This is a genomic window from Gracilibacillus suaedae (assembly GCF_017599345.1).
GTDB classification, from domain to species: domain Bacteria; phylum Bacillota; class Bacilli; order Bacillales; family Amphibacillaceae; genus Gracilibacillus; species Gracilibacillus suaedae.
Genome location: NZ_JAGFVL010000064.1, coordinates 57672 through 113703, shown reverse-complemented (window position 1 = coordinate 113703; position 56032 = coordinate 57672). Strand labels below are relative to the sequence as shown.

Here is a 56032-nt window from a genome sequence, read left to right as displayed (position 1 = left end):
AACAAAACCCCCGACACTAACAGTGCCAAGGGTTTCCACTTATTAATACGCTTGAATATATTGTTCTCTTTCCCAAGGGTGAACTTGTGTACGGACTAGATGCCTGATTAATCAATTGCAATTAAGCTAATTCAAATAATTGTTATACTAACATTTCTTCTTATTTGAAAATTCAAGCAAAATTAAATTAATTATATTTTTCTGGGTTTTCTCTGGGTGATCTCTGGGTAAATTCAAAAGCACCTATTTTTGTGTAGGTGCTTTTCGTCTTCCTATTATTTTTCCTTCTTCTCTTGCTTGTATGAGCAGATCTAATTCTTTGTTAATCCGATCAATGTCCTCTTTTGTTATTTCGTCAAGTAGGTCTTGTTGGGATGGATTCTTCAACATTTTACTACCTCCCTTGTACCTATTTCTCAATAATAATTTCGACACTTACTATTTAATTCCTTCCAGAAATTACAATTTGTATAAACTTAATATTGGATACATAACAAGAACAATTGTTCTTGTTATGAGGTGAATAAACTGAGATATATAACAGACGAAGATTTCAAAATTGCTAGTCGGTATTTGTTTTTGGATATGGCCATTGAGGTTATTCAGAAGGATTTAGATACATTGCGTAACAATACTATATTTAAGATCAACGAGCCTTATATTAAGTTATTGGAATCAGTTGAAAGAAAAGCTATTGAGGAAAGACGCGAATTGAAGCAGCAAATGCACATGAAAAATTTGAAGGTGTTACAGACAGATAAAAATGACATGTTTACGGAGTATACTTTTTACGCTAACCGCAAAGAGGAAAAACGGAATTATTTTAATCCGGCGATAAGGAAGAAGGTTCTTTTGATTTTGGAAGAATACTTTTAAGATCACTAAAAATCAAGCACATATTTAGATTCTAACATGTGCTTGATTATATTTTTATTCAATTTGGTAATAATCTATAAGTTCCTTTTTTATATATCTGACAGTTTCTTGTTCTTTTTTCAATATAAAGTATTCAGGGTTTTCTCCTATTAGATAGAAAAGATCTGAATCTCCGTTTGTTTGGAAAAATTTATACCTCTCAAAGGAATATGTTGCCGCATAAGCTTGAATATAACCAACAGGATATAGCAATATTATTAATAGCATAAACTCTACAAATATTAGAAATAATAAATCATTAAAGCTATTTCCTGAATTAAAAAAGTATGCAAATAATAATCCATGTACAACGCTATACCTCCTTAAGATCTTATGAGATAATTTTATTCCTGCATTGTAATCTGAACTAAGTTTTTTATAAACTGTTTTTCTAGAAAATATATGTTTAAGTCTGTCTTTTAGTTTTCTCTTATATTTTTTATAATGAAAAAAAGGCCCATAAATCGCTACAATTGAGATTGATAGAAATATTATATTCATAATTATGGGGTTTAATGGATAATGAATTTCTATTAAAACGAAAAGAAAATAAGCTATACTTCCCGCAAGACCAAATGAGAGTATATAAATAAATATTACTAACACACTATGTGACTTTTTGACAAGACTATCTACCTCTGATAAGGCATAACTTTTGATTAGTTTTGCTGGAAATGAATTAAAAAAAACCAAGATTGTAATTATTAAAGTACCAATTAAGAAAATATACTTTGTCTGCATACCCAACACCTCCATAAGATATTATCGGCATCATTTAATTAATATTAAAGAATTGGCAATCAAATAAAATACCCACCACTTATTAGAAGGCTACTGAAAAACATATTTCGGAAACTTTCAATCCCACTTTGATAGCGAAAAATATGCATAAAATAGATTTCATTCCCCACTTTCATGTTATTTTCTGTATGAAATTTGGGATTGGACTTTCAGTCACTAAAATATAGTGGGCTTTTTCAGTAGCCTCCTTATTAGTGGTGGGCTTCAGGAAAATGCAGTATTAGTGTTAGAATTACGGTACTGCTTTTTATAGTATGATCTTTTATACTTATTACTTATAACTCTTATATCTTCCATTTTATTCATTATTTTTACATATTTTTCTTTTCGTTTTACATTTTTTGTGCTATTATAATTTTGGAGATATCACTTTTTACAACAAAAGAGGAGACCAATGATGAACAAAAGATTGATACTTCTATTATTAATTTTTCTTTTAGGGGGGTGTAATGAAAGAGATAAAGAAACACAAGATAATTTAAAGGATTCTGAAGAATGCACGAACAATTGGGCTATATGTATGGTAAATCCTGAAATGAATTTTAACCTATTAAACTCAACTCCAGTAAAAGTTGCCATATTAGATAGTGGTATTAATTATGAATTAGATGAACTTAAAGACTATGTTGTAAAAAGATTTAATACTACTGATAATTCATCCACAACTATCCCTGTAAATGAACATGGAACAATGATTGCTAGTATTGTGGCAGCAACGAACAAAGGAAATACTAAGATTGGTCTTAATGAAAGTGTACAACTTTATGATGTTCAAGTATTGAATAATGATGCAAAGGGCCAAGTAGAGAATACAGTAACAGGAATTAATTGGGCAATTGAACAGGATGTTGACATTATTAATATAAGCTATGGCTTCTCCAACGATATTCCATCTTTTAAAAAAGCGATTAAAACAGCTTCTGATAAAGGAATTATCATCGTTGCTGCAACTGGAAATACAATTGGCTTATCCACAGACTTTCCTGCTAAATACCCGGATGTATTATCAATTTCTGCAATTGACAATGAAATGGACATCTTTTCTTATGCAGGTAAAGGAAAAGTTGATTATGTTGCCCCTGGTGTTAATGTTCCTGTTTTAAATATGCAAGGTGAAATAGAATATCAATCCGGGACTTCCTTCGCTGCCGCTTATGCAACTGGGGTAATTTCTTTATTCAAATCACAAACGATTAATGAGGATGTAATACAATACTTACAAGAAAATTCAATAGAATTAGGTTCAAAAAATACATATGGCCAGGGATTAATACAATTTAGGGAGGAATATTAATGAAAAAGCTATTTATTTGTACACTAATTTTAGCATTATTTATTTCGTTTGGTGGTGTGGGATATGCAGCTGAAAATATCAGTTTAGATGAAACGGAATCAAATTTAGTTTCAAATGAAAATGTAGAAGAAGTAGCCTATACTGAGGGTAATTCAAAATATGTAGACTCTACCTTAAAAAATGAGGATGTTTATATTAATAGCTTTTTAGAATATGATGAGGAAACAGATACAATTTCCGTAGATGCCCTTTTGGAAGATGACTATGGAAATAATCTAGAAAAAACTTTCAATATAACAATTTTAGAAATGTATGATGCAGATAACTTTAGAGCATCATTTATTGACCAAGCAACTGGAGAAGAATACATATATGATACCACTGAATTTGATGCTGCTGTTTGGCCTTTAGTCGGAGTTGTAGTGAAATTTATTGCTAAAAAGGGATTAAAGAAAGCAATTAACAAATGGGGTAAATCAATAATAGGTTCAATGATTAGATCTTCTCCAACACTTGCAAAATCTGCCGCAAAAGATTTAGGATATTCTATAACTAAATACCGTTCTCATGGTCAAAAAGTATTTAAACGAAGTAAAGGAAAAGGTCCAAAATATATAACTGTAGATAAAGATGGACACAATGGAGGCGTTTGGAAAGGCGCTACTACGATTAAAAATTTAGGTAGTAAAAAAACTAGATCAGGTACTTATGATGCGAATTTAAAAAGGATAGGAGATTAAGAAAGTTGGTTAAATTAAATAATATTAATATAGATTTCGATTGTAATAAGGAAACCCCTTATTTTCAAGCTACTTCAGAGCAAAGAATTAGATTTGATATGGAAGATTTAAAAATTAATTTAATCCGAAAAATTATTGAAGATGTATTTACAGAAGAGGATAAAATAAGTGTTATATTTGTATCAGAGTATATTTATAACAAAAAGCGTTATTCTTCAAAATCTAAAGTCGGTAAAATAATTAATATAAGAAACTGGCATGAAACCGTAGTTGAAGATGAAACTACTGGTGAAGGTGAAGTATACGCTACTATTATGAATTTAAAGCGTGAAGATATAACGAATTATTGCTCAGCAATTTATAAAGGTCATACTGAAGCTTACATTTCTTTTTTTAGCGATAAATTCCTGTTATATGTGAGTAGCGATGTTATTGATATCATTTCTAATGATGTTGAAAAAATAGCAAACTTAAAACAAAATTACTCTAACCTATTTAATAAGTTCCATGAAAACGGTAATTTTTAATTTATTTAAACGAAAAGAATAGCCGACAATTCGAGCTATTCTTTTCTTATTTTTATCTTATTAAGGACCACCTTTCACGACGGTCCTTTTTCTTTTTAAAATGTTCCATTAACTGACATTGTAATTCTTTCACATTAAAGAACACTTGAAATGGCAAAATACAAATAAGCAAAATTTAAATGATATTTATAGACATGACCTAAATCTAGTATTTTGCCGTGATGATGGCTATATAATGCCGAAGTCTAGTTTATTCAATGCCTTCAGCAGAATTCTAAAACAAGCAGGTATACCTAACTTACCTATCCATTCTCTAAGGCACACCCACGCTGTTTTATTATTAGAAGCTGGCAATGACATGAAATTCATCCAAGAAAGATTAGGACATGGAAGTTATCAAATTACTGCAGACGTATACTCGCATATCTCAAAACGATTGGACAAGGAATCGATGGAAAAATACGAGTATAAATGTCAAGTTAATTATGTACAGTTTTGACTGTTTAAGAATGTGCAATTTTAATCATTTTCTTTACCTAAATGATCTTTGATTCTGTAAGAATCACCTATGATATTTACCACTGTGGCGTGGTGTAAAACTCGATCTAAGATGGCATTAGCGAGTTTTGAATCTTGAAAGACCTCATCCCACTGCTTGAAATTAACATTGGTGGTCAGGATGGTGCTTTTCTTCTCGTACCTCATATCAATGAGCTGGAAGAAGAGTTTGGCATCTTCTTGATCAATAGGAAGGTACCCTATCTCATCAATAATTAACAGTTTATACTTCCTGTAATGTTTTAAGCGAGCTTCCAATCTATTCTCGACCCGTGCTTTTTTTAGGTGTTGAATGAGTTCATGACATTTGATGAAATACGTACTATTACGATTCTTAGCTGCTGCTATTCCGATTGAGGTTGCCAAATGTGTTTTACCAACTCCGCTTGGCCCTAGAAAAACAATGTTTTCTTTATCTTCGATAAATCGCAATGTAGTAAAGTCTAATATCTGTTGTTTGTTAACCGACGGCTGAAACTCAAAGTCAAAATCCTTCACCTCCTTTAAGTGAGGAAAAGCTGCGACTTTGACCATGGAACGCACCATATTTTGTTCACGTCGATCTATTTCATGGTTTGTCCACTTAACGAGCGTTTCGACAAAAGATTGTTGGTTAGATATTGCTGTATCAATAATGTCATCAAGATGTTCATGCATTTGTTTTAGCTTCAAATATTCAAGATTCTTAACGAGTTGCTGATAACTACTATTCATCTTTATAGACCTCCCCAATAGCCTTTAAATTTCTTTTTGACCATTCATCCGTATCAATACCTTCATACATATTCATAGCTAAAACCTTTTTATAATGTGATGGATCATAATTTAATTTCATTTGACTAATGGGATGTCTAGCGATTAAGGCCGTGTTATAATAAACATGTATATGGTTATCATAAATTTGTAAACCGACAGTTTTTCCTTTGTATTCAGGTGGGACTGAATACTGATTACTCTGATAAGTAATCATGCTTGATGGATTAACCTTTACAAGTTTATGAACGATTTTATATGAATCTCTTATAGACTTCCTAGGTAGGGGCTGTAGGAGATTCTTTTCTTGTTTAAAAGCCAATATAGGAATTTTTCCTGTTCCTTGGTGATAGCTATGATTAGCACGTTCACATAATGTTTGTACGAATTCATGTAACTCTTCATAGTTCATTTGACCTTGATAAGCATGAATTTCGTCTAATAATTTCATGACATTTTCGGCTTTCCCTTTCGTTTGAGGTTTACCGGCCTCACATGGTTTAAGTTTAAATCCGAAATCCTTTGAGAAGTGATCAAACCGTTCGTTGACAACTCCTCTTGAATAAGCTGTTCTCGAATGGTCCATAACCGTTTTCATGTTATCCGTTAGAAGTATTTTAGGTACGCCTCCCAATGCTTCAAATGTTTCTGTTAAAAAAGACATGAGGACACTTTGCGATTTAGAAAGCGTTAGGTAAAAAGACTTGAACCGGGAATGGGATAATAATAAGACAGCTACATTTACATAGATAATCTCTCCATCCCTCGTAATATACTTCATATTTTCTTTCCAATCAAATTGTGCTTGTTCTCCAGGTGGAGTTTCGAATCGCAACACAGGCTTAGCTGATGGTGTGCGTTTTCCGTTGGAAAAATAGGATTGAAACTCAGGTTTACTAGATATATAACTTCTAAAACGAGATTGTGAACAATCTAATCCATGATTATCTTTTAAGTACTGCCATAGCACCCGTTTATAATAAAAGACTTGCGGTGAATCTTCTGAAAGAAGAAGGGATATCACACCACCATAATAATCATCTATTTTAGATTTCCGACTTCTTGACTTACTAGGAACATATCCATTTAAATACTTATCGACTGTTCGTCGATCAACTTTTAGTTGCCGTGCTAGTTCACTCTTATTAATTTTCATCCCAAGACTCTCCATCATTAGTTTATATTTGGATAAGTCTGTCAGACTATCCACTTTAAAGTCCGTTGTTAAATTAATCGATAAATGCATTCTCCTCACCCCAAATTCAGTATGCATTTATCGATCAGAGTTGTACATTCTTAAATGATCATTTATGTACATTTATAAACTAGCATTTATATACGAGGCATATTTTGATGAAATCAATAAATGATTTTACTATTGAAAGTGGGGCATTTGTGGGGCAGCCAGTGGGGCACAGGAAAATCAAGCACTTTTATCACACAAAACAAAACCCCCGACACTAACAGTGCCAAGGGTTTCCACTTATTAATACGCTTGAATATATTGTTCTCTTTCCCAAGGGTGAACTTGTGTACGGAACATATCCCATTCGATTTCTTTCGATTCAACGAAGTGTTCGAATAAGTGTTCACCAAGAGCTTCTACAATTGTTTCATCTTTTTTCAATTCATCTAATGCATCTGCTAAAGTTGCAGGTAAATCTTTAACTCCATTAGCTTCACGCTCTTCTTTATCCATTACATAGATATTGCGATCTACAGCTTTTGGAGCTTCTAATTTGTTTTCAATCCCGTCTAATCCTGAAGCTAACAGAACAGATAACGCTAAGTATGGGTTAGCAGAAGGGTCTACACTACGTACCTCAACACGTGTACTTAAACCACGAGAAGCTGGTACACGGATTAATGGACTACGGTTAGATCCAGACCAAGCTACATAACAAGGTGCTTCATAGCCAGGTACAAGACGCTTATAAGAGTTTACAGTAGGATTTGTTACTGCTGTAAATGAAAGAGCGTGTTTAATAATACCTGCGATAAATTGGTATGCAGTCTCACTTAATTCAAGTGGTCCATTTTCATCTAAGAATGTATTTGTTTTTCCCTTGAACAATGACATGTTACAGTGCATACCAGAACCGTTAACACCGAAAAGTGGTTTTGGCATAAATGTAGCATGTAGACCGTGTTTACGTGCAATAGTTTTAACCACTAGTTTAAATGTTTGAATATCATCTGCGTGCTTAACAGCATCAGAGTATTTAAAATCAATTTCATGCTGGCCAGGAGCAACTTCGTGGTGAGATGCTTCGATTTCAAATCCCATTTCTTCTAGTTCAAGTACGATATCGCGACGGCAGTTTTCACCCAAATCTGTTGGTGCAAGGTCAAAATAGCCACCTTTATCGTTAAGTTCTAGAGATGGATCACCTTTTTCATCTAATTTGAATAAGAAGAATTCCGGTTCCGTACCAATGTTAAAAGCAGTGAAACCAAGGTCTTCTGCTCTTTTCAGGTTACGCTTTAAGTTATAACGCGGGCAGCCTTCAAATGGAGTACCGTCTGTATTATAAATATCACAGATAAAACGCGCTACTTTCCCTTTTTCAGAAGTCCAAGGGAATACAACGAAAGTATCTAAGTCTGGATAAAGCTTCATGTCAGATTCTTCAATACGTACAAAACCTTCAATCGAGGAACCATCAAATACCATTTGGTTGTCTAATGCCTTATCCAATTGGCTTAATGGAATCTCAACGTTTTTTATTGTTCCAAGCAAATCTGTGAACTGCAAACGGATAAATTTTACATTTTCCTCTTTGATTTTTTGCTTAATCTCTTCTTTAGTTAATCCCATTGATTAAACTCTCTCCTTTATTATTTTAATGGAAGAATCTTGATAATTCTCCCTGTCTTAACGAAGTTTTGCCTAATCTGCCAGCATCCAATAATTCTTTATGCAATATTTTGCGTAATTCCTTTTCGGATATTTCTGACGATTTTGCGTCTGGAGCGGACTTTTCTGTTTTCGGCATAGTTTTCATTTCAAGTACTTGTTTAATGCCTGCTAAATTTAGACCTTTTTCGATTAATTCTTTAATCTCTAATAGACGATCTACATCATTAAAAGAAAATAGCCGTTGATTTCCTTCTGTCCGAGAAGGATGTATCAATTGATGCTGTTCATAGTATCGGATTTGCCTTGCAGTTAATCCTGTAAGTGATTTAACAATTCCGATAGAAAACAAGGGCATGGAACGTCTATCTAAATCACTCATCTCATTCACCCCTTCCGTCTGTTTTCTATAATTCTATTATACACTTTGTAAATATAGTGTCAAGAGATGTTAGGTAAGTTAACATAAAAATCTGAAATGAAGTTTTTTTGTTAATCCTCATGATGTCAACCCGTTTGCAGCATTCAAAACTGCTAATTTGACATGATTGTACGTTAATCCGCCTTGAACAAAGGCAGTATATGGTTCTCTTATCGGTCCATCTGCTGTTAGCTCTAGACTTGCTCCTTGTATAAAAGTGCCTGCTGCCATGATCACATCATCTTCATAACCTGGCATTGGTGCAGGGTATGGCAACACATGTGAATTAATAGGAGATTGTCTTTGAATTGCCTGACAAAAAGCAATCATTTGTTCAGCGGTATGGAAGGTAACTGATTGGATTAAATCCGTTCGGTGAGCATCAAAAGTAGGCGTTGTATTATATCCAAGTTTTTGCAAATAGGCAGAAGTAAATACCGCTCCTTTTAATGCTTCACTTACAACATGTGGTGCAAGAAATAAGCCTTGAAACATTTCTTGTAACATACCAATACTAGCACCAACTTCTTTCCCAATTCCTGGAGCAGTTAACCGGTTTGCTGCCATTTCCACATATGATTTCTTACCCGCAATATAACCTCCCATTCTGGTTATACCGCCACCAGGGTTCTTAATTAAAGAACCTGCGATCAGATCAGCACCTAAATCAGTTGGTTCTTTCATTTCCACAAATTCCCCATAACAATTGTCTACAAAAATAATGACCTCTTTTTTCAGCAGACGAATTTGCTTGATAACTTTCTTCATTTCCTCTATCGTTATCGAAGGTCTGTCATCGTAACCTTTGGATCGCTGAATAGCAACAACTTTAGTCTGATCGTTAATCATTTGCTTCACACGCTTAAAATCAATACAACCATCAATCAGATCCGTATAGTGGTATTGTACGCCAAAATCAGAAAGTGATCCCGGGATAAATTTATCATGGCCAATGACTTGATTTAACGTGTCATATGGTTCCCCAGTAATATACAATAATTCATCACCAGGACGAAGAACCCCGAACAAAGCTGTACTTATCGCATGTGTGCCAGAGGTTATTTGAGGACGAACAAGTGCGTCCTCTGCTCCAAATACAGAAGCATATACAGCTTCTAACTTATCTCTTCCATAATCATCGTATCCATAACCGGTTGTCGGATTAAAGTCACTGTCACTGACTTGATGTGTTCGAAAAGCGTTTAGCACTTTTTCTTGATTATAATATTCCATTTCTTGTATGTTTTGAAAGATTGGTTCTATTTGTTTCTCGACTTCCCTTATTATTGATTGATTCATTCTTGATGGAACTCCTTTATTTCTTTCATTATAGCATGATTTGGATCGACAAATCCCTCTACATAATAGCCTGATTTGTACTCAGCATATGTCTGTTTTTCCAAAATAGCATATTGACGTATTTTTGCTAGTTTACTTGCATTATGCTCCGGTACAAAACCTGAGAAATAAGTCCACTGTTCTTTAATTAATTTTTCGATCTCCTGTTTCACACCAGAGATATCCTTACCTTCTAGAGCACTAATGGTCAAATATGGATGGGAAGATGGAACAAACTCATCTGCATCAATTAAATCCTTTTTATTATAAATAGTTAAAATTGGAATGGTGTCTGCTTCTAATTCTGATAATAACCGATGAACCGTGTTTTCATGATCATGCCTGTTCGGTGCAGCAACATCGATCACGTGCAGAATAAGATCTGCTTCACGCACCTCTTCTAGTGTAGAGCGAAACGCCGCTATGAGTGCGGTTGGTAAATCCTGAATAAATCCAACCGTATCCGTTAACAACACTTCGAGGTTGCACGGCAACTTCAGTCTTCGGGATAAAGGATCTAATGTTGCAAATAATTTATCTTCATAAAGTGAATCACTTTTCGTTAAACTGTTGAACAAAGTTGACTTTCCTGCATTGGTATATCCGACAACAGCGACTTGAAACAGTTGTTGTTTACGTCGATTACCACGATATTGCTCCCGTTGATTGACCACTTGCTTTAAACGTCTTCTGATATCATCCATTCTATTTTGAATATGACGACGATCTGTTTCAAGCTTCGTTTCACCTGGGCCTCTGGTACCAATCCCACCACCTAGCCTCGATAAATCTGTGCCTTGTCCATGCAGCCTTGGCAGCATATACGTATATTGAGCAAGCTCCACTTGTAGTTTACCTTCTTTGGTACGTGCTCTGGCTGCAAATATGTCAAGTATCAGTTGACTTCGGTCGATAACACGAACATCTAACTGTTCCTGTAGATTCCTGATTTGTCCTCCTGACAATTCCTCATTCGTTATGACAATATCAATATCTTTTTCTTCAACAAACTGGTTGATCTCGACTAATTTACCTTCCCCTACATAAAACTTCCGATGTGGTGCAGGACGTTTTTGGACGATTGTTTCAACTACTTCGCCTTCTGCAGTTTTCACTAGAGCTTCTAATTCATCTAACGAATAATAAAATTGTTCTTCATCTTTTTTTTCATGCATAATAGCAATTAATAAAGTTTTCTCGATATCGATCACCTACTATTTTATTTATTAGTGTAACAACAACATACGTTTTAATGCATAGAAAAGGCGCTACTAAAAGAATAGCGCCATTCATGCTTCATTATTCCTTATCAAGCGTAACATTTTTAGATGGAGCAAAGGTGGATATCGCATGCTTGAAAATCAACTGTTGCTTTCCTTCCGCCTCAAGCAACACTGTAAAATTATCAAATGCTTTAATGACTCCACGTAATTGGAATCCATTAGTTAAGAATACAGTTGCCGGGATACGTTCTTTTCGAAGTTGATTTAAATACTGATCTTGAATATTGACTGATTGAGACATGGTAGTACCTCCTCTAATTTCTCTATATTTTTTATATTCTATGTTTCTTTATAGAATCCTTCTAAATCTGCTAAAATATTTTGAAAAACCTGATTCTTCGTTTCTACTGTAATCGAGTACCAATCTACAGGCATCTTATTTTTAAACCAAGTATACTGTCGTTTAGCAAACCGACGAGAATTTCTTTTCAAAGTGTCTATTGCTTCTTCCAAGCTTTGTTCCCCTCTTATGTAGGGGAGTATTTCTTTATAACCAATACCTCGCATTGCCTGGGAATTCTCAAGACCCGCTTGATAAAGTCGTTTGACTTCATCGATTAAACCTTCTTCCACCATTTGATCAACACGTTGATTAATTCGCTCGTACAAGAGTGATCGATCCATCTCTAAACCTACGATGCGAAAATCGTAACGAGATTCTACCTGTTGTTTTTGCTGATACTCTGTCATTGTCATACCTGTACGATCATAAACCTCAAGTGCTCGAATAAGGCGACGGCGATTGTTAGGGTGTATTTTTTCCGCTTGTAACGGGTCTACCTGTTGCAACCGTTGATAAACGTAATCAATCCCCTCACGTTCCATTTCAATCTCTATTTGCTCATGATATTCGTTAGACCGTTCACTATCAGCGAATTGGTAGTCATATAATACAGATTGTATATATAAACCAGTCCCACCAGCGATAATCGGCCGTTTATTCTTCTCTAGAATCCTATCAATATTCTCTTGCACTTGTTTTTGAAAATCGGCAACGGAAAAGGAATCGACTGGATCTAAAATATCTATCATATAGTGAGGGACTCCTGCTTTTTCTGCTTCGGTTACTTTTGCTGTACCGATATCAAGTCCTCTGTAAATCTGCATGGAATCTCCACTGATTACTTCACCATTAAATTTTTTAGCAACCTCAATAGATAACGCCGTTTTTCCTACTGCAGTTGGACCGACAATGACTATTAATTTCTCTTTCACGTTATCACTTCCAATGATGACTATGCTTTCTTACAGTATACCGTACATTATCTGTTTCTTCATCTAATTACATAATTCGTTTAAACATTTTTTCCATCTCGTACTTAGTAAATTGGATAATAATCGGTCTGCCATGTGGGCAAGTAAAAGGTTCCTCACATTTTCGCAAGTCATCTAGCAGACGTTGCATATCTTCCAAATTCAAATAATGATTAGCCTTAATCGATCGCTTACACGACATAAGAATAGCTGCTTCCTCTCTTAACTTGTGCAAATTGAGCTGTTTATCTTGAATCAATTGATCTACCATGTCTCGGATGATCTCTGCTTCTTCACCTTTTGGAAACCAGTGTGGATGTGACCTTACTATATAGGCATTTTGGCCAAATGCGTCTAAAAATAATCCTACTTTTTGTAACTCTTCCTTATATTGTTCAATAAAGAGTGCTTCTTGCTGAGTAAATTCGAAGGTTAGTGGGACTAATAAATCTTGCACATGCCCATCTACTTCTCCTATTTTATCTCGGTAGTATTCATATTTGATTCGCTCTTGTGCTGCATGTTGGTCAATAATATATAGACCTGCATCATTTTGAGCTAAAATATACGTACCATGATGCTGACCAATTGGGTACATAACAGGCACTCGATTCGCTTCATTGTACACTACCTGTTGCTGTTCGGGTGAAATTCCTTCTACTACTTCTTCCAAGTCATTGCTACTATTATGTTCATTATTTGCTATTGTCATACTACTGCTGATATGTTCTGCCTCACGAACCATCTCGACATCGTCTATTGGGGCATGATCTGACTTTTGTTGAAAGGGTTCCTGAGTCGGTGTATTCGCAGTTGGTTGATGCCTGTCAAAATCAAATTGAGGCTGTTTTGATTTTTCTTTTGATGTACTTTTCTTCTGACCAGCTGGTATGAGCGTCTGTTGATGAAGTGCATCTTTAATCATTTTTTCTACTGCTTGAAATAACTCTTTTTCTTTACTAAAACGAACTTCCAATTTCGTTGGATGAACATTAACATCAATTAAATATGGATCCATCGAAATATTCAGTACGACAACAGGCTGTCTGCCAATTGGAAGAAAGGTATGAAAACCATTTGTAATAGCTTTGGCTAGACCAATACTTTTAATAAATCGACCATTCACTATGGTCGTAATATAGTTTCTTGAAGATCGGTTAACTTCTGGTTTTGCAATATAGCCTGTTATGTCATAATCTAATGTTTTGGTATGCACTGGAATCATTTGTTTTGCAACTGACATCCCATATACGGAAGCTGCAATTTGACGTAAGTCTCCTTTACCTGTCGTCTGAAATATTCGCTTACCGTTATGGCTTAACTCAAAACGGATGTCAGCATGAGAGAAAGCCATGCGGTTAATAATATCCGTGATATGACCTAGTTCTGTATGGACAGTCTTTAAATACTTGAGCCGAGCCGGAGTATTAAAGAAGATGTCCTGAACTGTAATTTCCGTACCTTGCCTGGCATCACTTCTTCCTTCTTCTTTAATATGGCCGCCTTCTAAAAGCATTCTTGTTCCTGCTTCATTACCTGTAGATGTTTTGATTTCTAATCGGCTAACCGCTGCAATACTTGCAAGGGCTTCTCCCCGAAACCCTAGTGTTCTCACATGAAAAAGGTCGTTTTCATTATTTATCTTACTTGTTGCATGTCGTAAAAAAGCTTTCTTACATTGATCATGAGGAATACCATTCCCATCATCTGTTACTTTAATTTCCTGTAAACCTGCTTCTGTGATCTCGATTTTTATCCAGCTACTTTTTGCATCAACACTGTTTTCAACTAACTCTTTTACAACAGAGGCGGGACGTTCTACGACTTCACCCGCCGCAATTTTATTGGCTAAATAATCCGGAAGTTCGTTGATTTGCATTCTATTCTCGCCCCTTTATTCCTTGCGCTTTCTTTTGCAATTGATAGAGCTCATTGATCGCATCCATCGGCGTCATTTCCAATAATTTAATCTTCTGTAAACTCTCTACGATTTCTTGATACCCAGATGGTTTTTTCTTTTTAACAGGTTCTTCCGGCGCGAAAAAGGCTATCTGCTCCATTGTCACGTCAGCCTCTTCCCTATGCACTGAGGATAATGATTTATCGCTTGACTTTCCTTCTAACTGGGACAAAATAACATTAGCCCGTTTGATTAATTCATCTGGTAATCCTGCCAATTGTGCTACATGAATGCCATAGCTTTCATCTGCTGCTCCTTCGTGAATTTGATGAAGAAAAACTACCTTTCCTTCAATTTCTTCTGCTCTAACATGAATATTTTTTAGTGCAGATAAGTTATCTTCTAAACTTGTCAACTCATGATAGTGAGTAGAGAATAGTGTTTTAGCTTTAATATGATCATGAATATATTCAATAATCGCTTGAGCCAGAGCCATCCCGTCATATGTACTCGTACCTCTTCCGATTTCATCAAGTAATATGAGACTATCATTCGTAGCATGTTGAATCGCATGATTAGCTTCTAGCATTTCAACCATAAAAGTACTTTGGCCTGATACAAGGTCATCAGCTGCACCAATCCGCGTAAAAATCTGATCTGTAATCGATAGATCAGCGGATTGAGCTGGAACAAAACAACCAACTTGAGCCATAATAATGGTTAAAGCTAACTGACGCATATACGTACTTTTACCAGACATATTCGGTCCAGTTATTAATAGCAAATGTTTATCATCAGCCAATTCAATAGTGTTAGGAACAAATTGTTCACCTTTCATCACTTGTTCAACGACAGGGTGCCTGCTTTCTTCTAAGTAAATATGATGATCTTTTGTAAAGTTAGGTCTGACATAATTATTTTCCTCACTTACCGTTGCAAAACTTTGCAATACATCGATTTCACTTAAAGTTTCTGCTAATTTCTGTAAATCCGGAATATATCTTTTCACTTTTTCTCTAATCTCAAGAAAAAGTTGATACTCCAAGTCAACGCTCTTTTCTTCTGCTTCTAAAATTAATGTTTCTTTTTCTTTTAGTTCTTCGGTAATAAACCGTTCAGCATTCGTTAAAGTTTGCTTACGCTGATAACGACCTTCTGGAATCAGCGACAAATTTGGGCGGGTTACCTCAATGTAATAGCCGAATACTTTATTAAATCCAATTTTTAACGATTTAATATTCGTTTCAGCTTTTTCTTTTTGTTCCAGTTCTGCTATCCAATCCTTTCCATTCCTTGACGCATCTCGATATTGATCCAACTCCTGATTATAGCCATCTTTGAGAAGCTTGCCTTCTGTTATCGAAATGGGCGGATCTTCAGCTATACTATTTTCAAGAAGTTCGTAAAGTTCGGGCAACGGATCCATCCTATCGGAAAGGGCTTGTACTGCCTTACTATCAAATTGTTTTAACTGCTCTTTGATATACGGCACTTTAGCCAGTGATCTCTTCAATTGAATTAAATCTCTTGCATTGACATTTCCAAATGATACCCTGCCTGATAACCGTTCCATATCATAAATAGATTGCAACGCTTCTCTGATTTCTTCTCGTTCAAAAAACTGTTCGTAGAAACCGTTAACTAAACCCAGCCGTTTTTCAATTAACGATTGTGTCAGCAAGGGGCGCTCTAGCCATTTCTTCAGTTTCCGTGCTCCCATGGCCGTTACAGTGCGATCGATTACCCATAATAAACTGCCATACTTTTCTTTTCGCAATAATGAAGAAGTAATTTCTAAGTTGCGTTGTGAATACATATCTAATGTCATATATTCAGCAAGCTCAATCACTTGGGCCTTCTTCAAATGATCAATCGCCCTTTTTTGGGTATGGTATAAGTATTGGTATAACACCATACAAGTCTCTCTAAGGCGGTCATCCGCAATATCTTTAACAAGTTCAGCTATGGCTTGATCAGGTGTTGTTTCTTTGGCATACGAAACTGTTAGTTGCATTTTTTCTTTTAATTCATCAATATATGTAGCAGCTAGACCTTTCTCGACGACTACCTCTTTAATAGGACGGTTATATAACTCACCTAACACCGCACTCCATCCACGTTTTATTTCCATAACGAAGGTTTCACCTGTAGACATATCGGTATAGGCTAGATTAAATTTCTGGTCTGTTGTTTCTGTCACTACTGCCAAATAATTGTTTTCTTTATCATCCAGCATATTCCCTTCCATCACAGTACCAGGTGTAATAAGTTGAACTACTTCTCTTTTGACTACACCTTTTGCTACTTTTGGATCTTCCACTTGTTCACAAATCGCCACTTTATACCCTTTATCAATTAATGCTTTGATGTAGCTTTCAGCCGAATGAAATGGAACACCACACATTGGAATTCTTTCATCGCCGCCACCATCTCTGCTCGTAAGTGTTATTTCTAGTTCTAATGCTGCTTTTTTTGCATCCTCAAAAAACATTTCATAAAAATCGCCTAAACGAAAAAATAAAAAGCAATCCTGGTAATCTGCTTTTATTTTTAGATACTGCTGTATCATTGGCGTATAACTCATTCTAGTATCCCCCAACTTCTTTCGTTTCTTGTAACATTATAGCACAGAAGCTGAATTCAGATAAACAATTAAGAAAAACCGGCAACTCCTGCCGGTCCATCAATAAATGCAAAAGTAGATGTCAATTACTTTGGTAGTAATGATGAAATATTTGAACAGCTTGACCACCACTCCGTTTGCCCACTCCCCTTTCCTTGTGGTTTGTCCTTCAGCTAATTTTTTCGAGCGAAAGTCACTCGAAAAAGTGGATCTTTATGCCAAACGATTCCCACAGGAGTGGAAGTGGGCGGCCTTCGCTAACATCTCGCTCTACAACGATAGCATGAAGTAACACGACTGCTTTCATATAAAAAAATACAGTGTGAGCATTCCCCACACTGTATACGTTATTCTTCTTCATGATCGTCTAGGAAATCAGGGTCAATGTCATCGAATTCATCATCTGAAATGGCTAGATCCCAATCTTCATCATCATAGACTTTACCTTTAGGGTCTACTTTAACAGAGATTTTTGTTTCACCGATTACTTCTACTAGGAATTCTCTTTCTGCATCCACTTTAATTTTATTTCCTTTCGTATCGATACTGCATTCTAAGCAATTCGGTTGTTGAATGACTTTTGCAATTACTTCACACTCATCACCAATATGTTGTTTATCTCGAATTGATAACGGTACATGATCACAATATTCTACTCGTTCTGTTACTACTTCTGTTTTTGTATTATCATTGTATGCATACCACACATTTACATCATAGGTTCCTTTAATCTCTACTGTATCCTTTTTCACTAATTTTGCATGATAGTTATGATTGATAATCCAACAACCTAAAATACTTGATGGACGATGCGCTGGTGTGATAGTGTTCGTTTCTTGCTTAAATTTTCTACCCTTTCCAATGACCGCTTTTGTTATAATTTCTCGGTATTCTTGGTCTAGATAAGACATCGAATTATAACCTCCCTCTTATTTCAATTTCATCATATGCGAGATATTCGTCTATAGTGCCTTCATTCGTATAAAAAATGTTAGCCATAGCGCCTACTTCATCCTATGCAGTTGCCTAGGAATGTGTACATATGTAAAATGAAGGATTATAAATTCGTTACAAGCTAGCCTGTTTACATGAAGAACAGTATTATTGACAAATCTGTTCACAGATAATATTCAATCTTCTCAATTCTTTACTTCATTATAAACTCATGAATTTTTAAATTATCTCATCTTATTCCATTATCTATTTTTCGTATACAGTCACAATAACTCCATTGATATTGTTTCCGGAAATTTCATACTCGCTATTTTCCGGTATATTAATTGTTAGGTTTTTGGAAAAAGAATAATATGAAACAGTATATTTCACACCCTTAACCTCTATAGAAATCTCCTTCTTCTCTTTCAGATAATCCAAGTACTCTTCTAGCACAAAATTCTTCTTCTCCATAATCGCGCTATGTGGTAATCCCACATACCGAATATGCCAAGGTTCATATTCGATCCCTGTGACGTCCACTTTGTCTTCTGGATAACGTAAAATAAATCCATGTTTCCAAGCATTTTCTTTTATCCATTCTCCTTCTGATGCATGATACATTGATGTTTCTGTTGAACCTACATCAAGTGCTAAACCTAAGTTATGTTCACTATGTCCTGGTGGTAAAGCATAATCATCCCCCATGTCTTGATAAAGAGCTTTTTGTTCTTCAAATTCTCGAAAACCGCTACTTATTAAAAAATGATTAACCCCGTCTTTTTTGGCAGCTGCAACCATCTTAGAAAATTTATGTGCGACATCTTTTGATAAATACATCTCAGACTCTAACAAGACATATCCTTGTGTTAATTGAATCTGTACATTTGAACAACCTTTATATACATGGCATTATTTTACACAATAGTAATGAGAGATAAAGTAATACTTTTTTTATTTTCTATTATTTCCTTTACTTGTTCAAGAGTATAGTTGCTATGAATTTAGTTGATTCTGACATTTTAGCATTCGAGTAAGTGTAAGGAAAATCGGATATCTGCTTTCACCCATACAGAAAAAGCACGACCAACGCTAATGGCTGATCATGCTTTTATGGACTCTTAACAATGACTTTGTCCTTTTTTAGACCCTGTTTCCCCAGCTAATACATCTCCACCTGTGGAGCGAATCACTTCATTTGTAATCTCTCTAGCAATAGTATTGGTTACAAGTTGAAGAAGATCATTAATGACAACTTGTGATTCCTTAAATTCCTGCACAACTGGAATTTCATCAATTTCTTCTTGCAAGCGGTCGATTTCTGCTTCCACACGTTTTAATGCTTCATGCTTACCATAAGCTTGGAAGTTAACGGCTTGCTTTTGTAAGGCTTTGATTTTTTTAATCGAACTTTGAATTTTATTATTTTCATTTAATTTAGCTTCCAATTGCTTGAAACGATCGATTTCTTCAATGTTAGCCATTTTGTTAGCTAATTTATGTGCTTCTTCGATCACTTCTGCTCTCGTATATTTTGCCATTTATTTCACCTCAACTGCTGATTCAACCATTTCTCCATCTAGAGTCCATGTTTTGGTGTTCGTGATCTTCACTTCAACAATTTCTCCAATGACAGATTTTGGTCCTTTAAAGTTTACTAATTTATTGCGCTCCGTGTACCCAGATAAGACATCAGGATCTTTTTTACTTTCGCCTTCTACCAATACTTTTACTGTTTCACCTTGATATTTTTTCATCGCTTCTGCTGATTGCTTGTTCACTAGTGCATTCAATCGTTGCAGACGCTCTTTTTTCACTTCCATCGGAATATTGTCTTCCCAACGTGCAGATGGTGTACCTTCCCTAGGTGAATAAATAAAGGTATAGGCACTTTCAAATCCTACTTCTTCGACAAGCGTCATCGTTTCCTCAAATTGTTCGTCTGTTTCATTAGGGAAACCAACAATAATATCAGTGGTTAATGTAGCGTTTGGCATGGCTTCTCTAATTTTTCGTACCAATTCTAAGTAGCTTTCTCTTGTATAACGACGCGCCATTACCCGGAGAATGTCTGAGCTACCTGATTGTACTGGTAAGTGAATATGATCTAGCAAGTTACCACCTTTTGCAAGTACTTCAATTAAGCGATCATCGAAGTCGCGAGGGTGTGATGTTGTAAAACGCACACGTGGAATATCAATTTTGCTGATCTCTTCCATCAAATCACCGAGACCATACTCAAACTCTAAGTCTTTTCCGTAAGCATTGACATTTTGTCCTAATAAGGTAATTTCTTTATATCCTTGAGCGGCAAGGTGACGTACTTCCTGGATAATATCTTCCGGCATACGACTACGCTCTTTACCACGAGTATATGGCACGATACAGTACGTACAGAACTTATCACAACCATACATAATGTTAACCCACGCCTTAATTTTACCTTTACGTGCTTTTGGAAGGTTCTCGATAATATCGCCTTCTTTAGACCATACTTCGACAACCATTTCTTTGCCAAACATTGCTTCATTAATGAGTTGTGGTAAACGGTGAATATTATGTGTACCGAAAATTAAATCAACAAATGGATGTTTTTTCAAGATACGGTTCACTACTGATTCTTCTTGGGACATACATCCACAAACACCTAAGATTAAATCTGGATTCTCTGTTTTTAATGGTTTCAAGTGACCAATTTCACCAAATACTTTATTCTCTGCATTCTCACGGATTGCACAAGTATTTAATAAAATGATATCTGCATCATTCGTATCTTCCGTTGGAGTGTACCCCATTTGGGTAAGGATACCAGCCATCACTTCGGTATCATGCTCATTCATTTGACATCCATAAGTTCGGATGAGGAATTTTTTCCCTTTACCAATCGCTCTCATCTCTAATGGAATGTCAAAATCATAATGAATATCTACATCTTTTTTCAAACGTTTCTTTGCTTTACGCATGTTTGGTGGTTCATAAGTTGTTTGGAAATATCTCGAAATTAACTCATCGCTTGACATGTTTTTTAAACGATCTAAATTATCGTTCGCATCGGATTTTACGTCCGCCGAACTCTTTTGGTTAATTTGTTGACTTTCTAATCGTTGTTTTTCGTTCATGCTACCTATCTCCTTTCTTACCCCTAATCAATCTTAACAAACTACTTCATCTATTATAGGGGAAAAACCGTGTAAATACAAAGCGAATTAATTAATATTTTAGCAATTAATCAGGAAAATGGTTGATAAAATTCTGATAACTAATTTTTTCTACAATGGACGCAGGAAATTTTTGTTTCATCGCAGCTTGTAAGGAGCCATACTGATTGATAGAAGACAGATTTTCTACAAATTGGTCTGTTCCATCGAAATCAGATCCAAATACGAGGTGGTTTTCTCCACCAACACTTAAAATAAAGGATATATGTCGCAAAAGGTCTTCTATTGTAGCACGATGGCTGGTTGTCACAAAATATTGGACGAAAGTAATACCTATTAATCCGCTGTGATTAATGATTTTACGAATTTGTTTATCCGTTAGATTACGAGCATGTGTACAAACAGATCGACTGTTTGCATGAGAGACTATCAAATGATCACTAAGTTCTACTGCTTCATCAAATCCTTGCTCCGAAATATGTGCGAGATCCACCCATGTCTTATGTTGATTAGCCAATTCAATAACTTTTCTCCCCAGTGAACTAAGCCCACATCCCCTTGGTTCTCCTATTCCATCTACAGCTAAATTTGCAGAATTCCAGGACATACCAATCATTTTCACTCCAAGCTGAAGAAGTATTCTTAGTTTGTACAGATCAGCCCCAATACAATCCAGTCCTTCTAGAGTTAGCATGGCACCTTTTTCATTCGGTTTCAGACTTTCTATTTCTACTTTCGTTTGAACAAAGTGGATATTAGCAAACGGTTTAATAATTTTCTCAAAAAAAAGATCCACCATATGTAAAGCCACAGCAAATTTAGATTCTGTCGGAGTGTGTTCAGGAACGTAAATAGCAAAGCACTGCACTTTTACTGGACTTTGCATCCATTTCTGATAACTCACGTCTAAAATGGAATCATCGTTGAAATCGACACGATGCGACCACATTTTAGACAATGCATCACAATGACAATCGATAATCATGTGCTCCACTCCCTGCTAAAAATAGACATTTAAAAACCTGTTTGTCTACTAACAAACAGGTTACTAATATTCCGTATTACCTTGGCTCGACAATTAACTTTATAGCTGTACGCTCTTCATTATCAATCATAATATCAGTAAAAGCTGGAATACAAATGAGATCCACTCCACTTGGAGCAACAAAACCACGTGCGATCGCAACTGCTTTCACTGCCTGATTAAGTGCACCGGCACCTATCGCTTGGATTTCCGCTGAACCACGTTCACGTAATACATTTGCAAGTGCGCCTGCTACAGAATTCGGGTTTGATTTTGCTGAAACTTTTAATATGTCCATTCCTGGTACCTCCTTCAATTGCTATTGTTATTCCACTTTTACTATATTCATGATATTGTAAGATATTCCTTTTTATTATGAAGGATAGTCGGCGAAATTTCAAATCTTTCGCTACTGACAAGGCTTAAGAGAAGAACGGATGATCATCATTTATTTGCAGGCGATCAATCTTTACTGTCTTTCCCGTAGAATTATCGATATCGATTAATACACCACTTAATTGGGCTCTTCCTGATTTCGGCACTTCAAAACGTACAGGCAATCCAGTAAGGAATTTCTTGATCACAGCTTCTCTCTCCATTCCCAATATCCCGTCATAAGGCCCAGTCATTCCAACATCTGTTATATAGCCTGTGCCATTTGGTAATATGCGATTATCTGCTGTTTGCACATGTGTATGTGTACCAACAACTACACTTGCTTTACCATCTGCATACCATCCAAAAGCTTGCTTTTCACTCGTAGCTTCTGCATGGAAGTCAACAAAAATAATATTAGTACGCTTCTTTGCCTCATTAATCAATTCATCTATTTTACGAAACGGGTCATCAACTGGTTGCATAAACGTTCTGCCAAGCAAATTGATAACAGCAATCTCTTGTCCATTTGACTTAATGTAGACAATTTTATTTCCGGGTGTATCGGGCGGTAAATTACCTGGTCGAACCATGTAGGTGGCATCATCAATAAAATTGAAAATCTCCCGCTTATCCCAGGTATGATTGCCCATTGTAAGTGCTTGCGCCCCCCACTCAAGTAAACTTTTATAAATTTTCTCGGTAATGCCTTTTCCTGCTGCTGCATTTTCTCCGTTAATAATCGTTACATGTGGTTGATATTTTGCTTTTAATTTTGGTAAATACTCTTGCACCATATTTCTTCCTGGTGAACCTACAATGTCACCAATAAATAAAATCTTCATGTACGTCTACCTTTCTATTTTAAGTACCCATAGTTTTGCACACTATTTTCTAAAAGTCAAAGTTTGATACGGAACCTTTCAGGGACATATTCTATAATTAGTATAGGAAAGAATAAACAATATAAAGTAAGACTATGACCAGCAGAGTGGCTTGACCCTACTAATTAATAGCGAAACTTATCAGGGTGTTAGCGTCTGTTATTTCCTAAACCTTATCCTTCTGTTACTTGAAGCTTGAAGTGAGGCGGTTAGCACCTTATAAAACACAAAAATAGAGAGACTATGAAAGCCTCTCTATTTTGCGTATTCTACTGAACGAGTTTCTCGGATTACGGTTACTTTTATGTGGCCTGGATAATCCAACTCATCTTCAATTCGTTTTCGAATATCTCTTGCGATCTTGGTAGATTCTGCATCATCAATTTCGTCTGGTTTGACGATGATGCGAATTTCTCTACCAGCCTGAATTGCAAATGATTTTTCAACACCTGCATATGATTCTGAAATTTCTTCTAATTTTTCTAGACGTTTAATGTAATTTTCTAATGTCTCACTTCTTGCACCTGGACGAGCAGCTGAAAGTGCATCTGCTGCAGCAACGATTACTGAAATAACAGATGTTGCTTCTTCGTCTCCGTGGTGTGAAGCAATTGCATTAATAACGACATCATTTTCCTTGTATTTCGTTGCTAGTTCTTTACCGATTTCTACGTGGCTACCTTCCACCTCATGATCAATTGCTTTCCCAATGTCATGTAATAAACCGGCACGTCTAGCTAGTGTTTGATCTTCCCCGAGCTCAGCAGCTAATAGACCGGATAAATAAGCTACTTCCGTTGAGTGTTTTAAAACATTTTGTCCATAGCTAGTTCGATATTTCAATCGTCCTAATATCTTCACTAAATCAGGATGAAGACCATGAACTCCTATTTCAAAAGTTGTCTGTTCTCCATATTCACGAATATATTCATCGACTTCACGTCTTGATTTATCCACCATTTCTTCAATTCTGGCGGGGTGAATTCGCCCATCCTGCACTAATTTCTCTAATGCAATGCGAGCAATTTCTCGACGAATTGGATCAAAACCAGATAAAATAACTGCTTCTGGTGTATCGTCAATTATTAGATCAATACCTGTTAGTGTTTCTAAAGTTCGAATATTGCGCCCTTCGCGCCCAATAATTCGACCTTTCATCTCATCATTTGGAAGATTGACAACGGAAACAGTGGTTTCTGCTACATGATCAGCCGCACATCGTTGTAGTGCCAAGGATAAGATATCTTTAGCTTTCTTATCTGCTTCTTCTTTCGCACGATTTTCTGCCTCTTTAATTATCATAGCTGATTCATGTGTAACTTCTTTTTCTACACGCTGTAAAATAATTTGTTTTGCTTGATCCGTGGTATATCCTGATATCCGCTCTAATTCTGCTTGTTGCTCGCTTAACATTGCTCCAACTTTGCTTTCCATTTCTTCAATTTGTTGTTGTTTTTCTGTAAGCGAACCTTCTTTCTTTTCTAACAATAACTCACGCTTGTCTAGAGTTTGATCCTTACGATTGAGGTTTTCTTCCTTTTGCATGAGACGACTTTCAAGCTTTTGAATTTCTGCTCGACGCTCTCTAAGCTCTTCATCCGCTTGTTGACGAATTTTATGATTTTCGTCCTTCGCTTCTAGTAATGCTTCTTTTTTCGCAACTTCAGCGTTTTTATAGCCCTCTTCCACAATTTGTTTTGCTAATTCTTCTGCACTCGAAATTTTCTTCTCTGCAATTTTCTTTCTAATCAGATAACCAACAACAATACCGACAAATGTAAGCAAAATGGAGATGATGATCGCTACAGTATCCATACTTTCACCTCCTCTTGCTATAAACTTGTACAATTTTTTTAAGTCGGCATGTACAATAATACATTTTTTGAAATTTAAATGTATAATAATATATGAATTATACATGTTAATTTTAATCTTCTATTACTTGGATGTCAAGGATTGTAAAGTTTTTGCACACATAATAGAAATCAGGCATATCTACCCGATTCTATAATCTTATCCATTCACTACAGGGATGAATGAACAACTCAGGATTCCCTGCCTTGAACCGATTCTATACGCCATTAAAAGAAAAACTCCGCAGCCTATTAATGACTGCAGAGTTTTTCTCTTATTCCTCTAGTAAACTTTCTTGGAGCTCTTCTTCTTCTGCGTTTCCATCCTCTATATCATAGTGGGTTCGAATAGAGCGATAGATTTCCTCTGCTACAGCAGGATTTTCTTTTAAGAATTGTTTAGCATTTTCACGCCCTTGGCCAAGTCTTTCATCGTTATAAGAGTACCAGGCACCACTTTTCAGCACGATATCCAAGTCAGATCCGATATCTAGTATTTCTCCTTCACGAGATATACCCTCACCATACATAATATCCACTTCGGCTTGTTTGAATGGTGGTGCTACTTTATTTTTTACGATTTTAATACGTGTTTTGTTACCAACCATGTCATTTCCAACTTTTAATGTTTCTGCACGTCTTACTTCCAATCGCACAGAAGAATAGAACTTCAATGCTCTACCACCAGGAGTTGTTTCCGGATTACCGAACATTACACCGACTTTTTCACGGATTTGGTTGATAAATATAGCCGTTGTCTTTGATTTATTGATTGCACCTGATAATTTACGTAACGCTTGAGACATTAAACGTGCTTGTAGACCGACATGAGCATCACCCATTTCTCCTTCGATCTCCGCTTTTGGTACTAAGGCAGCTACAGAGTCAATAACAATAATATCAACGGCACCACTACGTACAAGTGCTTCAGCAATTTCCAAAGCTTGTTCACCCGTATCAGGTTGAGATAACAACAGCTCATCAACATTAACACCTAATTTCCTTGCATATACCGGGTCTAGCGCATGCTCCGCATCAATAAAAGCAGCTTGTCCACCTGCTCGTTGTGCTTCAGCAATGGCATGAAGAGATACTGTTGTTTTACCAGATGATTCTGGTCCATATATTTCAACTACACGTCCGCGTGGATAGCCCCCTACACCTAATGCAACATCTACTGCAATGGAGCCACTCGAAACGGTTGCTACTTTTTGTTCTGCCTGTTCACCAAGCTTCATGATCGAACCTTTACCGAACTGTTTTTCAATCTGTTTTAAAGCCATGTCCAAGGCTTGCTTTCTATCACTCACATTAATTCCTCCTTCATATTGCTACTACTATCTTACAACCTTTTGGCTCGTTTCACAAGTAAAAAACGAATAAATGTTCCCGTTATTTTCACAAAAATAAAAACAATAATGGATACATCGTGCAATGAAAAGCATTTTTCTTTTTATAGAAAAAATGCTTTTCTGTTAATTCTAATAAAGATTTTCATTTTTTAAGATAATAGAAAAGTAATTCAAATGCTTTTTTGACTGCCCGATTTCGAATCGCTTGACGATCACCATTAAATTGGAATTTTTCCGTGTAGTGCTGATCACTTTCATCACAAATAGAAATATAAACAGTGCCCACAGACTGATTTTCCAATTCTTCAGGTCCCGCTACTCCAGTAAAACTAATACCAATTTTTGACTGATAGACTTTTTTTACTTGTGACGCCATAGCTTCCGCACACTCTTTACTAACGGTTCCATAAGCTGTAATAAGCTCATCATTCATTTTTAATGCCGAAATTTTGGAGAAAGGTTGATATACAACAGCTGCACCATTAAATATTCGTGATGCTCCCCCTTGGTCCACTACTTTAGAGGCAAACGCTCCTCCCGTCAAGCTTTCAGCACTAGCAATCGTTAACTGTTTTTGCTTCAATAATTCAAATACTCTCTTTTCGATACCAATATTGTCATAACCATAAAGGTATTGTCCGACTTGTTCTTTTATCTTTAATTCTATCTGATCTATCAGTTGCTCTGCCTCTTGATAGTTTTCAGCCTTAGCAGTAAGTCGTAAAGCTACTTCACCATCAGATGCTAAAGGAGCAATCGTAGGATTAGTTTGACTCGATATTAAATCTCTAAGGTTATGTTCTAATTGTGACTCACCAATCCCAATAAAGCGTAACATTCGAGACCTGATCACTGTTTTTAAAGCTAACGTATCAGTTAGAAAGGGTAATACTCCCTCGGTCATAATTGCTTTCATTTCTCGTGGAACACCTGGCATAAACACCCAAAGTGTTTGATTATAGTCCACGATTATCCCTGGTGCGATTCCGACAGAATTATGCAAGACCTTTGAACCTTTAAACACATGCGCTTGCTTCCGATTATTCGGTGTCATCGAACGGTTATTTTGACTAAAAAAAGCTTCCATTTTATCTAATGTACTCTGATCTTCTATGATGTCTAAACCTGATATGTGTTGAAATGCTTCTCTTGTCAGATCATCTTCTGTCGGACCTAAACCTCCTGTTATGAAAACAAGATTAGATCTTTTTCCAGCTTCTCGAAAAACGTCGGCCAAGCGATTGAAATTATCACCTACTGCTGAATGATAATAAACAGAAATCCCCTTATCCGCTAGTTGTTCTGAGATCCAGGCTGCATTTGTATTAACAATTTGTCCTAGCAATAATTCTGTACCAACTGAAATAAGTTCTGCTTTTACTTCTGTCATTATTTAGACTCTCCCATTACATGCCAATTTTTCACAAAGTACTCTACTCCTGAAACAATCGTAATGACTAAAGCGGCATATAACGAAATAGTATCGATTGGTAATCCGAGTGCAGAAAATGGAACATTATGCAGTAGCAAGAAAATGATCGCAGCTATTTGCAAAACGGTTTTTAATTTGCCAAGTTGACCAGCAGCAAGTACAGTTCCTTCTCCTGCTGCAACAAGTCGCAGCCCAGTAACTGCAAATTCACGACTAATAATAATAATCACTACCCAAGCTGGGGCCATTTCCAAAGCAACTAACAAAATAAACGCGGCAGAGACTAATAATTTATCTGCCATTGGATCAAGAAATTTTCCGAGATTTGTCACTAACTGGTACTTTCGTGCATAATATCCATCTAGCCAATCTGTTGCTGAGGCTATCGCAAAGATAATGACAGCAACTAAGTGGGCAACAGGAATGGACTGATCAGCAACATTCCATATCCCCCAATCAAATGGATAGGATAATAATAAAATAAAAAAAGGTATCAGCATTATGCGCGATAAAGTTATTCGATTAGGTATATTCATTACGTAACACTCCTTCATATTTTAAGAAAACCAAACAAAACCCGCCAGATTTAGCTCATCTCTAATCTGGAACAGGTAACAACTGCGAGCTAGTATTGAGCGGACATTTATTGCGCTATTTGACAAGATCACAACCGTTTTTCGATGTTGGCGGACATTGAATCCCTTATTCGAGTCTTTTCACCCAAAATTAACGTTATTTTCGATGAATAGCGGAATAGATGTCCGCAAACAGCCTAAAAACCCCACTTTTGTCACAAATAACGGAACAAATGTCCGAGCTCTCCCCGCGTTACTTAGTATTTTATAATTTATGTACATTGTTTTATCTTCTGAAAACATAACCCTCTTTATCAATCAAAAGAGGGTTATGAAATAGGGTTTATTGTTTTTCAATCGTAATCCACAATTTTTGTGGTTGAGAAGCTGGAATTTTATCTGATAACTCCAATCTTACATCATTTACTTCAATGCTTATATATTGTGGTTCACCGAAAGTAAAGTACAGTTCTTCAGTATCAGAAACATCAATTTCTAATGGACCTTTTTCATTTGTTAACGTATCGTAATAAAATCTTTCTCCTGATTCATCTTCTATTTCAAGCCAATTTCTATTTTCAGTAGTAATCACTAAATTGACATTCTCTTCAGTTGTTGTCAAGTTATAGTAAGACTCGTTATTTTCATAGTTAACCAAGGATATCTCTGTTTCCTGCTCTGGCTCTTCTGGCTCATCTTCTTCTACTTGTTCTTCGTCTGCGGATTCACCGTCTTCCATTTCCTCTTCTTCACTTGGGGCCGTATCTTGAGATGGTGGTAATTGTACAGATTCTCCTGCCGCATTATCATCATTATCTGCCGGCGTTGGATCTCCTTCCTCTCCGGCAAAATAACCTTGTCTAAATAACCAAACTAATACAACAATACCAATGATCAACAACACCACAATTACACTTGGTAAAAGTGAAAAAATCTTTGGTGTGCTAGTTGTTGGTTTATTTTTTTTACTGCTGTTCACACGAGAGAGTGCTACACTTTCCTCTTTCTCAAAAGGTAAGTCGCTTTTGTACTCTTCCATTAATTCATCCGGGTTTAAGCCAAGTACGGTTGCATATTCCTTAATAAAAGCCCGTACATAAAAAGACCCAGGCATAACATTAAATCGTTCCTGTTCGATCGCATCCAAATATCTTACTTGTATTTTGGTAAGATTTTGAACGTCATCTAGTGACATATTTTTACTTTCACGTTCTTCTTTTAGTCTTTCTCCGATTCCCATCTTAACACCATCCATCAATCATTAATCTATATTAATCGAACTGTATATGATAACGTACTCTATAATAGTTGACGTTTATTTACTCCAATATGTTTCATTTTAAACAACATATCTTAATCATATCTTAAAATAAAACGATTGAAAAGTGAAAATATACATGAAATCTTACAAATTAAAGAAATTTTAAAAAAAGAGACCATGAAGTTAAAAACCCTATAAAACATATAATATGCTTTATAGGGTATCATCCTACGTTATTTCGTACCTTCGTTTTGAACAAGCTTTACCATAATATTTGCGATGGCATGCTGTTCTCTTTCATCTGCTGCATTCCATAAGTCACGTAACATTTTTTCTTGATCGTTTTTAGCTTGCACTTCTGTCGATAAATAGTTACCAATATCATAGGCAAGCTCTGAAATTGCTTGATTACTTATACCATTATTTTGCGCATCATGCAATCGATCTCCTAAAAAATCCTTCCATGACTCAAAGTTGTCAATTACAGACATGTTCATTCCTCCTTTATCAGCATACATTAGTATCTTTCGATAATTTGATTAAAATATGCATGCTAACAACAAGAAGATAAAGTGGGGCTTTGATCAGTTGGGGTTTTGACCCCTACTGATCATTTGCTAAACTTATCAGGGGGTTAGCGCCTTGATAAACAATAATCATCCCCAGGCACCATTAACGCGAATGAGTTCACCTTGGATATATTTAGATTGATTACTGCAAAGAAATTGAACAGCATCAGCAACATCCTCTGGTTTACCTGCTCTTTGTAATGGAATATCTTGAATCAACTCCTGTTTTTCTTCAGCGCTCAAAGCTTGATTCATTTTGGTATCAATAAAACCAGGACTAACCCCATTTACATAAACATTACTTGGGCCTAACTCTTTTGCTAAAGCTCTGATAAAAGCATTTTGAGCGCCCTTTACAGTGGAATAGGCTACTTCACAGCTTGCACCAATTTCCCCCCATATCGAGGAAATCAAGATGATTCGGCCGAATTTTTCCCTTACCATATTAGGAATTAATGCCTGTGTTATTTTCCAAGGAGATTTCACATGTAATTGGAGCATTTCATCCATATCATGTTCATCCATCTCTTGAAATAAGCCAAAATAAGCCTTTCCACTCGTATAAATAAGATGATCAAGATCTTGCGGTACTTGTTTAATAAATTGAGTTAAGCCGTCATTAGTGGCTAAATCTGCTTGAACCACATCGATTATTTGGTCTGCCGGTATTTGCTCTAGTAGTTGGTCTAATGCTATTTTGTTCCGATTATAATGCAAAAGGAGCGTATGCCCTTGATTTGCTAATTGGTTGGCAATCGCCATCCCAATTTCCCCACTTGCACCAGTAATGATCGTTCTCTTCTCCATTGTTACCCTCTATTCATCTGCTTTGACAAAACAAGTAGAAAGTTGTTCTTCCTTAATCCAATTTTGAGTGAAATCCTGCATATCTGCATGCGTCAGGTTTTCCAACCACTCGATACTGTCAAAGAAGTCAATCCCTAATAACTGATAATGCGTGTATTGATTGGCGATAAATTCCAATGAATTCATTGCACGTAATAGTTGGCCAATTTTCTTGCGTTTTATCCGCTCAAAACTTTGATAATCCATGGAAGTGGATTGAATATTTAACAACTCTTGTTTTATCCCTTGTGCTAATTTTTCTGGATCCTTCGTATTTCCACCTATAATACTAAACCCGAAATTTCGTTCTAAATGCGACTCACTACTAAATGATTGATCAATTAGCCCTTCTTCATACAAGCGTTCATATGCTACACCACTTTTCGAGAATAGGTGATCTAACACAATATCCATTAACCATTCTTTTTCCATAAATGCTTTTGGATTATCCGGAATAACACTTTCTTTAATTCCTACCAAGGCTTTCGGAACAGAAACAGGCATGGTGATCGTTAATTCTTTCTCCGCGACTTCCTTTGGCTCATCTGGAAATTTCCTTGTAATAGGTTCAGGCGCTTCAAAGTCTTTCTGGTCCTGGTTTTCCTTTATAAATGCCATTGTTTCTTCTGGATCGACATTTCCAGCAATACACAACACCATATTATTAGGATGATAAAAGGTGTGATAGCATGTATATAAATCATCTTTTGTAATATTATGAATCGATTCCACTGTCCCAGCAATATCGATTTGCACCGGATGGTGGTGATAAAGACTTTTAATCGTCCCGAAAAAGGCTCGCCAATCTGGTTGGTCATCATACATCCGTATTTCTTGTGCGATAATCCCTTTCTCTTTTTCAACAGATTGCTCTGAAAAATAAGGATCCTGGACAAAATCTACAAGTGTTTGTAAACTCTCTTTAACCTTTGACGTTGCCGAGAATAAATAAGCTGTTTTGGTAAAAGAAGTAAATGCATTTGCGGAAGCACCCAGTTTTGAAAAATCCTGAAATACGTCACGATCTTCTTTTTCAAATAATTTATGCTCTAAGAAGTGTGCAATCCCATCAGGAACTGTCTGTACATCCTGTTCATTTAATGGAACAAAGCTTTGATCAATCGAACCGTAATTAGTTGTAAAGATAGCAAACGTTTTTGCCATTTCTTGCTTCGGTAAAATAAAAACGCGTAATCCATTCGAAAGTGTATCTGTATATATATTTTCTTCAATTTGCTGATAATGTTTATGCTTCACTTTGCTCCGCCTCCTTACTCGTCAACAAATATATCGTATCAAGCTTGATTTTATTGGCAACATTGATTACTTGTTCTTTCGTAACAGTTTCTACCTTTTGTAATAATTGATCTGGTGTAATAGATGATTTTGCCAATACACTTTGATAATGTAATTCAATCATCCCCTGTGGGTTATCTAATGTTTCCCTTAATTGATTAACAGTCATTTCTTTCGTTTCGCTTAGTTGATTATCACTAAACTCGCCATTACGCATTTGTTCCATTTGTTCCAAAATGATCGTTTTAGCTTTTTCATATTGTTCTGGCGCAATCCCACTAAAGACAAACATTAATCCTTTATGACTTTCAATTCTGGATGCAGCATAATAAGCTAAGCTATGCTTTTCCCTCACATTCATAAATAATTTGGAGCTTGGAAACCCACCAAACAAACCGTTAAAAACATGTAATGCTGGATAATCTCCATCATTAAAGGTAATATTTGTACGATAACCAAAATGTAATTTAGCTTGCTTGATATCATCTTCTTCTATCAGTGTTTGTTCACTATCTTTAGTTACTTTCATCGCTTTTTCAATTGGTTGTTGCTGTCGCTCTTCTACAAGTGCTGTGATTTTTCCTTCAACATCTAATCCTTCAATATCACCAACGACAAAAATATCGAGGTGATCTTGACTCAATATTTGCTGATAATAAGAATAAAGGTCTTCAGCTGTAATCTTATCCAAATCTTCTTCATAACCATGCACACGTAAACGATATGCTTCTTCTTTACACATTTCCTCAATCATCCGTGTATTTGCTAAGCTCATTTTATCTTCTTTTAATGATTCTATCTTGCTACGTAATGTTTCTTTTTCACGAGCAACAATTTTGGGATCAAATGCCTGATCCACTAATTTTGGTTGATAAATAATTTCTTGAAGAAAAGCAATTCCTTTATCTAATAAATCTTGAGAACCAGCGATATATTGTTCATTTGGCAGTTCTAATCGAATCGTGAAGATATGATTCTCCCCTTTTTTACTGCTGTCTACTGCTAATACGGTACCATATAATTCATCAAGATGTTGACGTAGTTGTATCGCGGTAGGATAATTCTTTGTGCCTTGTTGTAAAATATAAGGAAGTAACGCTCTTTTCGTAATATTTTCTCTTGTTAAATTTGACGTAAACTTTAATGACAAATGAATCGTTTTAAACTTCTTTGTATGTATAAGGTGTAAATCATACCCTTCTCTTGGGATGATTTGCTCTAAAGTTTCAGTCATAACTCTACTCCTTTTCATTTTATTTTTGTTGTCTTCTATATTCTATCAAAAAAATCCAATTATTATGCTAAATGGGGAAGTTGTCTCCAAAGTATTTTAAACCAGATGACTGGATTTCGAACTATACGAAAAGCTTAAAAACCCGTCTTGTTAAGTCTAAACGGATTTTTAAGCTTTTTTATGGCTCATCTTACTTTTCTAAGGAATTCTCTACTTTATCACAGTGCTAAACGTCTGTAAGCCTTCCCTATTTAGCTTCTTGGTGTTACTTTAAGCTTGAAGTGTAATCTAATGATCAGTGGAGGGTATCCCTCGCTGATCATAGTCTCACTTTATAATCTTTTTCTTAAAACGTAAAAACTAAATACATCCGCTCTAAAAAAGTTAGCTGAATATAAGACAGGTTCGTTTTCTTTTGTATAATGCATTTGTCGTAATAGTAACAGTGCCTGATCTGGTTCACAATTTAAAATGGGCGATATTCTTTCATGATAACCGATTGGTTCAATGTAAGCTACAGCATAATCTATTTCTTTTTTGGCATATGTTCTTAAAGCTTGAAATATAGATTCCTGACTATGAATTAATTCTAATGGCATAATTCGTTGATCTATTCTATCTATACAATAAACAACCGGATCACCATCTGCCGTACGTACTCGTTCTAACTGTGCAAATTTTTCAATTTCCAATGGATCAAATCGACGCTTATCTTCATCAGTAGGTTCTGTAATTTCAGCAGATATATATTGTACACCAGGCTTTTTGCCTGATTTTTGTATCATTTCGGTAACACTGCCTAGTTGCTCAATACCAGAAGATAGAATCGGTTTTGTATGTACAAAAACACCCACACCAGGTCTTTGAATCAAGATATTTTCTTCCTCTAGAATGGCAATGGCGTCTTGAATTTCTTTACGAGTTACACCTAAACTTTTTGCCAATTCATACTCAGTAGGTAACTTCTCTTTTTCCTTATAATGCCCGTCCTCTATTAAATTTTTAATATAATGTACCGCAGAAATGGTAGATCCATTATTTAAATTAGATAACATAGCTTCCCCCAACCAATCTATATCCATTGTTTTTATTACAAATAAATATAACACTTTTAGATCGAATAATAAAGACTATTTTGTCTCTTTAGAATTTTTAATACTAGGATGATGAATTTGTTGTCATGTCATCTGACGTCTGACTTTGTAAAACTGTTCGAGGTTTCGAACCTTCATATGGACCTACAATTCCTCTATCCTCCATAGCGTCTATCAATCGAGCTGCCCGAGTGTAACCAATTCGAAAACGTCTTTGTAGCATGGAAACACTGGCGCTTTGCATTTCCAGCACTAAATGCACCGCATCATCATAAAGATCATCATCTACTTCTTGGACCACTTCTGTTTCTTCTTCCGGAATCATTTCTTCCTGATATTGTGCCTTTTGTTGCTCAACACAATGGTCCACAACACGCTCGACCTCTTCATCAGACAAGAAGGCACCTTGGATACGGACTGGTTTGGATAAACCAACTGGGATAAAAAGCATATCCCCACGTCCTAACAATTTCTCAGCTCCTCCAGAATCCAGAATAGTTCTGGAGTCAGTTTGTGATGAAACACTAAATGCTATACGTGACGGAATATTCGCTTTGATAACCCCAGTAATGACATCAACAGACGGACGCTGTGTTGCAATAATCAAATGAATTCCTGCTGCTCGCGCCATTTGAGCAAGCCTTGTAATTGCATCTTCCACTTCATTAGATGCAACCATCATTAAATCGGCCAGCTCATCAACAATAACAACAATATAAGGTAATTGTGGTTGCTGATCCTCCTCTGCCGCATTATGTCTCTTGATATATTCGTTATAACCTTCTATATTTCTTGTACCAGTTTCTGAGAACAGATCATAACGTCTTTCCATTTCAGCTACTACCTTTTTTAACGCTCTTGAAGCCTTTTTAGGATCCGTTACTACTGGAGTCAGTAAATGTGGGATGCCATTGTAGACATTCAATTCAACCTTTTTAGGGTCAATCATCATCATTTTTACTTCATGTGGTTTAGCTCTCATTAGTACACTTGTAATGATTCCGTTAATACAAACACTTTTACCACTTCCTGTTGCACCTGCAACCAATAGGTGTGGCATTTTATTTAATTCTGCAATTACAGAATCACCAGCTATATCTTTACCTAAAGCAAATGCTAACTTATTCTGAATTTGATTCTTTTTAGATTCCAACACTTCACGTAGTGTTACCATAGCTGTCTCTTCATTCGGTACCTCTATTCCTACTGCAGATTTCCCTGGAATAGGTGCTTCAATACGAATATCCTTAGCAGCTAAAGCAAGTGCCAAATCATCATGTAGATTAACAATTTTGCTAACTTTCACACCTGCTTCTGGATACACTTCATATTTTGTAACCGATGGACCAACATGCACTTTAGTAACCCGTGCTTTTACACCAAAGCTTTGGAAGGTTTTTTCTAATTTACGAACAACTCGTTGTATATACGTTTTTTCTTGTTGTTTACCAAAATTTTTAGGAAGCTCTAGTATGTTCATTGTTGGTAATTGATAATCTTCATTCTCAAATACAGTTGTCGGTAGTTGCTCTGGATCAGATGTATTCCAGTCTTCTTTAACCTCTTCGTCTACTTCTAATTCTTCTGCATCTATCGTCTCTACCTCTTCATTATTTGCCTGCTCTGTCACTTCTAAATCTTCATTAGCGTATGCAATGGCTGGTAGTTCACTTTCATTAGTATCCTGATCACTTTCAAGTAACATATCATTATTTTCTTCCAGTTCTTTGTCTTGCCTTTTCTCTTTCCATTCTACAAATCGTTGTTTACTTTGCTGCAGCTTTTCTTGTAATTTATGAGAAGCCTTTGAAAATAAATCCCCGATTGATAGATTACTAAAGACAATAACCCCTATTAACATGAGAAAAGCAGCAACAATCATTGCGCCCGAAAAAGAAAAAAGGAAATAGCTACTCGCAAACATGATTGCAGCAATCATTCCTCCACCTAGATAAAAGGTGTCTCGATCGCCTTGAATGTAATCCGTATAAAATGTAAAGCTTTGACCAATAATCGAAGGATAGTCAACTGTTCGACTAAACGCTTCTTGAAACGTAAGAATATGAGTAAGTAACAAAAGTCCTGCCAAAACTAGATACGCACCAGTCCATTTGCGGGTTGATAGTTTTGGCCATTTTCGTTTCACCATTAGAAAAATACCAACAACTAACAAAAAAAGTGATACTAGGAAATACCAATTTCCGAAGAAAAATCTAAAGATATTTTCCAATAATGATGAAACAGCTCCATCACTTATCAAAGTAGCTCCACTACCAAAAATAGCTAAAAATACGAGTAATAAACCTAGTAATTCTTTCTTTATGTTATTTTTTAAGGGTTGTTTTTTTCTTCTCTTTTTTCTTTTTGCCATATAAACACTCCTCAAGTCCCTTGTAATATGTATGAAATACCCTTGCTGTTTGTTAGCAAGGGTGTCCTAATTAGCTCTATTTCTAATTTCTATTATAGCATAGAATCAAAAAGAGAACGAATATTCTATTGAAGATTTTCATGACTCGAAATAATCGTCCCAGGCGATAAATGTCCCACTAAGTAATCGTTTGGGTCTGTAGATAATAATTGAACAATCCGCATATCCCCGTTCTCTAACCTTTGTATACAGCATGATTTATTATGGTAGCTGATAATTTCATATTGCTGGTAATCTTGTTCTGAGTAATGGACATCCTCATAACTAAGCGGTGTATATAATATCATTGGATCAACTCCTGAGAATCTTTTTTCGCCTCAATTAACTCATTAAGTTTTGACATTGCTCCACTAATACCGCCAACTTCGTTGATTAAACCGTACTTTACAGCATCTTCTCCAACTACATTTGTTCCAATATCCCTTGTTAAGTTTCCTTTCTCGAACATTAATTCTTTTAATTTGTCTTCCTTGATATTGGAATGAGTTGTTACAAATTGAAGGACTCGTTCCTGCATTTTATCGATATATTCAAATGTTTGTGGTACACCAATAACAAGACCTGTAAGACGAATGGGATGAATCGTCATCGTTGCTGATGGAGCAATAAAAGAATAATCTGTTGATACAGCTATAGGAACACCAATGGAGTGACCTCCACCTAACACAACAGAAACAGTTGGTTTTGATAATGATGAAATCATTTCTGATAAAGCAAGACCAGCTTCAACATCACCACCGACTGTATTTAACACCACAACTAGCCCTTCTATTTTCGGGTTTTGTTCTATAGCAACTATCTGTGGGATAAGATGTTCATATTTGGTTGTTTTATTTTGTGGTGGTAATTGAACATGTCCTTCCACTTGACCGATGATGGATAACACATGAATATTGGAGTCTGGTGCATTCGGTATGGTGGATTGTCCTAACTGTTGAATTTTCTCAACAAGTGATGATGATTGCGATTCTTTTTCTTTTGTTTCTTGTTTTTGTTGTTTCATACCTAATTACCCCTTTACATCGTAGTAGTAATTAGTATAAACCACCTAGCTTATTTCATTCTGTACCCTTAACAGTTCTAAAAAAGATTTTTCCATTTGAAACCTATTGATTGCAACCTTGAAAAATAATTATTGAGCGGACATTTAGTGCGTTATTGGGCGGAATAATCACCAACTTTCGGTGTTGGCGGACATCTAATCCCTTATTTTCTTCATTTTGACTTCAATTAGCACTATTTTCAGTGAATAGCGGAATAGATGTCCACAGGCAACCGAAAAAGGGAACTTTTGTCACAAATAACGGAACAAAAGTCCGCACTAAGTCCGGTCGGTGTAAGCTATGGTTACGTTGCTATACAGTTCATTTTTTGCAGTTGAAAAGAACCTGTTTCAAGGTGATGGAAACAGGTTCTAGCCGTCATTGAAATGATTCAATTACTCTAAATAAGTTTTGTTCCTCAAATGGTGATAATGGTACTAATGGTAAACGTACAGAACCCACATCGATTTGTTGATATTTCAAGGCAGATTTGACTGGTGAAGGAGATGGTGCCATAAATAATGCACGCATGATCGGAAGTAACTTACGATGAAGTCGACTTGCTTCATTCACTTTACCTTGTTCGAATAATTCAATCATTTCTTTCATTTCTTTGCCAATAATATGGGAAGAAACAGAAACAATCCCTGATCCGCCAATAGATTGGATTGGTAAGGTTAATGAGTCATCACCACTATATACAGAAAAGCCGTCATCTGCTTGTTCTAAAATAGAAGCAATTCCGTCCAGATCACCAGTAGAATCTTTTACCGCTACAATGTTCTCGATTTGTGACAGGGCAACAACAGTTTCTACATTCAAGCGCACGACTGCTCTTGAAGGAATATTGTACAACATTATTGGTAATTTGGTCTCTTTAGCGATCGCAGCATAATGCTGATATAACCCTTCTTGATTTGGTTTATTATAGTACGGGGTTACAACTAAAGCACCGTCAACTCCTATTTGTTCTGCTTCTTTGGTTAGTTCGATTGACGCTTGTGTATTATTACTTCCGGTTCCAGCAATAATAGGTACTCGACCAGCTACCACTTTCACGACGTGTTTAAATAAAGTAATCTTTTCTTCATGACTTAACGTCGGCGATTCACCTGTTGTACCTGCTACAACAAGCCCATCTGATCCTGTAGCAATCAAATGTTCGATCAATTGTGTCGTTATATTTAAATCCATACGATTATTTTCATCAAAAGGTGTCACCATTGCAGTTAACAGTCTTCCGAAATCCATAATGTCACCATCTCCTTTCCAATCTCCTTCACCTGATTTGCAAATACTAAACATTAACTATTATAATTTTGCTTCATTTATTGCTTTTTATTTTACAATACGCTCTTATATAGAAAAATGGCGAACATAATTATGCCATGAATATACGATTTCATCAATAGAAAATTACAATTTTTTATTTTTCTAATCGAAAAGCTTCATGTAATGCATTAAGCGCTGTTTCTAAATGAACATTTTGAATTAAGACCCATATAGTTCGATGACTATCTGCTGATTGCAAAATGGGAATATTTTTACTAGTTAAAGTCTGTACAATCTTTGATGTAACACCAGGCACACCTGACATACCTGCGCCAACCAATGAAATCTTTGCACAATCTTTCGTAATAATCGGTTCAAGCTCTAATGACTCTAAGACTTGCTTCGCTAATTCTTCGTCTCGCTCAAATATCGTATATATTACACCATTTGGTGATATATTGATAAAATCAACCGAAATACCCGCTTCAGCCATTGCTTTAAATACTTTCACGTGTATTTGTTGCGGTTCTTTCACCTCTTGAATTTTAACCTGGGTAATATGATTAACGTATGCAATCCCTGTTGCCAAGCGATCATGTATACTTTCCGAATAATCAGTTTCAGGAATATTGGTAATAAGTGTTCCTTTATCTTTCAGTTTTGTAGCACGTACTCTAATTGGAACATTTGCTTGCATCGCAATTTCTACCGCACGCGGATGGATAACCTTAGCTCCTTGATACGCTAAATTACATATTTCTGTGTAGGAAATAGTATCTAATTTTTGTGCATTGGTAACAACCCGAGGATCTGCTGTCATAATGCCATTGACATCCGTAAATATATCTACATATTCCGCTTGTAAAGCTGCTGCTAATGCAGTGGCAGAGGTATCACTCCCACCCCTGCCAATGGTTGTTATTTCGTTATTGTCCGTTTTCCCTTGAAATCCAGCTACAACTACTACTTGATGGTTACTTAAAATATCGTATAAATGCTTGGTATCTACCGTTTTAATTTGGGCATTGGAAAAGTTGCTAGTAGTAATAATACCAGCTTCTCCACCAGTCATTGCAATAGCATGAATTTGATGTTCCAATAAATCATGCGAAAAAATCGTCGCAGAAATTGTTTCGCCACAAGATAATAATAAATCTTTCTCCTTATTACTTAACTTAGAATGATTTCCATCAATTAATGATAATAAAGCATCTGTTGAATAAGGTTCAGGGTAACGACCCATTGCTGAAACAACTACAACTACCTTATAGCCTTCAGCCAGTGCCTCTTTTATATGCCGAATCGCATATTCTCTGGATTCTTTATTTTTAACAGACGTACCACCAAACTTTTGTACCAATACCCGCATGTTCCCACCTCATTTATTTATTGAGCCAGTTATTTTTAATTAGAGATTCAGCAATTTGCACGGAATTCCAAGCAGCTCCCTTTAACAAGTTATCAGAGACTACCCATAAGTGAAATCCTTTCCCATTATCTAAATCTTTACGGATACGGCCAACAAACACATCACTTTTACCTGCTGCTTCTAATGGTGTTGGATATACTTGATTGGCTGGGTCATCTTCTAGGACAATTCCATCCGCATTACTAATCGCTGCTTTGAACTGATCAACAGTTACGTCACCTTTATCAACTTCTACATATACACTTTCTGCATGAGATGTAAAGAATGGTAATCGTACACAAGTTGCTGCAACTTGAACAGATTCATCATGCATGATTTTCTTTGTTTCATTGATCATTTTCATCTCTTCAAATGTATATCCATTATCCTGAAAAACATCAATTTGAGGTAATGCATTAAATGCAATTGGGTAGTGATGTTTTTCTCCAGATACAGGTAATAATTCTGGTTTTAATTCTTCACCGTCCAAAAATGCTTTAGACTGAGAATGTAATTCCTCGACAGCCTCATTTCCAGCTCCTGATACCGCTTGATATGTCGAAACAATCACTCTTGACATACCAAACTGATCTTGAACCGGTTTAAGAGCAGCTACCATTTGAATGGTAGAACAATTTGGGTTTGCGATGATTCCGTTATGCTTCTGGATATCCTCTTCATTCACTTCTGGTACCACTAGTGGTACGTCTGGATCCATTCGGAATGCGCTAGTATTGTCAACAACGACTGCACCACGTTTTACTGCTTCTGGTGCTAACTTTTTAGAGACTGATCCACCAGCTGAAAATAGAGCAATATCAATACCTTCGAAACTTTCTGGTGTAGCTTCCTGCACCGTATATGTCTTACCCTGAAACTCCATTTCTTTTCCTGCTGAACGTTTAGAAGATAATAACAGTAATTCGTTGATTGGAAAGTTCTTTTTATCCAATGTTTCTAGCATTTTTGCTCCTACTGCACCAGTAGCGCCTACTACTGCCACATTATATTGTTGTCCTGTTGCCATGTTTATTGTCCCCTTCCATTTGATTCAATGTTTAATTTGATTATCTTTTTTATCATAACATATTATCGAGTATTCTTTAATTATTTCATCATAATTACTTGGTTCTTTCTATAACTACCGGCTGTATTTGTTTATATTCAAGAGCTTTCTCTACCGTTTCCGGAATGAGTGCCATATCTGATACCATTGAATTTGGTTTTTTAATCGGATCGTCCTGACCAAATGGTACGAAATAAATCAGCTTTGTAGACATTAACCGCATTAAGTTAACACCATTTAAGCCTAATGCGTCATTGGTTGATACCCCAATAATCACTGGATTTCCGTTTCTAATCGTTGCTTTCGTTGCCATCAGAACAGGACTGTCGGTTATAGCATTAGCGAGACGACTCATGGAATTACCAGTCAAAGGAGCTAACACCATAGCATCTAATGGTTCAACCGGTCCTAGTGGTTCAGCATCTACAATAGTTGCGATCGGTTCTCTACCTGTAATTTCTTGAACACGATCCATATGATCACGAGCTTTACCAAATTTACTGTCAGTCTCTTTAAATGTATATGAAACAACTGGCACTAATTCGGCGCCTAACTCGACTAATTTTTCCATTTGTGGAAAAACAGCTGCGTAAGTACAATGTGATCCAGTTAATCCAAATCCAATTTTTTTTCCTTTTAAATCCACTAAAATACCTCCTATACTTGTAATCTTCTTTTTACAAAATCACAGGGTTCAGCAATTGGGCTTACGTTATATGCCCAGTATATGCCCAGGTTATCTGTGTGTTACTTTTAGGAGGTAAATAGTATTTTAGTTATGCGGTCAGCTAGAATTTCACCTGCCGTTGTCGGGGCTACCATCCCCGGCAAACCTAAAGCATGGATCGCTTCTATACCTCTTGTTTTCGCATATTCAAAATCAATTCCCCCAGGCTTGGAGGCTAAGTCGATTATAATCGCCTGACTATTCATTTTTTCGATAAGTGATTTATCTACTACTTTTGCGGGAATCGTATTAATTAAAATTTGACATTTATCTATATATTGCTCGATCTGGTCTAACGAATACGCTTTCCATCCTTTTTCATAAACACGTGCCAAATCAGTTTCATGCTTGGAAATAACAGCTATATCAGCTCCAAGGCCTGCAAAACTGTTAGCAGTTGTTTCACCAACCCGACCATATCCAAATACGAATACATTAGAATGGTGGATAGTGAAATCGGTATGTTTAATAGCAAGCATAATAGCTCCCTCAGCAGTAGGAATGGAATTATAAATGGCAACATCATCTCTTTCCATTAATTTAATCAAATGTAAATGGTTGTTACTAATATGCTGATTCAGTTTTTGGTTAGATATTCCCGTGAATACTACACAATGTTTTGGTAACGACTGGAACCATTCATCTGTTAATTGTATTTTCTCATTAGAAAACATTGTTTCTACAAAGCCTTCCTCATCTATACCTGTAATCGGTAATATGACTCCATCTAATTGAGATGTATCCAAATTCTCGATTGTTGACTGCATAACACCTGTATAGCTCTGCTCTACTTGTTCAAAACCTAATATGCGAATACTTAAGTGATCAATCGTTTTAAGTGCATGTATTAAAGGCAAATAGCGTGCATCGCCTCCAATAATAGCAATATGTTTAGTCTTCTGCATCTTGTCACCTCACCAAATCTCTATCTAAACAATAATCCTTATCTAAAATTATCATATGAAAACATGGAACAGAAGTGAAGAGGCAAATATCCTAGGGATTAAGAAAAGCTTAGCTCACTCGAAAAAATTGTAGTGACTGCTTTCTTTTCAACAGGTAAATTAGTGATAGCTTGCATAAGAAAAACTATAAATGCTAAGTAGATCTATAATTTATTAATTATCCATTATGAAAGATATCGGCCGTATGAGCATCACTCCGGCTCCCCTCTTCCCTTCCGTAGGTTTAGAATACACTGAGATAGCTTGCTTAAACAGACGTTGACTTATGGGTGAAAGCGAAACGGTTAGCCGCAACGGTTTGCTTGCATAAGCTATCTTACAAAATGACTTCTCCATCTAAATGGCTACCTTCATTTTTTATGATATGTATTGAATTGAATAAAAAAACGAAGCTTCGATTAGCTTCGTTCTTCAAACCTCATCTGTTTCCACAATAATCATATCGTCCCCGATTTTTTTTATTTGTTTCCAGTCAATTCGTGAATAGGATTCTGACTTTCTCAAGCCAAACATACTGTATTGTGGAATAGTAAATGAAATGATTTGACCTGTTTTCTCATCAATTTCAAGATCTGTTTGTCCTAAAACACCCAGCCTGGAACCTGTTGTTAAGTCAATTAACTCTTTACTGCTTAAATCGTTAAAACGCATCATTAACACCTCCCATCTACTATTCAGGTGAAATAATGGCAGTTGCAGCTTGATCAGTCTGTAATGTATCAAGAATATCTTGAACATCATTTAATCTGACAGCATCAATTTTTTTCATAATTTCATCAAGGGACGGATGAGTTTGTAATAATAATTCATTTCTGGCATTCCGGCTCATTTTGCTGTTCGTACTTTCCAAACTTAACATATACAGTCCTTTTAATTGTTCTTTACTGATTTGCCACTCTTTATTAGATAAACCCTTCTTTCTCAAATGATCGACAATATAATGAATTTTATCTTGAACGAAATGCAACTGATTTTTCGATGTTCCCGCATAAATGGTTAACAAACCGCTATCAACAAATGCACTATGATAAGAAAAAATCGAATATGCCATCCCTTCTTTTTCTCTTATTTCTTGGAACAGTCTAGAACTCATACTGCCACCTAACACATTATTAACAATCAACATGGCGTATTCGAGGTTATCTTCTATCCCTACACCTTCATATCCTAGACAGAGGTGTGCTTGCTCTGTTTCTTTCGTTTGTGAAATTTGCTTAGGATAAAATACAGGTTTGCTTGCACTATTCTTATCGGCTAATATTTGATTCCTTTCTACTGACAATGTATCTTGCACTGTTTTAATAAAATTGGAATTAGCATTACCGGCGATCGACACCACGATATTCTCAGGAACATACTGATTTTGCATATATTGAATCATATCTTGTTGTGTTAAACGATTAACGGTAGATTTTGCACCTAATATTGGTTTGGCCAATGGATGTTGTTGGTAAGCTGACTGTGCTAATAAATCATGGATAATGTCATCTGGTGTATCCTCTGTCATATTAATCTCTTCTAACACTACATTCTTTTCTCTTTCAATCTCTGTCTGATCAAAGGTAGAGTGAAGTAGCATGTCTGCTAAAATTTCAATTGCCAATTCTTTATGCGTATCGAGAACTTTGGCATAAAAGCAGGTATATTCCTTTGAAGTGAACGCATTAATTTCGCCACCAATGCCATCAAAAGCTTCCGCAATTTCCTGTGATGTTCGATTTTCTGTTCCTTTAAATAACATATGCTCGATAAAATGAGATATGCCGTTTAGTTCTGTCGATTCATCTCTTGAACCGGTTTTGACCCAAATACCGATGGTCACTGATCTGACAGAAGTGATTTCTTCCAATACAATTCGCATACCATTACTGCATTCCTTACGATGTAACAAATCAAAATCCTCCTAAATTCCAATGCTTTTATAACTAACCAAAAGCGTAATAGATAAAAACTACGAAGTAATGATATTTTCCGAAGTAAGGCTCTCCTCCATTCTTTCCATAGGGAGTGCTGGAATACCGCTCCGGCAGAATACTCCGCTTTCCTTGGGCGGTTTTTAGCTAACTTGGTGAAGAAAGGCACTTCACCAAGTGGATCTTCAGCTCTCGTGAGTCCCACAGGAGTCTCCGTATTCTGCCTACGCTAATTTTAGTGTTCTGATTATGGTAAGAAAGGAACTTAAGGAACTTTATTCTTTGGATTTCCTGTCTTTTTATCAGAACGCTACACCAAGCTGCGGAAAAAATGCAAGACTCCTGTGGGAAAGGAACAGTCTGAAGACCCCGCGTGATGCACCTGCGTCTCCTAGTAAAGCTTCGAAGTAGGCTTCCTCGGTGCAAGGGAACAAAGATGTTTAATCAAGAAGTTCCCTGGCTGAAGTATTCCCCACGGAAAGCGAGTATTTTTTCCGCAACGGTGACTTAGCACTCAACTAGAATCAGCATGGAGGAGAGTAAATCCTTGCACGTTACTGCGCAGTTTATGGATTATGTAATCCTTTACCTGAAGGTTTAAAAAAAGAAACTGGTTGGCCAGCTTCTTCTTTGATTAATTGTTTTCTTTTTGTTCTATTAGTACTGCTTTTCTTGAAAGGTTGATCCGTCCTTGACGGTCGATTTCTTTTACTTTGACCATAATCTGATCGCCAATTGACACTACATCCTCCACTTTGCCGATTCTTTCCTCGGCTAATTCTGAAATGTGAACCAATCCTTCTTTTCCTTTAAATAACTCGACAAAAGCACCAAACTTTTCAATACGTTTCACTGTACCCAGGTACATTTGTCCAACCTCTACTTCACGAACTATATCTTCAATTAATTTTTGAGCTTTTTTATTCATCTCTGTATCAGTTGAAGAAATAAAGACATGTCCATCTTGTTCAATATCAATTTTAACGCCAGTCTCTTCAATAATTTGATTGATTTGTTTACCGCTTGGCCCAATCACATCACGGATTTTATCTGGATTAATATCCATTGTTAAAATTTTCGGAGCATAATCAGACAATTCATGTTTAGGCTCTTGAATGGTTTCTAACATATGAGAAAGGATGTGCATACGTCCTTTTTTCGCTTGTGTTAGAGCCTCTTCAAGGATTTCACGTGATAAACCTTCAATCTTAATATCCATTTGCAGCGCTGTAACACCTTGTGCTGTACCCGCTACTTTGAAGTCCATATCTCCTAAGAAGTCTTCCATACCTTGGATATCACTTAAGATCGTATAGTCTTCACCAGATTTAACAAGACCCATGGCAATACCAGCAACTGGTGCTTTAATCGGCACACCTGCATCCATCATTGCTAATGTACTGGCGCAAATACTTGCTTGAGAAGTTGAGCCATTAGATTCTAATACTTCTGAAACAAGACGGATAGTATAAGGAAATTCTTTTTCATCTGGTATTACTTTTTCTAATGCACGTTCACCTAATGCACCATGACCAATTTCACGTCGTCCCGGGCCACGAATTGGACCTGTTTCCCCAACACTGAAAGATGGGAAATTATAGTGGTGCATAAAACGTTTTGACTCTTCTGCATCTAACCCATCCAGAATTTGCACATCACCCAGCGCACCTAACGTACAGATACTTAATGCTTGTGTTTGGCCACGAGTAAAGAGGCCGGAACCATGGGTACGAGGTAAAACTCCAATTCTGGAAGACAATGGTCTGATTTCATCAATTTTTCTTCCATCTGGACGTACTTTTTCTTTCGTAATTAAACGACGAACCTCTTCTTTCACAATCTTGTCTAATACGGTAGCAACTTGTTTTAATGTATCTGCTTCTACCTCAGCTTCTTCATACTCTTCTTTTATTTCTGCTTTCACTTGTTCAATTGCTTCCTCGCGCGCATGCTTTTCTTGTACTTGAATTGCCTCTACAAGACGAGCTTTGGCTTTATTTTCTACTTCTTCTACAATAGAATCATTAACTTCGAATAATTGAATTTCCATCTTCTCTACTTGTAATGCTTCAATGATTTCTTCCTGAAAAACAATTAATCGTTTGATTTCTTCATGACCAAACATGATCGCTTCTAACATAATTTCTTCTGGTACTTCATTTGCTCCTGCTTCAACCATGTTAATCGCATCTTTCGTCCCAGCTACTGTTAAATCAATGTCACTTTTTTCACGTTCTTCCAAAGTTGGATTAACAACGAAATTTCCATCGACTCTTCCTACTACAACACCTGCAATAGGTCCTCCAAAAGGAATATCAGATACACTTAGAGCAATCGATGAACCGATCATTGCCGCAATTTCAGATGGCAAGTTCTGATCCACGCTCATTACGGTACTAATAACCTGTACCTCATTACGGAAACCGTCTGGGAACAACGGTCGAATCGGACGGTCAATCAATCTTGACGTTAATACTGCTTTTTCACTAGGTCTACCTTCTCTTTTGATGAATCCTCCAGGGATTTTCCCAACCGCGTATAAACGTTCCTCATAATTGACGGTTAACGGGAAGAAAGGCAAATCCTTTGGTTCTTTTGAAGCTGTTGCAGTTGCTAATACAGCTGTGTCACCATAATGCACCATACATGCTCCATTTGCTTGTTTTGCCAGTTCACCAATTTCCACTCGGAACGGTTGACCAGCAATTTCAGTTGAAAATACTTTCTTTTCTTCTACCATTATAGTACTCCTCTCAAAACAACTATGCTTGTACATGACTACTTTTTATTTTAGCATGTTGTTTCCACATATGTAACTAGTTCAATTGATTAAACATTATTCAGAATAATATTAGTATTTTCTATTTTGCCTAGAAATAATCAATATGTTATTCATTTCTTTTATCAACATCAAGAAAAATATACTGATTCCGAATTAGGTTGTGTGTTATCACTAGTTTTTTACATATAGAAAAAGCGGGATCACTCCCGCTTTTTTGTTGGTTTATCGACGTAAACCTAATTTTTGAATTAGTGTACGGTAACGAGAAACGTCTTTGTTACGTAAATAGTTTAACAAGTTACGACGTTTACCTACCATTTTTAATAGACCACGACGTGAATGGTGATCTTTCTTATGAGTACGTAAGTGGTTATTCAAATTATTGATTTCCTCAGTAAGGACAGCAATTTGAACTTCTGGTGAACCAGTGTCGTTCTCATGTGTTTTGTATTCATTGATGATTTCGTTTTTACGCTCTTGTGTAATAGCCATCCTATTCACCTCCTAATATTTCAGCTTGAACCCCTATCCCCTAGCAATCGCCGGAGAAATCGAATTGCCAAGTGGATGGTTTCCGTATTAAAGGTTACAACTTTTCGACTTAAAATGCAAGTGGTTTTATTCATTTATTGCAAAAAATTCACGACTTTGTTTTTCGTCATCTTTAAGCTTTTCTACCAATTCATCGATTCCGGAGAATTTTTCTTCATCTCGAATAAATTTCTTCCAATAGACGACTATTTTCTCGCCATAAATATTCTCATCAAAATCGAAAATGTGTACTTCAAGTTTTGTATTTTCACGATCATCTGTAAATGTCGGGTTATATCCGAGGTTTGCCATACCATAATATTGTTTATCTCCAACTTCTACTTCTACAGCATATACACCTATTCTAGGTAAAAAATAATAATCCTCTATTTTGATGTTAGCAGTTGGATAACCAATTGTTCGACCACGTTTATCACCATGAATAACTTCTCCAATTAAAGAATAGGGCCTGCCAAGTAATATCTCAGCTTTTTTCATATTCCCTTGTTTCAACTCACGACGAATTCTTGTTGAACTAATTTTATCTTCCTGATAATCTAATCTGTTGACCGTTGTTATTTCCAGTTCATTACCAGTAAAATCATGAATATTTTCCATATTTCCTGAACCTTTATGTCCAAACGTAAAATCAAATCCCGCAACTAAGTGAGATATATGTAGATTTACAATAAAATGGTCAATAAATTGTTTTGGTGTTAATTTAGCTAATGATTGATCAAATCGTATAATATATAAACGGTCCACCCCTGATGCTTCCATCTTTTTAATTTTATCATCAATGGGGGTAATATACCGTACTTGTTCTTTTTGTTTTTGTAATACCACAGAAGGATGCGGATCAAACGTAATTACTGCAGATTCTTTTTTTGATTGACTGGCAATATTCATTGCTTGGTGTATTACCGCTTGGTGTCCTTTATGAACCCCATCAAAAAATCCAATAGCAGCTACCGTATCCGGCAAATTTTCTCTTTTAAAGCCATGGGGATATACAAGTGATTGCACTTCCACCTGTCTCACCTACTTTCTTTCATTCAATCTGAAAACACGTGCTGGTTTTATTTCTTTTTTATTATCATGTACTTGATAAATAGCTACCATTCTATCGTGACAGGTTACTCGGAAAAAAGTTGTCTTAGGCATCGGGCTTGGTAATGGCAATTTTTGTCCATGTAAAACTTTTCCCATTGTTTTTTCGTCTATTACCCAATTATCTAGATGAGCAAGACTTTTGTTTATCGATACAAGTGGTACTGGTTGATTATGGTCCAAGCATTCTTGAACTTGGTCAAGAGTGAGAGTGTCTTCTTCTGATAAATTTCCTGTAGCTATTCTCACTAAATGTGACATATGGGAAGGGAATCCTAAAGCTTTTCCGATATCAACACATAATGTACGGATATATGTACCTTTTGAACAGCTAACTTCAAATTCTAGTGATTGCTTCTTCTTTACTTTATCATACGTGGTAGACAAAAAACGAATATTGTGTATCTTTACTTGACGAAATGGCCTTTCAACCGGTTCATTGGCTCTTGCATATTCATAAAGCTTTTTGCCATTCACTTTGACTGCAGAATATAAAGGGACTTGTTGGGTAATGATCCCACAGAATGCTTGTAATACTTGAGAAATGGATTCTTTGGATATTTCGTTAGCAACATTCTCATCATGCAAAATTTCACCCGTTTGGTCTTCCGTATCGGTTGAAAATCCTAATGTTGCCGTTGCTCGGTACGTTTTTGTCGTATCTGTTAAATAAGGAACAATTTTGGTTGCTTCCCCTATACAAATAGGCAAGACCCCTTCTACTTCCGGGTCTAGTGTACCAGTATGCCCTACCTTTTTGGTGCCAAGTAACTTTCTCACCTTAAATACACAATCGTGTGATGTCATTCCTTTACTTTTCCATAATGGTAAAATCCCGTCCATACGTCACCTCCACTCAATATATTGTAGACAAAAACGAGCATAAATCACCTTTTTTTCTCACATTATGCAAACGAAAATACTGTTTGTTCGAAACTAAATGCACAGTCACCTATGAAGTAATTTTGACATATATCGTGATCATAACCGCCACTCCGGCTGCCCACTTCCCTTTCCGTGGGGTTTGCCCTTCAGCTAACTTTTTCTAGCAAAAACCGCTCGAAAAAGTGGATCTTCAGGCCAAACAGGTCCCACAGGAGTGGAAGTGGGCGGCCTTCGTTAAGATATGCTCCACAACACTAATCCGAAATCAACCAGTCGATTTCTACACCAAATGTAGCAAAGGGTGCGACTATGCTAAAGGGGCATTTACAGCCGATTAGCACTGTAACAAAACAGAAAAATTTAGTATCATGATTTCCTTTCTTTCTATAATCAGAGAACCAAAATAGCGTAGGCAGAATACGGAGACTCCTGTGGGACTCACGAGAGCTGAAGCTCCACTTTGCAAAGTGGGTTTCTTTGCAAAGTTAGCTAAAAACCGCCCACGGAAAGCGCAGTATTCTGCCGGAGCATATGGTAGCACTCATCAAAATTCAGTACGGAAGAGAGCAAATCCTTGTCCTCGTTACTGTGCAGTTTATGGATACTGTTTGATTTCGTTGTTTCAGTCAGAAAACCCTTGTTGAAAGACAAGGGTTTTCCATTCTTACTGTTCTTTTTCAGACTCGTTTAATTCTCTCAAAATATGTTCAATTCGGTTACCTCGTTCGATTGTATCGTCAAAGTCAAACATTAATTCAGGTGTCTTTCTTAACCTGATTCGTTTACCAATCTCTGAACGGATAAAACCTTTTGCTTTGGCAAGACCAATTAAAGTATCTTGCCTTTTATTTTCATCACCTAAAACCGAGATAAATACTTTTGCCTGTTGCAGGTCTCCGGTAACTTCTACATCTGTAATGGTAACAAATCCTACTCTGGGATCTTTGATTTTACGGGATATGATATCACCAAGCTCTTTTTTCATTTGTTCGGCGACTCGATTAGAGCGTAATTCTCCCATCTGTATCACCTCTTTCCTATCTTACTTCATCTTATTTCAGTATTTGTAATAGTCCGTTCAATTTCCGTAAAGGAATCGAGTATACCTAATGCTTGTTGGATAATTCGCTGTCCAATTTCGCTCGACTCCGATACGGTGACTATCCCCAGTTTAGATCGTTGCCATAAGTCTTGATAATCCATTTCAGAGATGGCAATATTTAAATCTTTACTAAGACGATTTTTAATTCTTTTTAATACAGATCGTTTATCCTTTAAAGAATGACATTCATACAAAAAGATTTCCACTTCTGCATAGGTAATCATTAAATTTCAATTTCCTCCATTACGTATGCTTCGATTATATCGCCTTCTTTAATATCATTGTAGTTTTTAATCGTGATACCACATTCGTAATTTTGGGCAACTTCTTTGACATCATCTTTAAAGCGTTTCAATGTATCAATTTCACCTTCATAGATGACTACACCATCACGAATTAAACGAACACCAGAATCTCTGGTTACTTTGCCATCTGTAACATATGCACCTGCTATCGTACCAATTTTGGACACTTTAAAGATCTCTCTTACTTCTACTTGACCAATTACTTTTTCTTCATATTCAGGGTCTAAGAGACCTTTCATAGCAGCTTCTACTTCTTCAATTGCTTTATAAATAACACGGTGAAGACGAATATCAACATTTTCAGATTCTGCTGCTTTTTTCGCGTTATTATCTGGTCGAACATTAAACCCAATAACAATAGCGTTAGATGCTGAAGCGAGAATAATATCTGATTCTTTAATGGCACCAACACCTGTATGAATAATGTTGACTTTTACACCTTCTACATCAATTTTTTGCAATGATGCAGCTAGTGCTTCGGCAGATCCTTGTACGTCTGCCTTGATAATCACGTTAATGTCCTTGATATCACCCTGTTTAATTTGTTCGAATAAATCATCCAAGCTGACGCGAGACTGGGTACCACGTTTTTCTTCTAATTGTTTTTCTTGTCTCATTTCACCGATTTGTCGTGCTTGTTTTTCATCTTTAAATACAACAAATCGATCTCCTGCTAATGGTACATCATTAAGACCTGTAATCTCAACAGGTGTTGAAGGTCCAGCTGAGTTAATACGTTTACCTAAATCATTTACCATCGCACGAACACGACCAAACGTATTACCAACTACAATCGGATCTCCTACTTTTAGTGTACCATTTTGTATAAGTAATGATGCAACAGAACCTCGACCTTTATCCAATTGTGCTTCAATTACTGTACCATTAGCACGACGGTTTGGATTTGCTTTTAATTCTTCCACTTCCGCTACAAGGAGGATCATTTCTAACAAGTCATCGATTCCTTCACCTTTTATAGCAGATAGTTGTACGAAGATAGTATCTCCACCCCAGTCTTCTGGGATTAATTCATATTCCGTTAATTCTTGCATGACACGATCCGGATTTGCACCTTCTTTATCCATTTTGTTCACTGCCACAATTATTGGTACTTCGGCTGCCTTAGCATGGTTGATCGCTTCAACAGTTTGTGGCATGACACCATCATCAGCTGCTACTACTAGGATAGCAAGGTCTGTAATTTGAGCACCACGTGAACGCATGCTCGTAAACGCTGCGTGACCTGGTGTGTCTAGGAAAGTTACTTTTTTACCGTTCTCTCTAACCTGGTATGCACCAATATGTTGAGTGATCCCGCCTGCTTCACCTTCTGTAACTTTCGTATGGCGAATAGAATCAAGTAAAGTAGTTTTACCATGGTCTACGTGCCCCATTATCGTTACAACTGGAGGACGTTCCGCTAATTTATCTGGATCGTCTTCTTCAATATATGTTTCAAGATCTGCTTTATCTATTGCAATTTCTTGTTCTACTTCTACTCCATATTCACCACAAATTAATTCTAGAGCATCCTCATCAAGATCTTGGTTTTTAGTAGCCATAACTCCTAAAAACATCAGCTTTTTAATAATTTCATTTGTCTCTTTATTTAACTTTTCTGCCAGTTCTCCAACAGTTATAGAACCTGAATAGGTTATTTTTTCAGGCTGTTGTGGTTGGGTATTAGTTGGCTTTTTAGCCTCTTGTTTGCTGTTTTTCTGATTGTTTTTTTTCTGATGTTTATTATTATTCTTTTTCTTGTTAGATTGTTGATTATTATTTGGCTTTGTGTTTTTAGATTGTTTATGGTCCTGTGTCTTTTTTGGTTGCTCTTTTGGTTTTGGTTGAAAGCTTTGATCTAGTTTTGCTTTCATTTCATCAGAAATAGTAGACATATGGTTGGAAACTGGTAGCTCTAATTCTTTTAGTTTATTAATGACTTCCTTACTGGTTTTATTTACTTGTTTAGCGTACTCATATACTCGTATTTTTGACATACGTTCACCCCCGAATATTTTCATCAAGTAATGCAATCAATTTCTTCGCAAATCCATTTTCATGAATGGAAATAGCTACACGACCTGATTTACCAACTGCTTGTGAAAGTGTTTCTCGATCATCTACGAAGAAATAAGGTATGTTATAAAACGTACATTTATCTGTTAATTTCTTTCGAGTCTGACCGCCTATATCACTTGCAATTAATACAATTTTTGACTTTTTTGACTGAATTTCTTTGACAATTAGTTCTTCACCAAACGTACATTTTCCAGCACGATTGGCTAATCCAATTATATTAAGATAAGATTTATGACTAACCACATTATTCGCCTTCAATCTGTGTTCTTAATTCATCATATATTTCTTGCGGAACCTTTATTTCTAACTGTTTCTCTAGTGCAGCATTTTTCTCTGCTTTGTCGATTACTTGTAAATCCCTAGACACATAAGCTCCTCGCCCATTTTTCTTGCCAGTAGGATCTACAAAAACTTCACCTTCTTTGGTTTTTACCACTCGAATTAATGACTCTTTAGGCATCATTTCTTGTGTTACGACACATTTTCTTAATGGTACCTTTCGTTTTTTAGCCATATGAATACCTCCTTACTTAAACAGATCTTCGTCCATATCTTCGTAGGATTCTTCATATTCCAAGCTATCCTCATATTCTAAGGCCTCTAGACTTTCTTCAATTTCTTCTTCTGAAATGAGACCTTCTTCTTTTGCTTCAGATTCGCTTTTAATATCAATTTTCCAACCTGTTAATTTGGCAGCCAATCTAGCATTTTGTCCTCGCTTCCCAATCGCAAGTGATAATTGATAATCTGGAACGATTACAGTAGTTGCTTTTTCCTCCTCATCAACATTTACTTGGATCACCTTGGAAGGGCTGAGCGCATTGGATACATAAACAACAGGGTCCTCAGACCATTCTACAATGTCAATTTTTTCTCCTTTTAATTCATCGACAATCGTTTGTACTCTTTGTCCTTTTTGACCAACACATGAACCTACTGGATCAATTTCAGGATCCTCCGCATGAACAGAGATTTTAGAACGGTCTCCTGCTTCACGCGCTACAGATTTAACTTCGACGGTTCCATCATAAATCTCCGGTACTTCCATTTCAAATAATCGCTTCAATAATCCAGGATGTGTCCTGGATACAAAAATATTAGGCCCTTTATTGGTATTTTCCACTTTGGTTACAAACACTTTAATTCTGTCATGAACATGATATGTCTCAGTTGGCATACATTCAGACTCCGGTAATTTGGCTTCGACTTTACCTAAATTGACATAAATAAAACGACCATCCATGCGCTGAATCGTACCATTCA

At 36.3% G+C, this 56032-nt stretch carries 52 protein-coding genes and 2 pseudogenes (1 of these 54 running past the window's edge); 5 read left to right on the top strand and 49 right to left on the bottom strand.

From position 1 onward, the window contains the following. Positions 1 to 243 precede the first annotated feature (243 nt). Complete coding sequence (locus J5J03_RS21885; RefSeq protein ID WP_208592654.1) at positions 244 to 390, bottom strand: hypothetical protein; 147 nt, start codon at positions 388 to 390, stop codon at positions 244 to 246. 231 nt (positions 391 to 621) lie between these two features. Here J5J03_RS21885 and J5J03_RS21880 point away from each other — a divergent pair, with 231 nt between their 5' ends. Continuing rightward, positions 622 to 876 (top strand): hypothetical protein, encoded by a 255-nt coding sequence (locus J5J03_RS21880; protein ID WP_331460543.1) that lies wholly within the window; start codon positions 622 to 624, stop codon positions 874 to 876. A gap of 54 nt (positions 877 to 930) precedes the next feature. On the opposite strand, the gene J5J03_RS21875 is transcribed toward J5J03_RS21880, so the two are convergent. Further along, entirely contained in the window at positions 931 to 1656 is a 726-nt protein-coding gene (locus J5J03_RS21875) for a hypothetical protein (protein ID WP_208592652.1), read from the bottom strand. A gap of 454 nt (positions 1657 to 2110) precedes the next feature. On the opposite strand from J5J03_RS21875, the gene J5J03_RS21870 reads away from it, so the two are divergent. From J5J03_RS21870 to J5J03_RS21855, 4 genes and pseudogenes are all read left to right on the top strand, one after another. Next, entirely contained in the window at positions 2111 to 3010 is a 900-nt protein-coding gene (locus J5J03_RS21870; RefSeq protein WP_208592650.1) for a S8 family peptidase, read from the top strand. Continuing rightward, complete coding sequence (locus J5J03_RS21865; protein ID WP_208592648.1) at positions 3010 to 3750, top strand: SAR2788 family putative toxin; 741 nt, start codon at positions 3010 to 3012, stop codon at positions 3748 to 3750. The genes J5J03_RS21870 and J5J03_RS21865 overlap by 1 nt, the downstream gene beginning before the upstream one ends. 5 nt (positions 3751 to 3755) lie before the next feature. Then, the gene (locus J5J03_RS21860; RefSeq protein WP_208592646.1) at positions 3756 to 4277 is read left to right on the top strand and encodes a hypothetical protein; all 522 of its coding nucleotides are present in this window, start codon (positions 3756 to 3758) and stop codon (positions 4275 to 4277) included. A gap of 133 nt (positions 4278 to 4410) precedes the next feature. Then, positions 4411 to 4776: pseudogene (locus tag J5J03_RS21855) on the top strand (tyrosine-type recombinase/integrase); the annotation flags it as partial. 20 nt (positions 4777 to 4796) lie between these two features. On the opposite strand, the gene istB reads toward J5J03_RS21855, so the two are convergent. The 47 genes and pseudogenes from istB to nusA form a co-directional block, all read right to left on the bottom strand. Further along, the gene (gene istB, locus J5J03_RS21850) at positions 4797 to 5549 is read right to left on the bottom strand and encodes an IS21-like element helper ATPase IstB (protein ID WP_208592644.1); all 753 of its coding nucleotides are present in this window, start codon (positions 5547 to 5549) and stop codon (positions 4797 to 4799) included. Further along, a complete protein-coding gene (gene istA / locus J5J03_RS21845; protein ID WP_208592642.1) occupies positions 5542 to 6834 on the bottom strand; it encodes an IS21 family transposase in 1293 nt (430 codons plus the stop codon). The genes istB and istA overlap by 8 nt, the downstream gene beginning before the upstream one ends. Positions 6835 to 7074: 240 nt before the next feature. Next, the gene (gene glnA, locus J5J03_RS21840; protein ID WP_208592640.1) at positions 7075 to 8406 is read right to left on the bottom strand and encodes a type I glutamate--ammonia ligase; all 1332 of its coding nucleotides are present in this window, start codon (positions 8404 to 8406) and stop codon (positions 7075 to 7077) included. Between the two features lie 25 nt (positions 8407 to 8431). Next, positions 8432 to 8827 (bottom strand): MerR family transcriptional regulator, encoded by a 396-nt coding sequence (locus J5J03_RS21835; RefSeq protein ID WP_208592638.1) that lies wholly within the window; start codon positions 8825 to 8827, stop codon positions 8432 to 8434. 117 nt (positions 8828 to 8944) lie between these two features. Continuing rightward, on the bottom strand, positions 8945 to 10165 hold the full coding sequence (locus J5J03_RS21830) for a methionine gamma-lyase family protein (RefSeq protein ID WP_208592636.1): 1221 nt from the start codon (positions 10163 to 10165) through the stop codon (positions 8945 to 8947). Next, positions 10162 to 11415, bottom strand: coding sequence for a GTPase HflX (gene hflX, locus J5J03_RS21825; RefSeq protein ID WP_331460542.1), 1254 nt, complete (start codon positions 11413 to 11415; stop codon positions 10162 to 10164). The genes J5J03_RS21830 and hflX overlap by 4 nt, the downstream gene beginning before the upstream one ends. 88 nt (positions 11416 to 11503) lie before the next feature. Further along, positions 11504 to 11728, bottom strand: a complete 225-nt coding sequence (hfq, locus tag J5J03_RS21820; protein ID WP_208592634.1) for an RNA chaperone Hfq — start codon at positions 11726 to 11728, stop codon at positions 11504 to 11506. A gap of 38 nt (positions 11729 to 11766) precedes the next feature. Further along, on the bottom strand, positions 11767 to 12702 hold the full coding sequence (gene miaA / locus J5J03_RS21815) for a tRNA (adenosine(37)-N6)-dimethylallyltransferase MiaA (RefSeq protein ID WP_208592632.1): 936 nt from the start codon (positions 12700 to 12702) through the stop codon (positions 11767 to 11769). A gap of 67 nt (positions 12703 to 12769) precedes the next feature. Next, complete coding sequence (mutL, locus tag J5J03_RS21810; RefSeq protein ID WP_208592630.1) at positions 12770 to 14620, bottom strand: DNA mismatch repair endonuclease MutL; 1851 nt, start codon at positions 14618 to 14620, stop codon at positions 12770 to 12772. A 1-nt stretch (position 14621) separates the two neighbouring features. Continuing rightward, positions 14622 to 17225, bottom strand: coding sequence for a DNA mismatch repair protein MutS (mutS, locus tag J5J03_RS21805; protein ID WP_208592628.1), 2604 nt, complete (start codon positions 17223 to 17225; stop codon positions 14622 to 14624). A 386-nt stretch (positions 17226 to 17611) separates the two neighbouring features. Continuing rightward, positions 17612 to 18175: an outer spore coat protein CotE gene (gene cotE, locus J5J03_RS21800; protein WP_153834231.1), complete on the bottom strand. Its 564-nt coding sequence runs from the start codon at positions 18173 to 18175 to the stop codon at positions 17612 to 17614. A gap of 289 nt (positions 18176 to 18464) precedes the next feature. Then, positions 18465 to 19073, bottom strand: a pseudogene (locus J5J03_RS21795) (M15 family metallopeptidase); the annotation flags it as partial. A gap of 245 nt (positions 19074 to 19318) precedes the next feature. After that, entirely contained in the window at positions 19319 to 19738 is a 420-nt protein-coding gene (locus tag J5J03_RS21790; protein WP_208592626.1) for a RicAFT regulatory complex protein RicA family protein, read from the bottom strand. Then, positions 19739 to 21316, bottom strand: a complete 1578-nt coding sequence (miaB, locus tag J5J03_RS21785; RefSeq protein WP_208592624.1) for a tRNA (N6-isopentenyl adenosine(37)-C2)-methylthiotransferase MiaB — start codon at positions 21314 to 21316, stop codon at positions 19739 to 19741. A gap of 106 nt (positions 21317 to 21422) precedes the next feature. Then, positions 21423 to 22340: a dipeptidase gene (locus tag J5J03_RS21780; protein ID WP_208592622.1), complete on the bottom strand. Its 918-nt coding sequence runs from the start codon at positions 22338 to 22340 to the stop codon at positions 21423 to 21425. Positions 22341 to 22416: 76 nt separating this feature from the next. After that, complete coding sequence (locus J5J03_RS21775) at positions 22417 to 22677, bottom strand: stage V sporulation protein S (RefSeq protein WP_003468886.1); 261 nt, start codon at positions 22675 to 22677, stop codon at positions 22417 to 22419. A 124-nt stretch (positions 22678 to 22801) separates the two neighbouring features. Then, complete coding sequence (locus J5J03_RS21770) at positions 22802 to 23599, bottom strand: TIGR00282 family metallophosphoesterase (RefSeq protein ID WP_208592620.1); 798 nt, start codon at positions 23597 to 23599, stop codon at positions 22802 to 22804. Between the two features lie 294 nt (positions 23600 to 23893). Continuing rightward, complete coding sequence (gene rny, locus J5J03_RS21765; RefSeq protein ID WP_208592618.1) at positions 23894 to 25453, bottom strand: ribonuclease Y; 1560 nt, start codon at positions 25451 to 25453, stop codon at positions 23894 to 23896. 313 nt (positions 25454 to 25766) lie between these two features. After that, positions 25767 to 26801, bottom strand: a complete 1035-nt coding sequence (gene recA / locus J5J03_RS21760; protein WP_208592616.1) for a recombinase RecA — start codon at positions 26799 to 26801, stop codon at positions 25767 to 25769. 184 nt (positions 26802 to 26985) lie between these two features. Further along, a complete protein-coding gene (locus J5J03_RS21755; protein WP_208592614.1) occupies positions 26986 to 28233 on the bottom strand; it encodes a competence/damage-inducible protein A in 1248 nt (415 codons plus the stop codon). Continuing rightward, complete coding sequence (gene pgsA, locus J5J03_RS21750; protein WP_208592611.1) at positions 28233 to 28811, bottom strand: CDP-diacylglycerol--glycerol-3-phosphate 3-phosphatidyltransferase; 579 nt, start codon at positions 28809 to 28811, stop codon at positions 28233 to 28235. Before pgsA ends, J5J03_RS21755 begins: the two co-directional genes overlap by 1 nt. A 382-nt stretch (positions 28812 to 29193) precedes the next feature. Then, on the bottom strand, positions 29194 to 30090 hold the full coding sequence (locus tag J5J03_RS21745; RefSeq protein WP_208592609.1) for a helix-turn-helix domain-containing protein: 897 nt from the start codon (positions 30088 to 30090) through the stop codon (positions 29194 to 29196). Between the two features lie 254 nt (positions 30091 to 30344). Next, positions 30345 to 30602, bottom strand: a complete 258-nt coding sequence (locus J5J03_RS21740) for a DUF3243 domain-containing protein (protein ID WP_153834241.1) — start codon at positions 30600 to 30602, stop codon at positions 30345 to 30347. Between the two features lie 165 nt (positions 30603 to 30767). Next, entirely contained in the window at positions 30768 to 31487 is a 720-nt protein-coding gene (gene ymfI / locus J5J03_RS21735; protein WP_208592607.1) for an elongation factor P 5-aminopentanone reductase, read from the bottom strand. Between the two features lie 9 nt (positions 31488 to 31496). Further along, entirely contained in the window at positions 31497 to 32783 is a 1287-nt protein-coding gene (yfmH, locus tag J5J03_RS21730; protein ID WP_208592605.1) for an EF-P 5-aminopentanol modification-associated protein YfmH, read from the bottom strand. After that, complete coding sequence (gene yfmF, locus J5J03_RS21725; RefSeq protein WP_208592603.1) at positions 32773 to 34056, bottom strand: EF-P 5-aminopentanol modification-associated protein YfmF; 1284 nt, start codon at positions 34054 to 34056, stop codon at positions 32773 to 32775. The genes yfmH and yfmF overlap by 11 nt, the downstream gene beginning before the upstream one ends. Positions 34057 to 34388: 332 nt before the next feature. After that, positions 34389 to 35111 carry a GntR family transcriptional regulator gene (locus J5J03_RS21720; protein WP_208592601.1) on the bottom strand — a complete coding sequence of 241 codons (723 nt, stop codon included), beginning with the start codon at positions 35109 to 35111 and terminating at the stop codon, positions 34389 to 34391. A 103-nt stretch (positions 35112 to 35214) separates the two neighbouring features. After that, the gene (locus tag J5J03_RS21715) at positions 35215 to 37521 is read right to left on the bottom strand and encodes an FtsK/SpoIIIE family DNA translocase (RefSeq protein ID WP_208592599.1); all 2307 of its coding nucleotides are present in this window, start codon (positions 37519 to 37521) and stop codon (positions 35215 to 35217) included. Between the two features lie 125 nt (positions 37522 to 37646). After that, positions 37647 to 37868 carry a YlzJ-like family protein gene (locus J5J03_RS21710; RefSeq protein ID WP_208592597.1) on the bottom strand — a complete coding sequence of 74 codons (222 nt, stop codon included), beginning with the start codon at positions 37866 to 37868 and terminating at the stop codon, positions 37647 to 37649. Then, complete coding sequence (locus tag J5J03_RS21705) at positions 37865 to 38584, bottom strand: ClpP family protease (protein ID WP_208592595.1); 720 nt, start codon at positions 38582 to 38584, stop codon at positions 37865 to 37867. The genes J5J03_RS21710 and J5J03_RS21705 overlap by 4 nt, the downstream gene beginning before the upstream one ends. A 418-nt stretch (positions 38585 to 39002) precedes the next feature. Continuing rightward, entirely contained in the window at positions 39003 to 39878 is an 876-nt protein-coding gene (gene dapA / locus J5J03_RS21700) for a 4-hydroxy-tetrahydrodipicolinate synthase (RefSeq protein WP_208592658.1), read from the bottom strand. Positions 39879 to 40050: 172 nt separating this feature from the next. Continuing rightward, positions 40051 to 41265 carry an aspartate kinase gene (gene dapG / locus J5J03_RS21695; protein WP_208592592.1) on the bottom strand — a complete coding sequence of 405 codons (1215 nt, stop codon included), beginning with the start codon at positions 41263 to 41265 and terminating at the stop codon, positions 40051 to 40053. A 13-nt stretch (positions 41266 to 41278) separates the two neighbouring features. After that, positions 41279 to 42331, bottom strand: coding sequence for an aspartate-semialdehyde dehydrogenase (gene asd / locus J5J03_RS21690; protein ID WP_208592590.1), 1053 nt, complete (start codon positions 42329 to 42331; stop codon positions 41279 to 41281). A 94-nt stretch (positions 42332 to 42425) separates the two neighbouring features. After that, complete coding sequence (locus J5J03_RS21685) at positions 42426 to 43016, bottom strand: dipicolinate synthase subunit B (RefSeq protein WP_208592588.1); 591 nt, start codon at positions 43014 to 43016, stop codon at positions 42426 to 42428. Positions 43017 to 43123: 107 nt separating this feature from the next. After that, the gene (gene dpaA / locus J5J03_RS21680) at positions 43124 to 44002 is read right to left on the bottom strand and encodes a dipicolinic acid synthetase subunit A (protein ID WP_208592585.1); all 879 of its coding nucleotides are present in this window, start codon (positions 44000 to 44002) and stop codon (positions 43124 to 43126) included. Between the two features lie 471 nt (positions 44003 to 44473). Beyond that, on the bottom strand, positions 44474 to 44713 hold the full coding sequence (locus tag J5J03_RS21675) for a YlmC/YmxH family sporulation protein (RefSeq protein WP_018932622.1): 240 nt from the start codon (positions 44711 to 44713) through the stop codon (positions 44474 to 44476). A 19-nt stretch (positions 44714 to 44732) separates the two neighbouring features. Further along, positions 44733 to 45953 (bottom strand): M16 family metallopeptidase, encoded by a 1221-nt coding sequence (locus J5J03_RS21670; RefSeq protein WP_208592583.1) that lies wholly within the window; start codon positions 45951 to 45953, stop codon positions 44733 to 44735. A 656-nt stretch (positions 45954 to 46609) separates the two neighbouring features. Continuing rightward, complete coding sequence (gene pnp, locus J5J03_RS21665; RefSeq protein WP_208592581.1) at positions 46610 to 48715, bottom strand: polyribonucleotide nucleotidyltransferase; 2106 nt, start codon at positions 48713 to 48715, stop codon at positions 46610 to 46612. A gap of 264 nt (positions 48716 to 48979) precedes the next feature. Further along, entirely contained in the window at positions 48980 to 49249 is a 270-nt protein-coding gene (rpsO, locus tag J5J03_RS21660) for a 30S ribosomal protein S15 (RefSeq protein WP_208592579.1), read from the bottom strand. A 126-nt stretch (positions 49250 to 49375) separates the two neighbouring features. Continuing rightward, positions 49376 to 50320 (bottom strand): riboflavin biosynthesis protein RibF, encoded by a 945-nt coding sequence (gene ribF / locus J5J03_RS21655; protein ID WP_208592577.1) that lies wholly within the window; start codon positions 50318 to 50320, stop codon positions 49376 to 49378. Positions 50321 to 50329: 9 nt separating this feature from the next. Beyond that, positions 50330 to 51241 carry a tRNA pseudouridine(55) synthase TruB gene (gene truB / locus J5J03_RS21650; protein WP_208592575.1) on the bottom strand — a complete coding sequence of 304 codons (912 nt, stop codon included), beginning with the start codon at positions 51239 to 51241 and terminating at the stop codon, positions 50330 to 50332. A gap of 706 nt (positions 51242 to 51947) precedes the next feature. Continuing rightward, positions 51948 to 52304: a 30S ribosome-binding factor RbfA gene (rbfA, locus tag J5J03_RS21645; protein WP_018932628.1), complete on the bottom strand. Its 357-nt coding sequence runs from the start codon at positions 52302 to 52304 to the stop codon at positions 51948 to 51950. Positions 52305 to 52330: 26 nt separating this feature from the next. Continuing rightward, positions 52331 to 52609 (bottom strand): DUF503 domain-containing protein, encoded by a 279-nt coding sequence (locus J5J03_RS21640; protein WP_208592573.1) that lies wholly within the window; start codon positions 52607 to 52609, stop codon positions 52331 to 52333. After that, the gene (gene infB / locus J5J03_RS21635; protein WP_208592570.1) at positions 52609 to 54687 is read right to left on the bottom strand and encodes a translation initiation factor IF-2; all 2079 of its coding nucleotides are present in this window, start codon (positions 54685 to 54687) and stop codon (positions 52609 to 52611) included. Before infB ends, J5J03_RS21640 begins: the two co-directional genes overlap by 1 nt. 4 nt (positions 54688 to 54691) lie before the next feature. After that, positions 54692 to 55012 carry a YlxQ family RNA-binding protein gene (locus J5J03_RS21630; protein WP_208592568.1) on the bottom strand — a complete coding sequence of 107 codons (321 nt, stop codon included), beginning with the start codon at positions 55010 to 55012 and terminating at the stop codon, positions 54692 to 54694. A gap of 1 nt (position 55013) precedes the next feature. Next, on the bottom strand, positions 55014 to 55283 hold the full coding sequence (gene rnpM / locus J5J03_RS21625; protein ID WP_208592565.1) for an RNase P modulator RnpM: 270 nt from the start codon (positions 55281 to 55283) through the stop codon (positions 55014 to 55016). A 12-nt stretch (positions 55284 to 55295) separates the two neighbouring features. Next, positions 55296 to 56032 carry the 3' portion of a transcription termination factor NusA gene (gene nusA, locus J5J03_RS21620; RefSeq protein WP_208592563.1) on the bottom strand. It continues 412 nt past the right edge of the window, so only the last 737 of its 1149 coding nucleotides appear in the window; its start codon lies off the right edge, out of view; the stop codon is at positions 55296 to 55298.

What these genes read in the sequence shown, in the direction of transcription:
- J5J03_RS21885 (WP_208592654.1), bottom strand. Translation starts at nt 390, where the DNA reads ATGTTGAAGAATCCATCCCAACAAGACCTACTTGACGAAATAACAAAA.
- J5J03_RS21875 (WP_208592652.1), bottom strand. Translation starts at nt 1,656, where the DNA reads ATGCAGACAAAGTATATTTTCTTAATTGGTACTTTAATAATTACAATC.
- J5J03_RS21870 (WP_208592650.1), top strand. Translation starts at nt 2,111, where the DNA reads ATGATGAACAAAAGATTGATACTTCTATTATTAATTTTTCTTTTAGGG.
- J5J03_RS21865 (WP_208592648.1), top strand. Translation starts at nt 3,010, where the DNA reads ATGAAAAAGCTATTTATTTGTACACTAATTTTAGCATTATTTATTTCG.
- istB (WP_208592644.1), bottom strand. Translation starts at nt 5,549, where the DNA reads ATGAATAGTAGTTATCAGCAACTCGTTAAGAATCTTGAATATTTGAAG.
- istA (WP_208592642.1), bottom strand. Translation starts at nt 6,834, where the DNA reads ATGCATTTATCGATTAATTTAACAACGGACTTTAAAGTGGATAGTCTG.
- glnA (WP_208592640.1), bottom strand. Translation starts at nt 8,406, where the DNA reads ATGGGATTAACTAAAGAAGAGATTAAGCAAAAAATCAAAGAGGAAAAT.
- J5J03_RS21835 (WP_208592638.1), bottom strand. Translation starts at nt 8,827, where the DNA reads ATGAGTGATTTAGATAGACGTTCCATGCCCTTGTTTTCTATCGGAATT.
- J5J03_RS21830 (WP_208592636.1), bottom strand. Translation starts at nt 10,165, where the DNA reads ATGAATCAATCAATAATAAGGGAAGTCGAGAAACAAATAGAACCAATC.
- hfq (WP_208592634.1), bottom strand. Translation starts at nt 11,728, where the DNA reads ATGTCTCAATCAGTCAATATTCAAGATCAGTATTTAAATCAACTTCGA.
- mutL (WP_208592630.1), bottom strand. Translation starts at nt 14,620, where the DNA reads ATGCAAATCAACGAACTTCCGGATTATTTAGCCAATAAAATTGCGGCG.
- mutS (WP_208592628.1), bottom strand. Translation starts at nt 17,225, where the DNA reads ATGAGTTATACGCCAATGATACAGCAGTATCTAAAAATAAAAGCAGAT.
- cotE (WP_153834231.1), bottom strand. Translation starts at nt 18,175, where the DNA reads ATGTCTTATCTAGACCAAGAATACCGAGAAATTATAACAAAAGCGGTC.
- J5J03_RS21790 (WP_208592626.1), bottom strand. Translation starts at nt 19,738, where the DNA reads ATGGCAAAATATACGAGAGCAGAAGTGATCGAAGAAGCACATAAATTA.
- miaB (WP_208592624.1), bottom strand. Translation starts at nt 21,316, where the DNA reads ATGAACGAAAAACAACGATTAGAAAGTCAACAAATTAACCAAAAGAGT.
- J5J03_RS21780 (WP_208592622.1), bottom strand. Translation starts at nt 22,340, where the DNA reads ATGATTATCGATTGTCATTGTGATGCATTGTCTAAAATGTGGTCGCAT.
- J5J03_RS21775 (WP_003468886.1), bottom strand. Translation starts at nt 22,677, where the DNA reads ATGGACATATTAAAAGTTTCAGCAAAATCAAACCCGAATTCTGTAGCA.
- J5J03_RS21770 (WP_208592620.1), bottom strand. Translation starts at nt 23,599, where the DNA reads ATGAAGATTTTATTTATTGGTGACATTGTAGGTTCACCAGGAAGAAAT.
- rny (WP_208592618.1), bottom strand. Translation starts at nt 25,453, where the DNA reads ATGGATACTGTAGCGATCATCATCTCCATTTTGCTTACATTTGTCGGT.
- J5J03_RS21755 (WP_208592614.1), bottom strand. Translation starts at nt 28,233, where the DNA reads ATGACAGAAGTAAAAGCAGAACTTATTTCAGTTGGTACAGAATTATTG.
- pgsA (WP_208592611.1), bottom strand. Translation starts at nt 28,811, where the DNA reads ATGAATATACCTAATCGAATAACTTTATCGCGCATAATGCTGATACCT.
- J5J03_RS21745 (WP_208592609.1), bottom strand. Translation starts at nt 30,090, where the DNA reads ATGGGAATCGGAGAAAGACTAAAAGAAGAACGTGAAAGTAAAAATATG.
- J5J03_RS21740 (WP_153834241.1), bottom strand. Translation starts at nt 30,602, where the DNA reads ATGTCTGTAATTGACAACTTTGAGTCATGGAAGGATTTTTTAGGAGAT.
- ymfI (WP_208592607.1), bottom strand. Translation starts at nt 31,487, where the DNA reads ATGGAGAAGAGAACGATCATTACTGGTGCAAGTGGGGAAATTGGGATG.
- yfmF (WP_208592603.1), bottom strand. Translation starts at nt 34,056, where the DNA reads ATGACTGAAACTTTAGAGCAAATCATCCCAAGAGAAGGGTATGATTTA.
- J5J03_RS21720 (WP_208592601.1), bottom strand. Translation starts at nt 35,111, where the DNA reads ATGTTATCTAATTTAAATAATGGATCTACCATTTCTGCGGTACATTAT.
- J5J03_RS21715 (WP_208592599.1), bottom strand. Translation starts at nt 37,521, where the DNA reads ATGGCAAAAAGAAAAAAGAGAAGAAAAAAACAACCCTTAAAAAATAAC.
- J5J03_RS21710 (WP_208592597.1), bottom strand. Translation starts at nt 37,868, where the DNA reads ATGATATTATATACACCGCTTAGTTATGAGGATGTCCATTACTCAGAA.
- J5J03_RS21705 (WP_208592595.1), bottom strand. Translation starts at nt 38,584, where the DNA reads ATGAAACAACAAAAACAAGAAACAAAAGAAAAAGAATCGCAATCATCA.
- dapG (WP_208592592.1), bottom strand. Translation starts at nt 41,265, where the DNA reads ATGCGGGTATTGGTACAAAAGTTTGGTGGTACGTCTGTTAAAAATAAA.
- asd (WP_208592590.1), bottom strand. Translation starts at nt 42,331, where the DNA reads ATGGCAACAGGACAACAATATAATGTGGCAGTAGTAGGCGCTACTGGT.
- dpaA (WP_208592585.1), bottom strand. Translation starts at nt 44,002, where the DNA reads ATGCAGAAGACTAAACATATTGCTATTATTGGAGGCGATGCACGCTAT.
- J5J03_RS21675 (WP_018932622.1), bottom strand. Translation starts at nt 44,713, where the DNA reads ATGCGTTTTAACGATTTAAGCAGTAAAGAGTTAATTGACTTAACAACA.
- pnp (WP_208592581.1), bottom strand. Translation starts at nt 48,715, where the DNA reads ATGGTAGAAGAAAAGAAAGTATTTTCAACTGAAATTGCTGGTCAACCG.
- rpsO (WP_208592579.1), bottom strand. Translation starts at nt 49,249, where the DNA reads ATGGCTATTACACAAGAGCGTAAAAACGAAATCATCAATGAATACAAA.
- truB (WP_208592575.1), bottom strand. Translation starts at nt 51,241, where the DNA reads ATGGACGGGATTTTACCATTATGGAAAAGTAAAGGAATGACATCACAC.
- rbfA (WP_018932628.1), bottom strand. Translation starts at nt 52,304, where the DNA reads ATGGGAGAATTACGCTCTAATCGAGTCGCCGAACAAATGAAAAAAGAG.
- J5J03_RS21640 (WP_208592573.1), bottom strand. Translation starts at nt 52,609, where the DNA reads ATGATTACCTATGCAGAAGTGGAAATCTTTTTGTATGAATGTCATTCT.
- infB (WP_208592570.1), bottom strand. Translation starts at nt 54,687, where the DNA reads ATGTCAAAAATACGAGTATATGAGTACGCTAAACAAGTAAATAAAACC.
- rnpM (WP_208592565.1), bottom strand. Translation starts at nt 55,283, where the DNA reads ATGGCTAAAAAACGAAAGGTACCATTAAGAAAATGTGTCGTAACACAA.